At 69.6% G+C, this 55,387-nt stretch carries 55 protein-coding genes and 4 tRNA genes (2 of these 59 cut by a window edge); 14 read left to right on the plus strand and 45 right to left on the minus strand.

From position 1 onward, the window contains the following. The 18 genes from rpsQ to rpsL all read right to left on the minus strand — a co-directional run. A protein-coding gene (gene rpsQ, locus ACZ7L0_RS07880; protein WP_471241532.1) for a 30S ribosomal protein S17 crosses the window boundary here: on the minus strand, window positions 1-191 show its 5' portion. The gene continues 94 nt to the left of window position 1, outside the view; only the first 191 of its 285 coding nucleotides appear in the window; it begins with the start codon at window positions 189-191; its stop codon lies beyond the left edge, outside the window. Next, window positions 191-415 carry a 50S ribosomal protein L29 gene (gene rpmC, locus ACZ7L0_RS07885; RefSeq protein WP_007494763.1) on the minus strand — a complete coding sequence of 75 codons (225 nt, stop codon included), beginning with the start codon at window positions 413-415 and terminating at the stop codon, window positions 191-193. Before rpmC ends, rpsQ begins: the two co-directional genes overlap by 1 nt. Then, a complete protein-coding gene (gene rplP, locus ACZ7L0_RS07890) occupies window positions 415-834 on the minus strand; it encodes a 50S ribosomal protein L16 (RefSeq protein WP_004927269.1) in 420 nt (139 codons plus the stop codon). Before rplP ends, rpmC begins: the two co-directional genes overlap by 1 nt. 5 nt (window positions 835-839) lie before the next feature. Continuing rightward, window positions 840-1,661: a 30S ribosomal protein S3 gene (rpsC, locus tag ACZ7L0_RS07895; RefSeq protein WP_003998826.1), complete on the minus strand. Its 822-nt coding sequence runs from the start codon at window positions 1,659-1,661 to the stop codon at window positions 840-842. Continuing rightward, complete coding sequence (gene rplV / locus ACZ7L0_RS07900; protein WP_006130776.1) at window positions 1,661-2,008, minus strand: 50S ribosomal protein L22; 348 nt, start codon at window positions 2,006-2,008, stop codon at window positions 1,661-1,663. The genes rpsC and rplV overlap by 1 nt, the downstream gene beginning before the upstream one ends. A gap of 42 nt (window positions 2,009-2,050) precedes the next feature. Next, window positions 2,051-2,332, minus strand: a complete 282-nt coding sequence (gene rpsS, locus ACZ7L0_RS07905) for a 30S ribosomal protein S19 (RefSeq protein ID WP_033528345.1) — start codon at window positions 2,330-2,332, stop codon at window positions 2,051-2,053. A gap of 12 nt (window positions 2,333-2,344) precedes the next feature. Next, window positions 2,345-3,181 (minus strand): 50S ribosomal protein L2, encoded by an 837-nt coding sequence (rplB, locus tag ACZ7L0_RS07910; RefSeq protein WP_018543909.1) that lies wholly within the window; start codon window positions 3,179-3,181, stop codon window positions 2,345-2,347. Between the two features lie 38 nt (window positions 3,182-3,219). After that, the gene (gene rplW / locus ACZ7L0_RS07915) at window positions 3,220-3,639 is read right to left on the minus strand and encodes a 50S ribosomal protein L23 (RefSeq protein WP_132857209.1); all 420 of its coding nucleotides are present in this window, start codon (window positions 3,637-3,639) and stop codon (window positions 3,220-3,222) included. Next, window positions 3,639-4,292, minus strand: a complete 654-nt coding sequence (gene rplD, locus ACZ7L0_RS07920) for a 50S ribosomal protein L4 (RefSeq protein WP_471241533.1) — start codon at window positions 4,290-4,292, stop codon at window positions 3,639-3,641. The genes rplW and rplD overlap by 1 nt, the downstream gene beginning before the upstream one ends. Window positions 4,293-4,300: 8 nt before the next feature. Beyond that, on the minus strand, window positions 4,301-4,945 hold the full coding sequence (rplC, locus tag ACZ7L0_RS07925) for a 50S ribosomal protein L3 (RefSeq protein ID WP_020135811.1): 645 nt from the start codon (window positions 4,943-4,945) through the stop codon (window positions 4,301-4,303). 17 nt (window positions 4,946-4,962) lie between these two features. After that, window positions 4,963-5,271, minus strand: coding sequence for a 30S ribosomal protein S10 (gene rpsJ / locus ACZ7L0_RS07930; RefSeq protein WP_003948644.1), 309 nt, complete (start codon window positions 5,269-5,271; stop codon window positions 4,963-4,965). A gap of 313 nt (window positions 5,272-5,584) precedes the next feature. After that, window positions 5,585-6,334 carry a hypothetical protein gene (locus ACZ7L0_RS07935; protein ID WP_471241534.1) on the minus strand — a complete coding sequence of 250 codons (750 nt, stop codon included), beginning with the start codon at window positions 6,332-6,334 and terminating at the stop codon, window positions 5,585-5,587. After that, entirely contained in the window at window positions 6,324-7,004 is a 681-nt protein-coding gene (locus ACZ7L0_RS07940) for a hypothetical protein (RefSeq protein WP_471241535.1), read from the minus strand. Before ACZ7L0_RS07940 ends, ACZ7L0_RS07935 begins: the two co-directional genes overlap by 11 nt. Window positions 7,005-7,104: 100 nt before the next feature. Beyond that, complete coding sequence (locus ACZ7L0_RS07945) at window positions 7,105-10,140, minus strand: glycosyl hydrolase 115 family protein (protein WP_471241536.1); 3,036 nt, start codon at window positions 10,138-10,140, stop codon at window positions 7,105-7,107. Between the two features lie 187 nt (window positions 10,141-10,327). Beyond that, window positions 10,328-11,521: an elongation factor Tu gene (gene tuf, locus ACZ7L0_RS07950; RefSeq protein ID WP_471241537.1), complete on the minus strand. Its 1,194-nt coding sequence runs from the start codon at window positions 11,519-11,521 to the stop codon at window positions 10,328-10,330. Between the two features lie 156 nt (window positions 11,522-11,677). Further along, window positions 11,678-13,804, minus strand: coding sequence for an elongation factor G (fusA, locus tag ACZ7L0_RS07955; RefSeq protein ID WP_471241538.1), 2,127 nt, complete (start codon window positions 13,802-13,804; stop codon window positions 11,678-11,680). A 39-nt stretch (window positions 13,805-13,843) separates the two neighbouring features. Continuing rightward, window positions 13,844-14,314, minus strand: coding sequence for a 30S ribosomal protein S7 (rpsG, locus tag ACZ7L0_RS07960; protein WP_003992340.1), 471 nt, complete (start codon window positions 14,312-14,314; stop codon window positions 13,844-13,846). A 2-nt stretch (window positions 14,315-14,316) separates the two neighbouring features. Beyond that, window positions 14,317-14,688 (minus strand): 30S ribosomal protein S12, encoded by a 372-nt coding sequence (rpsL, locus tag ACZ7L0_RS07965; RefSeq protein WP_003948652.1) that lies wholly within the window; start codon window positions 14,686-14,688, stop codon window positions 14,317-14,319. A gap of 402 nt (window positions 14,689-15,090) precedes the next feature. On the opposite strand from rpsL, the gene ACZ7L0_RS07970 reads away from it, so the two are divergent. The 7 genes from ACZ7L0_RS07970 to ACZ7L0_RS08000 all read left to right on the plus strand — a co-directional run bounded on the left by ACZ7L0_RS07970 (window position 15,091) and on the right by ACZ7L0_RS08000 (window position 23,424). After that, window positions 15,091-15,846, plus strand: coding sequence for a Crp/Fnr family transcriptional regulator (locus ACZ7L0_RS07970; RefSeq protein WP_471241539.1), 756 nt, complete (start codon window positions 15,091-15,093; stop codon window positions 15,844-15,846). A 171-nt stretch (window positions 15,847-16,017) separates the two neighbouring features. Beyond that, a complete protein-coding gene (locus ACZ7L0_RS07975) occupies window positions 16,018-16,890 on the plus strand; it encodes a hypothetical protein (protein ID WP_471241540.1) in 873 nt (290 codons plus the stop codon). After that, the gene (locus ACZ7L0_RS07980) at window positions 16,887-19,076 is read left to right on the plus strand and encodes a hypothetical protein (RefSeq protein WP_471241541.1); all 2,190 of its coding nucleotides are present in this window, start codon (window positions 16,887-16,889) and stop codon (window positions 19,074-19,076) included. The genes ACZ7L0_RS07975 and ACZ7L0_RS07980 overlap by 4 nt, the downstream gene beginning before the upstream one ends. 44 nt (window positions 19,077-19,120) lie before the next feature. Continuing rightward, entirely contained in the window at window positions 19,121-20,617 is a 1,497-nt protein-coding gene (locus ACZ7L0_RS07985) for a hypothetical protein (protein WP_471241542.1), read from the plus strand. Beyond that, window positions 20,614-21,165, plus strand: a complete 552-nt coding sequence (locus ACZ7L0_RS07990) for a Pycsar system effector family protein (RefSeq protein WP_471241543.1) — start codon at window positions 20,614-20,616, stop codon at window positions 21,163-21,165. Before ACZ7L0_RS07985 ends, ACZ7L0_RS07990 begins: the two co-directional genes overlap by 4 nt. Window positions 21,166-21,193: 28 nt before the next feature. Then, window positions 21,194-22,393, plus strand: coding sequence for a M48 family metalloprotease (locus ACZ7L0_RS07995; RefSeq protein WP_471241544.1), 1,200 nt, complete (start codon window positions 21,194-21,196; stop codon window positions 22,391-22,393). An 89-nt stretch (window positions 22,394-22,482) separates the two neighbouring features. Beyond that, window positions 22,483-23,424: a hypothetical protein gene (locus ACZ7L0_RS08000; RefSeq protein WP_471241545.1), complete on the plus strand. Its 942-nt coding sequence runs from the start codon at window positions 22,483-22,485 to the stop codon at window positions 23,422-23,424. A 12-nt stretch (window positions 23,425-23,436) separates the two neighbouring features. On the opposite strand, the gene ACZ7L0_RS08005 is transcribed toward ACZ7L0_RS08000, so the two are convergent. The 12 genes from ACZ7L0_RS08005 to ACZ7L0_RS08060 form a co-directional block, all read right to left on the minus strand. Continuing rightward, window positions 23,437-24,120: a hypothetical protein gene (locus ACZ7L0_RS08005; RefSeq protein ID WP_471241546.1), complete on the minus strand. Its 684-nt coding sequence runs from the start codon at window positions 24,118-24,120 to the stop codon at window positions 23,437-23,439. Window positions 24,121-24,289: 169 nt separating this feature from the next. Continuing rightward, window positions 24,290-28,189: a DNA-directed RNA polymerase subunit beta' gene (locus tag ACZ7L0_RS08010; RefSeq protein ID WP_471241547.1), complete on the minus strand. Its 3,900-nt coding sequence runs from the start codon at window positions 28,187-28,189 to the stop codon at window positions 24,290-24,292. 97 nt (window positions 28,190-28,286) lie between these two features. Beyond that, window positions 28,287-31,772: a DNA-directed RNA polymerase subunit beta gene (gene rpoB / locus ACZ7L0_RS08015; RefSeq protein ID WP_471241548.1), complete on the minus strand. Its 3,486-nt coding sequence runs from the start codon at window positions 31,770-31,772 to the stop codon at window positions 28,287-28,289. A 566-nt stretch (window positions 31,773-32,338) separates the two neighbouring features. Further along, the gene (gene rplL / locus ACZ7L0_RS08020; protein ID WP_094215523.1) at window positions 32,339-32,722 is read right to left on the minus strand and encodes a 50S ribosomal protein L7/L12; all 384 of its coding nucleotides are present in this window, start codon (window positions 32,720-32,722) and stop codon (window positions 32,339-32,341) included. A gap of 114 nt (window positions 32,723-32,836) precedes the next feature. After that, window positions 32,837-33,367 (minus strand): 50S ribosomal protein L10, encoded by a 531-nt coding sequence (rplJ, locus tag ACZ7L0_RS08025; RefSeq protein WP_471241549.1) that lies wholly within the window; start codon window positions 33,365-33,367, stop codon window positions 32,837-32,839. Window positions 33,368-33,669: 302 nt separating this feature from the next. Beyond that, on the minus strand, window positions 33,670-34,470 hold the full coding sequence (locus ACZ7L0_RS08030; RefSeq protein WP_471241550.1) for an SCO4651 family lipoprotein: 801 nt from the start codon (window positions 34,468-34,470) through the stop codon (window positions 33,670-33,672). 96 nt (window positions 34,471-34,566) lie between these two features. Next, the gene (locus ACZ7L0_RS08035) at window positions 34,567-35,478 is read right to left on the minus strand and encodes an SCO4651 family lipoprotein (RefSeq protein ID WP_471241551.1); all 912 of its coding nucleotides are present in this window, start codon (window positions 35,476-35,478) and stop codon (window positions 34,567-34,569) included. Window positions 35,479-35,644: 166 nt separating this feature from the next. Further along, window positions 35,645-36,370 (minus strand): 50S ribosomal protein L1, encoded by a 726-nt coding sequence (gene rplA / locus ACZ7L0_RS08040; protein WP_471241552.1) that lies wholly within the window; start codon window positions 36,368-36,370, stop codon window positions 35,645-35,647. Window positions 36,371-36,464: 94 nt separating this feature from the next. Then, complete coding sequence (gene rplK / locus ACZ7L0_RS08045) at window positions 36,465-36,899, minus strand: 50S ribosomal protein L11 (RefSeq protein ID WP_033528316.1); 435 nt, start codon at window positions 36,897-36,899, stop codon at window positions 36,465-36,467. A gap of 167 nt (window positions 36,900-37,066) precedes the next feature. After that, the gene (gene nusG, locus ACZ7L0_RS08050; RefSeq protein WP_471241553.1) at window positions 37,067-37,948 is read right to left on the minus strand and encodes a transcription termination/antitermination protein NusG; all 882 of its coding nucleotides are present in this window, start codon (window positions 37,946-37,948) and stop codon (window positions 37,067-37,069) included. Window positions 37,949-38,029: 81 nt separating this feature from the next. Beyond that, window positions 38,030-38,317: a preprotein translocase subunit SecE gene (gene secE, locus ACZ7L0_RS08055; RefSeq protein ID WP_471241554.1), complete on the minus strand. Its 288-nt coding sequence runs from the start codon at window positions 38,315-38,317 to the stop codon at window positions 38,030-38,032. Between the two features lie 107 nt (window positions 38,318-38,424). Further along, a tRNA-Trp gene (locus tag ACZ7L0_RS08060) sits at window positions 38,425-38,497 on the minus strand. 261 nt (window positions 38,498-38,758) lie between these two features. Between ACZ7L0_RS08060 and ACZ7L0_RS08065 the strand changes: the two genes are divergently transcribed. After that, window positions 38,759-39,985, plus strand: a complete 1,227-nt coding sequence (locus tag ACZ7L0_RS08065) for a pyridoxal phosphate-dependent aminotransferase (protein WP_471241555.1) — start codon at window positions 38,759-38,761, stop codon at window positions 39,983-39,985. A 128-nt stretch (window positions 39,986-40,113) separates the two neighbouring features. Next, window positions 40,114-41,154, plus strand: a complete 1,041-nt coding sequence (locus ACZ7L0_RS08070; protein ID WP_471241556.1) for an adenosine deaminase — start codon at window positions 40,114-40,116, stop codon at window positions 41,152-41,154. A 162-nt stretch (window positions 41,155-41,316) separates the two neighbouring features. Here the strand turns inward: ACZ7L0_RS08070 and ACZ7L0_RS08075 are convergent, their stop codons facing one another. From ACZ7L0_RS08075 to ACZ7L0_RS08090, 4 genes are all read right to left on the minus strand, one after another. Beyond that, complete coding sequence (locus ACZ7L0_RS08075; protein ID WP_471241557.1) at window positions 41,317-42,372, minus strand: UDP-N-acetylmuramate dehydrogenase; 1,056 nt, start codon at window positions 42,370-42,372, stop codon at window positions 41,317-41,319. Window positions 42,373-42,524: 152 nt separating this feature from the next. Next, window positions 42,525-43,985, minus strand: coding sequence for an MFS transporter (locus ACZ7L0_RS08080; protein WP_471241558.1), 1,461 nt, complete (start codon window positions 43,983-43,985; stop codon window positions 42,525-42,527). A 104-nt stretch (window positions 43,986-44,089) separates the two neighbouring features. Further along, on the minus strand, window positions 44,090-44,659 hold the full coding sequence (locus tag ACZ7L0_RS08085) for a TetR/AcrR family transcriptional regulator (RefSeq protein WP_471241559.1): 570 nt from the start codon (window positions 44,657-44,659) through the stop codon (window positions 44,090-44,092). A 32-nt stretch (window positions 44,660-44,691) separates the two neighbouring features. Further along, window positions 44,692-45,327 (minus strand): CGNR zinc finger domain-containing protein, encoded by a 636-nt coding sequence (locus ACZ7L0_RS08090; RefSeq protein WP_471241560.1) that lies wholly within the window; start codon window positions 45,325-45,327, stop codon window positions 44,692-44,694. A gap of 38 nt (window positions 45,328-45,365) precedes the next feature. On the opposite strand from ACZ7L0_RS08090, the gene ACZ7L0_RS08095 reads away from it, so the two are divergent. Next, window positions 45,366-46,640 carry an MFS transporter gene (locus tag ACZ7L0_RS08095; RefSeq protein WP_471241561.1) on the plus strand — a complete coding sequence of 425 codons (1,275 nt, stop codon included), beginning with the start codon at window positions 45,366-45,368 and terminating at the stop codon, window positions 46,638-46,640. Between the two features lie 96 nt (window positions 46,641-46,736). On the opposite strand, the gene ACZ7L0_RS08100 is transcribed toward ACZ7L0_RS08095, so the two are convergent. The 5 genes from ACZ7L0_RS08100 to ACZ7L0_RS08120 form a co-directional block, all read right to left on the minus strand. Further along, on the minus strand, window positions 46,737-47,165 hold the full coding sequence (locus ACZ7L0_RS08100; protein ID WP_471241562.1) for a MaoC family dehydratase: 429 nt from the start codon (window positions 47,163-47,165) through the stop codon (window positions 46,737-46,739). 7 nt (window positions 47,166-47,172) lie between these two features. Continuing rightward, on the minus strand, window positions 47,173-47,628 hold the full coding sequence (locus ACZ7L0_RS08105; protein ID WP_471241563.1) for an FAS1-like dehydratase domain-containing protein: 456 nt from the start codon (window positions 47,626-47,628) through the stop codon (window positions 47,173-47,175). A gap of 102 nt (window positions 47,629-47,730) precedes the next feature. Then, window positions 47,731-47,895: a 50S ribosomal protein L33 gene (rpmG, locus tag ACZ7L0_RS08110; protein ID WP_003948671.1), complete on the minus strand. Its 165-nt coding sequence runs from the start codon at window positions 47,893-47,895 to the stop codon at window positions 47,731-47,733. A gap of 88 nt (window positions 47,896-47,983) precedes the next feature. Next, window positions 47,984-48,056: transfer RNA gene (locus ACZ7L0_RS08115), tRNA-Met, on the minus strand. Window positions 48,057-48,102: 46 nt separating this feature from the next. Continuing rightward, a tRNA-Thr gene (locus tag ACZ7L0_RS08120) sits at window positions 48,103-48,175 on the minus strand. Between the two features lie 268 nt (window positions 48,176-48,443). Between ACZ7L0_RS08120 and ACZ7L0_RS08125 the strand changes: the two genes are divergently transcribed. Further along, window positions 48,444-49,706, plus strand: a complete 1,263-nt coding sequence (locus tag ACZ7L0_RS08125; protein WP_471241564.1) for an amidohydrolase family protein — start codon at window positions 48,444-48,446, stop codon at window positions 49,704-49,706. A gap of 165 nt (window positions 49,707-49,871) precedes the next feature. Further along, on the plus strand, window positions 49,872-50,528 hold the full coding sequence (locus ACZ7L0_RS08130; RefSeq protein WP_471241565.1) for an SDR family oxidoreductase: 657 nt from the start codon (window positions 49,872-49,874) through the stop codon (window positions 50,526-50,528). Between the two features lie 16 nt (window positions 50,529-50,544). On the opposite strand, the gene ACZ7L0_RS08135 is transcribed toward ACZ7L0_RS08130, so the two are convergent. Together ACZ7L0_RS08135 and ACZ7L0_RS08140 are read right to left on the minus strand one after the other, a co-directional pair. Further along, complete coding sequence (locus ACZ7L0_RS08135) at window positions 50,545-50,775, minus strand: hypothetical protein (RefSeq protein ID WP_471241566.1); 231 nt, start codon at window positions 50,773-50,775, stop codon at window positions 50,545-50,547. A gap of 136 nt (window positions 50,776-50,911) precedes the next feature. Continuing rightward, window positions 50,912-50,993 (minus strand) — tRNA-Tyr (locus ACZ7L0_RS08140). Window positions 50,994-51,229: 236 nt separating this feature from the next. Here ACZ7L0_RS08140 and ACZ7L0_RS08145 point away from each other — a divergent pair. Beyond that, entirely contained in the window at window positions 51,230-51,718 is a 489-nt protein-coding gene (locus ACZ7L0_RS08145) for a YajQ family cyclic di-GMP-binding protein (RefSeq protein ID WP_355940763.1), read from the plus strand. Window positions 51,719-51,770: 52 nt separating this feature from the next. Here the strand turns inward: ACZ7L0_RS08145 and ACZ7L0_RS08150 are convergent, their stop codons facing one another. Next, complete coding sequence (locus ACZ7L0_RS08150) at window positions 51,771-52,037, minus strand: GlsB/YeaQ/YmgE family stress response membrane protein (RefSeq protein ID WP_471241567.1); 267 nt, start codon at window positions 52,035-52,037, stop codon at window positions 51,771-51,773. 154 nt (window positions 52,038-52,191) lie between these two features. On the opposite strand from ACZ7L0_RS08150, the gene ACZ7L0_RS08155 reads away from it, so the two are divergent. Continuing rightward, a complete protein-coding gene (locus tag ACZ7L0_RS08155) occupies window positions 52,192-53,466 on the plus strand; it encodes an APC family permease (RefSeq protein WP_471241568.1) in 1,275 nt (424 codons plus the stop codon). Between the two features lie 58 nt (window positions 53,467-53,524). Here ACZ7L0_RS08155 and ACZ7L0_RS08160 read toward each other — a convergent pair whose 3' ends face one another. From ACZ7L0_RS08160 to ACZ7L0_RS08170, 3 genes are all read right to left on the minus strand, one after another. Continuing rightward, window positions 53,525-53,917 carry a YccF domain-containing protein gene (locus ACZ7L0_RS08160; protein WP_471241569.1) on the minus strand — a complete coding sequence of 131 codons (393 nt, stop codon included), beginning with the start codon at window positions 53,915-53,917 and terminating at the stop codon, window positions 53,525-53,527. Then, on the minus strand, window positions 53,914-54,777 hold the full coding sequence (gene htpX / locus ACZ7L0_RS08165; protein ID WP_471241570.1) for a zinc metalloprotease HtpX: 864 nt from the start codon (window positions 54,775-54,777) through the stop codon (window positions 53,914-53,916). The genes ACZ7L0_RS08160 and htpX overlap by 4 nt, the downstream gene beginning before the upstream one ends. A 238-nt stretch (window positions 54,778-55,015) precedes the next feature. Continuing rightward, window positions 55,016-55,387, minus strand: the end of a protein-coding gene (locus ACZ7L0_RS08170; RefSeq protein ID WP_471241571.1) for an NADH-quinone oxidoreductase subunit N. It continues 1,161 nt past the right edge of the window; 372 of the gene's 1,533 nt are visible here — the last part of the coding sequence; its start codon lies beyond the right edge, outside the window — the gene reads right to left on this strand; the stop codon is at window positions 55,016-55,018.

Raw genomic sequence — 55,387 nt, forward strand, 5'->3', positions numbered from 1 at the left:
GCGGCGTTCTGCTCGTCGTGCGCCTTGAGCTTGTTCGTACGGCGGATGACCTTGCCGTACAGCGCGTGCTTGACGCGGTCCTCGACGGCGACGACGACGGTCTTGTCCATCTTGTCGCTGACGACGAGACCCTCACGGGTCTTGCGGAAGCCGCGCGCGGTCTTCTCTTCAGTCACGTTGTTCTCGCTCATCAGGCGTTCTCCACCGTTTCGATGCCCAGCTCACGCTCGCGCATCAGGGTGTAGATCCGCGCGATGTCCTTGCGGACCGCCTTGAGACGGCCGTGGTTCTCGAGCTGACCCGTCGCCGCCTGGAAGCGGAGGTTGAACAGCTCTTCCTTGGCCTCGCGGAGCTTCGCAAGAAGCTCCTCGTTGCCCAGCTCGCGCAGCTCGGACGCCTTGGTACCGGCCGACATCACGCTTCACCTGCCTCGCGCTTGACGATCCGGCACTTCATCGGCAGCTTGTGGGCCGCACGGGTCAGCGCCTCACGGGCGATCTTCTCGTTCGGGTAGGACAGCTCGAACATCACCCGACCCGGGTGAACGTTCGCGATCCACCACTCCGGCGAACCCTTACCGGAACCCATGCGGGTCTCGGCAGGCTTCTTGGTCAGCGGGCGGTCCGGGTAGATGTTGATCCAGACCTTGCCGCCACGCTTGATGTGGCGGGTCATCGCGATACGGGCCGCCTCGATCTGGCGGTTGGTCACGTACGCCGGCGTGAGGGCCTGAATGCCGTACTCGCCGAACGCAACCGTCGTACCGCCCTTGGCCTGACCACGGCGCTTCGGGTGGTGCTGCTTGCGGTGCTTGACCCTACGGGGGATCAGCATTTCGGTCAGGCCTCCGTTCCGGTGCTCTCAGCCGGAGCGGACGCGGGAGCCTCGGCCTTGGGGGCCTCGGCGCCTGCAGCCTGCTGCGGCTTGCGACCGCGCCGCTCGCCACCGCGGCCACCACGGGCCGGGCGGTCGGCGCCACCGCGGGCCGGGCGGTTACCCGCACGGGCGGCAGCGTTCTCGGCGCGGACCTCGGCGATGTTCTTGACGTCGCCCTTGTAGATCCAGACCTTCACACCGATGCGGCCGAAGGTCGTCTTGGCCTCGAAGAAGCCGTAGTCCACGTTCGCGCGGAGCGTGTGCAGGGGCACACGGCCCTCGCGGTAGAACTCCGAGCGGGACATCTCGGCGCCACCGAGGCGGCCACCGCACTGGATCTTGATGCCCTTGGCGCCGGCCTTCATGGCGGACTGCATGCTCTTGCGCATGGCCCGACGGAAGGAGACGCGGGAGGAGAGCTGCTCGGCGACGGCCTGGGCAACCAGCTGAGCGTCGGTCTCGGGGTTCTTGACCTCGAGGATGTTCAGCTGGACCTGCTTGCCCGTGAGCTTCTCGAGGTCACCGCGGATGCGGTCGGCCTCGGCGCCACGGCGGCCGATGACGATGCCCGGACGGGCCGTGTGGATGTCCACACGGACGCGGTCACGGGTGCGCTCGATCTCGACCTTCGAGATGCCGGCGCGCTCCATGCCGGACGTCATCATCCGACGGATGGCGACGTCTTCCTTGACGTAGTCCTTGTACAGCTTGTCGGCGTACCAACGCGACTTGAAGTCGGTCGTGACACCGAGCCGGAACCCATGCGGGTTTACCTTCTGGCCCATTACCGGGTTCCTTCCTTGCTGCTGACGACCACGGTGATGTGGCTGGTCCGCTTGCGGATCCGGTAGGCACGGCCCTGGGCACGCGGACGGAACCGCTTCAGGGTCGGGCCCTCATCGACGTACGCCTCGGAAATGAAGAGGCTGTCGACATCGGTGTGGTCGTAGTTGTGCGCGGCGTTGGCGATGGCGCTGTCCAGCACCTTGCCGACCGGCACGCTCGCGGCCTGCGGGGCGAAACGCAGGACCGCCTGAGCCTCCGTGGCGTCCATGCCACGGATAAGGTCCACCACGCGGCGGGCCTTCATGGGCGTGACGCGGATGTACCGCGCCTGGGCCCTGGCTTCCATGGTTGTCCTTCCAGTGTCTGTCATGGTCATTCCACCCCGCTACTAGCGGCGCTTCGACTTCCGGTCGTCCTTGACGTGACCCCGGAAGGTGCGCGTCGGCGAGAACTCGCCGAGCTTGTGGCCGACCATCGACTCGGTGACAAACACCGGAATGTGGGTCTTGCCGTTGTGCACCGCGATCGTGTGGCCGAGCATCGCCGGGATGATCATCGAGCGGCGGGACCAGGTCTTGATGACGTTCTTGGTACCGGCTTCGTTCTGAGCGTCCACCTTCTTGATCAGGTGGTCGTCGACGAAGGGTCCCTTCTTCAAGCTACGAGGCATCTCAACCCGTCCTTAGCGCTTCTTGTTCGTCTTGCGGCGGCGGACGATGTACTTGTTCGACGCCTTCTTGGGCGAACGAGTACGGCCTTCCTTCTTGCCCCACGGGGACACGGGGTGGCGACCACCGGAGGTCCGGCCCTCACCACCACCGTGCGGGTGGTCAACCGGGTTCATGACCACACCACGCACGGTCGGGCGAACGCCCAGCCAGCGCTTGCGGCCCGCCTTGCCCCAGTTGATGTTCGACTGCTCGGCGTTGCCGACCTCGCCGACGGTGGCGCGGCAGCGCACGTCGACCAGGCGGATCTCTCCGGACGGCATGCGGAGGTGGGCGTAGGCGCCCTCCTTCGCGAGCAGCTGCACGGAGGCACCGGCGGAGCGGGCGAACTTGGCACCGCCACCGGGACGGAGCTCGATCGCGTGGATCGTGGTACCGACCGGGATGTTGCGGAGGGCCAGGTTGTTGCCCGGCTTGATGTCGGCCCCGGGACCGTTCTCGACGCGGTCACCCTGCTGCAGGTTGCGCGGGGCGAGGATGTAGCGCTTCTCGCCGTCGGCGTAGTGCAGCAGCGCGATGCGCGCGGTGCGGTTGGGGTCGTACTCGATGTGCGCGACCTTCGCCGGCACGCCGTCCTTGTCGTGACGACGGAAGTCGATCACTCGGTAGGCGCGCTTGTGTCCGCCACCCTGGTGGCGAACGGTCACACGACCGGCGTTGTTACGGCCGCCCTTGCTGTGCAGCGGGCGGACCAGCGACTTCTCCGGCGTGGACCGCGTGACCTCGACGAAGTCGGCGACGCTGGCGCCACGGCGGCCCGGCGTAGTCGGCTTGTACTTGCGGATTCCCATTTCTCAGTCCTCGTCCGATATCGGACGATCCGACCCGCTTACGCGGTCGGACCGCCGAAGATGTCGATACGGTCGCCCTCGGCGAGGGTCACGATCGCGCGCTTGCTGCCGGCGCGCTGACCGAAGCCGGTCTTCGTGCGCTTGCGCTTGCCCTGGCGGTTGATCGTGTTGACCCCGGTGACCTTGACCGAGAAGACCGCCTGGACGGCCTGCTTGATCTGGGTCTTGTTGGCGTTCGGGTCGACGATGAACGTGTACTTGTTCTCGTCGAGGAGCGCGTAGCTCTTCTCCGAGACGACCGGCTTGAGCAGCACGTCACGGGGGTCCGTGTACGACTTGCTCAGCGGGGTCTCGACGGTGTTCTTACCCTCGGTGGCGTGGCGCTTCGCCTTGGCGAGACGCGCGGCCTTGGCGGCCTTGGCGGCCTTCGAGGCGATGCTCGGGTGACGCGTAGCCATCAGGCCTCGCTCCCTTCGGTGTCAGCGGCCTTGGGGCCAGACACGAAGGACTCGAAAGCGGCCTGGGTGAAGACCACGTCGTCCGAGACGAGAACGTCGTACGTGTTCAGCTGGCCCGGCTCCAGGATGTGGACCTGGGGCAGGTTGCGGGCGGACAGCCACGCGGCCTCGTCGGCGCGCTCGACGACCAGGAGCAGGTTCTTGCGCTCGCTGATCTTGCCGAACAGGCTCTTGGCGGCCTTCGTGCTGGGGTTCTCGCCCTCGATCACGCCGGAGACGACGTGGATGCGGTTGTGACGCGCCCGGTCGGTGAGGGCACCGCGCAGGGCGGCGGCCTTCATCTTCTTCGGGGTGCGCTGCGAGTAGTCGCGCGGCTGCGGGCCGTGGACGACGCCACCGCCGGCGAACTGCGGGGCGCGGGTCGAACCCTGACGGGCGCGACCGGTGCCCTTCTGGCGGTACGGCTTCTTGCCACCGCCGCGGACCTCGCCACGCGTCTTGGTCTTGTGGGTGCCCTGGCGGGCAGCGGCCAGCTGTGCGACGACGACCTGGTGGATCAGCGGAACGCTGACCTTGGCGTCGAAGATCTCCGCGGGGAGCTCGACGGAACCGGCCTTGTCGCCCGCCGGCGAAAGGATGTCAACAGTGCTCATCGGTTACCTCAGGCCCCCTTGGCCGCGGTGCGGACCAGGACGAGGCCGCCGTTCGGACCGGGAACCGCGCCCTTGATGAGCAGCAGACCCTTCTCCGCGTCAACGGCGTGGACGGTCAGGTTCTGGGTGGTGACCCGCTCGTTGCCCATGCGACCCGCCATGCGGAGGCCCTTGAACACGCGGCCCGGGGTGGCGCAGCCACCGATGGAACCGGGCGAGCGGTGCTTGCGCTGGGTGCCGTGTCCGGCGCCGAGGCCCTTGAAGTTGTGACGCTTCATGACACCGGCGAAGCCCTTGCCCTTGCTCTTGCCGGTCACGTCGACCTTGATGCCGGCCTCGAACACCTCGGCGGTGATCTCCTGGCCGAGGGTGTACTCGCTGGCGTCAGCGGTACGGATCTCGACGAGGTGGCGGCGGGGAGTGACGTCGGCCTTGGCGAAGTGGCCCTTGAGGGGCTTGTTCACCTTGCGCGGGTCGATCTCGCCGAACGCGATCTGGACGGACTCGTAGCCGTCGACGTCGTTCGTGCGGACCTGGGTGACGACGTTGGGGCCGGCCTTGACGACGGTGACCGGAACAACACGGTTGTTCTCGTCCCACACCTGCGTCATGCCGAGCTTCTCGCCCAGGATGCCCTTGATCTGCTTAGCCATTCTCAGATCACCAGCCCTCAGAGCTTGATCTCGATGTCGACACCGGCCGGGAGGTCGAGTCGCATCAGAGAGTCAACGGTCTTGGGCGTCGGGTCGAGGATGTCGATCAGGCGCTTGTGCGTGCGCATCTCGAAGTGCTCGCGCGAGTCCTTGTACTTGTGCGGCGACTTGATGACGCAGTACACGTTCTTCTCAGTGGGCAGCGGCACCGGGCCCGCGACCGACGCACCAGTGCGGGTCACCGTCTCGACGATCTTCTTCGCCGAGGAGTCGATGACCTCGTGGTCGTAGGCCTTGAGCCGGATGCGGATCTTCTGTCCCGCCATGGCTACTCAGTAGTCCTGTCTCTCTAACGCTCTGGAACCTGGTGTTCCCGTTCGCTTCCTCCGACCCACGCGGTCGGGCGTGTCGCGTTCCCACTGACACAGATGTCCCTTGTTCGAACATCCCTGCGGGAATGCACACGGCCCTTCCGGAACCGCAAGCCAGGGGCGAAAGGCCCACCGGGTGCCTGGCCGGTGCCGCACTCACACTTCCCGGAAGATTCCCGTACGTCCGCCCCAGTGCTGCCATCAGGCAGTTAGGACGACGAGTACTGTGGGACTCGCTTCCGGTCCTCCCGGCGGGAGGCGCGCAGCATCAACACTCGACCGAGCAACTCCGACAGTTTGCCACATGGGCCGGGGGCCTGGCCAATCGAGCCGAAGAGATTACCCCGAAGGTGATGTAGGTCAAACCGGGGATGCTCCGGATGCGGGCGCTCACCCCGCTGAACGGTCGAAAATCCCCTCCAGCGCCCGATCGTACGCCCGGAACCCCGCCCGCCCACTCCCCGGCGCGTCCGAGTCCGGGCGGAGCACGGCCGGAAGATGTGCGATGCGCCACATCCGGAAGACCAGCGGCGGCGCGCAGACACCCGCGGGGTCCGCCAGGCCGGCGGGCGACGGCGAGAGCTTCGGCGATCCGGGGCGCACCCCGCGGTGCCCCGGTCCCGGCGGCGACGGCCGCGGTGATCAGAGCCTGGAGGAACTGCGTCAGCTGCAGGTCCGCGCCCATACGGCACATGCGGCGCACGGTGGCCGGCTCCGCGAGCCGCTCGACGGGCCGGGGGACCTCCGTGATGCCCCCGGACCACAGGAGCAGGTGCGGGGCGCACACCTCGTAGTCGCGGAACCAGCCGAGCTCGTCGGCGACGGCCATGGCGTCGTCATCGAAGCGGCAGGCCGAGCGGACGCCGTCCAGCAGGCGGGTCATGTCGTCCCGCCTGGCGGCCAGGAAGTCGCCCACCGAGACGTCGGCGAGCTCCCAGGTCCCGGTGGAGTTGACGGCGCCGATCTCCACGACCGCGCCGAGCGGCCCGAAGACCCGGCGGGCGAGTTCAGCGGTCACGGAGTTGCTCCGGCACGTGCTGGGCGGGGAGCTCCGGCTCGTCGAACCCGTCGAGGGGCGTGCCCGACGGGTACCGGGCACACTCCGAGGACGCCGAGACCCCCAGACGGTCGCGGGGATACGCCTCGGCCCAGACCTCGTCGCCGGAGCCCGGGGGCCGCATGCTCAGCTGGATCCGGTGGTTGGCGCTCTCGTACGTCGTGACCTTCCACCCGCGCCCCACGAGCACCTTCCTGGCCCTTCGCAGCGCGGCCGTGGCCTGCCCCGTCGGGACCCCCTTCACCGCCCAGGTGCTGCTCACCTGGGTCACCCCCGGCACGCTCGGAGGGCTGTCGCTCAGCTGCTTGGTGACGTTCTTGAGCCCCCTGTAGCCGCACCCCGAGCCGTCCGCCTCGTAGCCCGCACCGGCGAAGCCGGGGTCCAGTTCGGCGTGCGCCAGCCCGAGCGCGTCGTAGACGGCCTGTCCGTGACCGTCCAGCCGCCGCGCGGTGGCGGAGGGGTCCGCAGCCGGGTAGGGCGCACCGTTCCAGAGCCGGGCGACGCCCCGGGCGAGCGCGTAGCCTCCCACCACCGTGAGGGCCGCGAGCACGGTGGCGACCGATGCTACGAACGCCCTCCGGCGGTGGAGGGGCCGGGGCTGCGGCCGGGGCGATGGGGGCAGCTGTGTCATGGACCGAATCATGTCGGGCCGCCGAGGCGGCAAGCATGAGTACGTCTACTCAAAGGCGACTACGTACAGGCGAGTTGGGCGGCGGACGGCCCCACGGCCACTACCCGATCCGCCTGCTCTCCAGCGGCCCCAGATACGTCGGCGTCAGCCCACCCGTGTCGATCACCAGCCTCTGGAGCACCACCGTCGGATCCACCATCCAGAACTTCAGCCGGTGCACGCCGGCCCGGCTCACCGCATGCCTGGTTGCCGTGCGGTTCACGTTGTCGGAGGTGTTGCGGGCCCAGACCGCGTTCAGCAGGCCGTCGTCCGCGCCGACGTTGATGTCGACGGTCTGGATGTCGCCGCCGTCCAGGGAGACCCCGTACCGCAACCCGCCCGTGGGCAGGGCCGGGTTCCGCGGTGACAGGTACGCCCACACCGTCACCTCCCCCGTCCCCGCCGACAGCAGGCTGACCTCGTACTCCAGCCGCGGCGAGGACCCCCCAGGCACCCTCCGCGGCCCCGTCACCGGCCACGGCGTCATCCCTGCTCCGGTGCGGCCGATCCCGTCCAGCCGCCGCCACTGGCCCACCGCGCGGTCGTAGTGCTCCGCGTCGATCGCCACGTACCCGCCCGCCTCGACGAAGCCGCGCAGTCCTCGGCGAGCGGGATTGTCCGCCACGCATGCGACGGTCACCGAACTCCCCGCGCCGGTCACCGTCAGCTCCGCCTCCGACCGGCCGCTCGGCGCCTTCGACCAGTCCACGCCCAGTTCCACCCGCACCTGCTGCTCCACGCGCCCCCGTGGACGGTGCACCACCAGCCACGGGGCCGAGGTCCGCACCCGGTAGTCGAAGGGGGTGCGGCCCCGGTTGAACACCTCGACGTACTGCCGCGGCCGCGTCTGGTACGGGCTGAACTCGGGTAGTACCGCCCGCCGCCCGGACGCACCGCCCGGCCACCACTCCCCCGAGTCCTCCGAGCCGTCCACCGACACACCCAGCTCCGGCCCGGCCGGGAGCTCCAGCCGCCTCACCGCCGGGAACAGTACGTCCGGCAGCGCCGCGTTGTCCTTCTCGGGCTGCTGCCAGGGGGCGTTCGGGCCGTATCTCTCCACATCCCCGTAGTCGATGTGCGGCTGTGTCTGGAAGCCCTGCCATTTGCCGTCCGCCACTTGGGAGTTGAAGCGGTCGGCGAGCGCGAAGTCCCGGGCGAGCCCGTCTTCCGCCTCGCTCGCGCGGTCGTTCGTCGCCGCCCTTCCCTGCCTGGCGTACAGCAGGTTCTGGAACTCCGCTTCCCGCAGGGCATAGAGGTTCGCCGTCGCCTCGACCTCGTATCCCACCAGCTCGAACCAGGCGTCCCGCACCCGGACCGGCAGCCTCCGCGCGATACGGTCCGCTTTGCGCGCCAGCCCCTTCCATTCCTCCGTCACCCGTTCCAGTTCCCGGTGACCGAAGTGGTACGGGGTCTGCTGGTCGTCGTTCACGGCCTGGCCGGCGCCGTTCAGTGTGATCCGGCGATTGAGCAGTTCCGGCTTGCGGCGGGCCTGGAGGCGGCCGTACTCCGCCAGCACGGAGGCGATCGCTTCCGCCTGGGCGGCGCCGAAGTTCTGGCGGGCGTAGCGCCGTTCCCACTCCCCCAGCCGGTCCAGGTCCCATCGGTCCGGATTCCAGGCGTAGCTCAGGAAGAACTCCGTCGGCAGCTCGTTGCCCTTCAGGTCGCCGACGTTGGCCACCCACAGGCCGTGGTTGCCGTACGCGTGGGCCTGGTGGAGCTGGTCCCAGACGTTCCTCACATTGGCCGTGTCCACCCACTTGTAGTTCCGGCCCGCCCCGACGTAGTCGAAGTGGTAGTACAGGCCGTAGCCCCCGGCCCGCGGCCCCTCCGCCGGGTCCGGATGCTTGCGGATGTTGCCCCAGTTGTCGTCCGTGAGGACGACCGTGACGTCGTCCGGCGCCCGCAGGCCCCGGTCCCAGTACCGCTGGACCTCCTTGTACAGCGTCCACACCTGCGGGGTCTCGGCGGCGGGCCTGCCCGTGACCTCCTCGATGATCTGCCGCTGGGTGGCGATGATCTCCCGCATCAGCTCGACGCCGTCGCCGTCGGGCAGGCTCGTGTCGCCGTTCCCCCGCATGCCGAGGGTGACTACGCCTTCGAAGCCCTCGTCCACCATGCGCTGGATCCCGGCCCGCCAGTACTTCTTGATCGCCTCCGCGTTGCGGCGGAAGGACCATTCGCCGGTGCCGCCGTAGGGGTCCTTGCCGCCGCTCGCGTGGCGGTTCCACTCCTCGATCCCCCGCATCATGGGGGCCTCGTGAGACGTGCCCATGACAACGCCGTACTCCGCGGCGCGCCGGTGGTTCTCCGGGTCGTCCTCCGCGAAGGCCCGGCCCCACACCGCCGGCCACAGGTAGTTGCCCTTCAGCCGCAGCAGGACCTCGAACACCTTCGCGTAGAAGTCCGCGTTGAAGCCCCAGGGGTAGCCGGGCGCCTTCCCCGGTCCGAAGTACGCCGGCGCCCAGGTGCCGAGGGCCGGGTTCTCGTCGTTGACGAAGAAGCCGCGGTACCTCACCGCGGGCGTCCCCTGGGTGTACCGGCCGGGCAGCACCCAGACGCCGTCGCGGCGCACCGGGGGTACGTCGTCCCACCAGTGCCAGGGGGAGACGCCGATGCCGTACGAGACGTCGTACGCGCCGAAGATCGTGCCGCGCGGGTCGCTGCCCGCGACGACGAACGCCCGCTCCACCCCGGGGAGGGGATGCTCCACCACCGTCTGCAGCGAGGTCTCCCACCGCCCGCGCACACCGGTGACGTCGAGCTTGCCCGCCGCGATCAGAGCGTCGATCAGCGGACTGCGGCCGATCGTCCCGACCAGGACCGCGTGGCGCGCGATGGTGTCCCCGGGCCGTACACCCGTCACCCGCTCGATGTCGCCGCGCAGGTCCCCCGCCACCCGTACGACTCCGGGGTGATCGTCGGCACTGACCACGACCGGGGCTCCGACCAGGGAGAACGCTCCACCGGTGAACGAGATGTACGCCCCCGGGTCCGTCACCCGCGCACCCCCGCCCCCGGCCGCCCAGGCGGCTCCCGACGACAGCACCCCCGCCGTGGCGAGTCCCGCGCCCAGTACGGCCCTGCGACTGACAGACATGCGTCACCCCTCCACCCGAATTTGGTCAGCGGCATGACAAATGCTGGGGGGAGTGGCGTGAGGGGACAACGGGTCGTACGCGCCGAATAGTTTCGAACCCCGGTGAACGGCGAAAGGGCCCGTACGACCGAAGTCGTACGGGCCCCTTCAGAGCTACCAGGCAGAGACCTGCCGGGTCAGTTCAAGATCACTTGTTGATCTTGGTGACCTGGCCGGCGCCCACGGTCCGGCCACCCTCACGGATGGCGAACTTCAGGCCCTCTTCCATGGCGACGGGCTGGATGAGCTCAACGGTCATCTCAGTGTTGTCGCCCGGCATGACCATCTCGGTGCCCTCGGGGAGGGTCACGACGCCGGTCACGTCCGTGGTACGGAAGTAGAACTGCGGGCGGTAGTTGTTGAAGAACGGCGTGTGGCGGCCACCCTCGTCCTTGGACAGGATGTAGGCCTGCGCCTCGAACTCGGTGTGCGGGGTGACCGAGCCCGGCTTGATGATGACCTGGCCGCGCTCGACGTCCTCGCGCTTGATGCCACGGAGGAGCAGACCGACGTTCTCACCGGCCTGGCCCTCGTCGAGCAGCTTGCGGAACATCTCGATGCCGGTGACCGTGGTGGTGGTCTTCTCGGTCTTGATGCCGATGATGTCGACGGTCTCGTTGACCTTGAGGACACCACGCTCGATACGGCCGGTGACGACCGTACCGCGACCGGTGATGGTGAAGACGTCCTCGATCGGCATCAGGAACGGCTTGTCGACGTCGCGCTCGGGCTCCGGGATGGAGGTGTCGACGGCGTTCATCAGGTCCAGGACCGACTGGGTCCACTGGGCGTCGCCCTCGAGCGCCTTCAGCGCGGAGACACGAACGACCGGCAGGTCGTCGCCCGGGAACTCGTACTCGGAGAGGAGCTCACGGACCTCGAGCTCGACGAGCTCCATGATCTCCTCGTCGTCCACCATGTCGGCCTTGTTCAGGGCGACGACGATGTACGGAACGCCGACCTGGCGGGCCAGGAGCACGTGCTCCTTGGTCTGCGGCATCGGGCCGTCGGTGGCGGCGACCACGAGGATGGCGCCGTCCATCTGCGCCGCACCCGTGATCATGTTCTTGATGTAGTCCGCGTGACCCGGGCAGTCGACGTGGGCGTAGTGACGCGCCTCGGTCTGGTACTCGACGTGCGCGATGGAGATGGTGATACCGCGCTGGCGCTCCTCGGGCGCCTTGTCGATGTTGTCGAACGGGGTGGCCTCGTTCAGCTCCGGGTACGCGTCGTGCAGCACCTTGGTAATGGCGGCCGTGAGGGTCGTCTTACCGTGGTCGATGTGACCGATGGTGCCGATGTTGACGTGCGGCTTAGTCCGCTCGAACTTCGCCTTCGCCACTGGGGTCCTCCTGTGGAGTGGTTCTGTACGCCTTACTTCATCGGCGCCAGGTGATCTTTGCTGGATGGCCCGGATCCCCGGGGCACTCCTCCGCGATTGCGGCGGAATGCCCCGCGAGGCTCCGGAGTCAAGCCTACGGCGTGTAAACGGAGAGTGTTACTCGCCCTTGGCCTTCGCGATGATCTCCTCGGCGACGTTCCGCGGAACCTCGGCGTAGGAGTCGAACTGCATCGAGTAGCTTGCGCGACCCGAGGTCTTGCTACGGAGGTCGCCGACGTAGCCGAACATCTCCGACAGGGGCACGAGGCCCTTCACGACGCGGGCACCGGCCCGCTCCTCCATGGCCTGGATCTGGCCACGGCGGGAGTTGATGTCGCCGATGACCTCACCCATGTAGTCCTCGGGCGTGGTGACCTCGACGGCCATCATCGGCTCGAGCAGCACGGGCGAAGCCTTGCGCGCGGCCTCCTTGAAGGCCTGCGAACCGGCGATCTTGAAGGCGAGCTCGGAGGAGTCGACCTCGTGGTAGCCACCGTCGATCAGCGTGACGCGCACGCCGGTCATCTCGTAGCCCGCGAGGATGCCGAACTGCATGGCCTCCTGCGCACCGGCGTCCACCGAAGGGATGTACTCCTTCGGGATACGGCCACCGGTCACCTTGTTCACGAACTCGTACGAGGCGTCGCCGCCCTCGATGGGCTCGATCGCGATCTGCACCTTGGCGAACTGACCGGTACCACCGGTCTGCTTCTTGTGGGTGTAGTCCACGCGCTCGACGGCCTTGCGGATCGTCTCGCGGTAGGCGACCTGCGGCTTGCCGACGTTGGCCTCGACCTTGAACTCACGGCGCATACGGTCGACCAGCACCTCGAGGTGCAGCTCGCCCATACCACCGATGATGGTCTGGCCGGTCTCCTCGTCCGAGTGGACCTGGAAGGACGGGTCCTCCTCGGCCAGGCGCTGGATCGCGACGCCCAGCTTCTCCTGGTCACCCTTCGACTTGGGCTCGATGGCGACCTGGATGACCGGCGCCGGGAAGTCCATGGACTCCAGGATCACCGGCTGCTTGTCGTCGCACAGCGTCTCACCGGTCGTGGTCTGCTTCAGACCCATGACGGCGATGATGTCGCCGGCGCCCACCGAGTCGATCTCCTCACGCTTGTTCGCGTGCATGCGGTAGATCTTGCCGATGCGCTCCTTCTTGCCCTTGACGGAGTTCAGCACCGAGGTGCCGGACTCCAGGCGGCCCGAGTAGACCCGGACGAAGGTGAGCTTGCCGAGGTGCGGGTCGCTCATGATCTTGAACGCCAGCGCCGACAGGGGCTCGTCGTCGGACGGCTTGCGCTTGACGACCGTCTCCGGGTCCTTGACGTCGTGGCCCTCGATGGCCTCGACGTCCAGGGGGGAGGGGAGGTAGCGCACGACCGCGTCGAGCAGGGGCTGAACACCCTTGTTCTTGAACGCGGTGCCGCAGAACACCGGGGTGACCGTGGTGTCCTTGGACTTGCCGGACGCGATGGTGATGCGACGGATCGCGGCGTACAGCTGCTCCACGGAGGGCTCGGTGCCCTCCAGGTACAGCTCCATGATCTCTTCGTCGTTCTCGGCCACGGCCTCGAGCAGCTTGCCGCGGTACTCCTCGGCAGCCTCGGTGTGCGTGTCCGGGATGTCGACGACGTCGTACATCTCGCCCTTGGTGGCCTCGGCGGACCAGACCAGGGCCTTCATCGTCACCAGGTCGACGACGCCCTTGAAGTCGGCCTCGGCACCGATCGGGAGCTGCATGACGATCGGCTGGGCACCCAGGCGGTCGCTGATCATGTCGACGCAGCGGTGGAACTCGGCACCGGTCCGGTCGAGCTTGTTGACGAAGCAGATACGCGGAACGCCGTAGCGGTCCGCCTGACGCCACACCGTCTCGGACTGGGGCTCAACGCCGGCGACGCCGTCGAACACCGTCACGGCACCGTCGAGCACGCGCAGCGAACGCTCCACCTCGACGGTGAAGTCGACGTGGCCCGGCGTGTCGATGATGTTGATCGTGTGGTCGACGTCTTCCAGCGGCCAGTGACAGGTGGTGGCAGCAGAGGTGATCGTGATGCCACGCTCCTGCTCCTGCTCCATCCAGTCCATGGTGGCAGCGCCGTCGTGGACCTCACCGATCTTGTACGACACACCGGTGTAGAACAGGATCCGCTCGGTGGTGGTCGTCTTGCCCGCGTCGATGTGGGCCATGATCCCGATGTTGCGGACCTTGGCCAGGTCAAGTGAAGTGGTAGCCATAAGGCTTCAGTCTTCTCTCGGTCTCGATGTGGGTAGCGACTACCAGCGGTAGTGCGCGAAGGCCTTGTTGGACTCGGCCATCTTGTGCGTGTCCTCGCGCTTCTTCACAGCGGCACCAAGGCCGTTGGAGGCGTCGAGAAGCTCGTTGAGCAGACGCTCGGTCATGGTCTTCTCGCGACGGGCGCGGGAGTAACCGACCAGCCAGCGCAGCGCGAGCGTGTTGGCACGACCGGGCTTGACCTCGATCGGAACCTGGTACGTCGCACCACCGACACGGCGGGACTTGACCTCGAGGGTCGGCTTGATGTTCTCCAGCGCGCGCTTCAGCGTGATGATCGGGTCGTTGCCCGTCTTCTCACGCAGACCCTCCATGGCGCCGTAGACGATGCGCTCGGCGGTGGAGCGCTTGCCGTTCAGCAGCACCTTGTTGATCAGGGAGGTCACCAGAGGAGAACCGTAAACCGGGTCGATGATGACCGGGCGCTTCGGGGCGGGGCCCTTACGAGGCATTCTTACTTCTCCTTCTTGGCGCCGTAGCGGCTGCGGGCCTGCTTGCGGTTCTTGACACCCTGGGTGTCGAGCGAGCCGCGGATGATCTTGTAGCGAACACCCGGCAGGTCCTTCACACGGCCGCCGCGCACGAGCACGATGGAGTGCTCCTGCAGGTTGTGTCCCTCACCCGGAATGTAAGCGGTGACCTCGATCCCGCTGGTCAGACGCACACGCGCGACCTTACGCAGGGCCGAGTTCGGCTTCTTCGGGGTGGTCGTGAACACACGCGTGCAGACGCCGCGACGCTGAGGGGAACCCTCGAGTGCGGGCGTCTTGTTCTTCTCGACCTTGTCCTGCCGGCCCTTGCGGACCAGCTGCTGGATCGTAGGCACTACTTCTCCGGTTTCTGTGTGCCGATGAGTACAGCTAACCTGGAACTTCGCCGACCCACGCGGTCGGGTGTGTCGAATCCGGCAGACTCCCGCCGCCAAGCGGAAAGGGCGCAGATTACGGTGGCCAATGACGGCTCGCTATGCGGTTTGAAGGCACGCACGAGAGCCAGGGCACACCCCAGGCACAAGGTCTGAGCGTACCTACCTCACGGACTTCGGTCAAAACAAATGGAGTGCACCCTCCCACGCCGAGTGCCCCAGGTCACCCCCCGCGATACACCCCGGTTGCCACCGGCTTCTAAACGATCTTGCGCCATTGGCCGGTTCGCGCTCTTCCGCGCTCGGCTCCCGCGCGCTTTCTGTACGTTGATCCGTCCGCTGCGGGGATTCGGGGGGCCGAACATGACGACGTGGACGCCGACGTACTCAACGGACGACGGCAGTCTGGACGACCGCGTGCCGTTTCTGGCCCGGCTGGAGAGCGAGGACCGCTCGGCACTGCTGGCCCTCGGCCGCTCCCTGGACTTCACGCCCCGCATGGTGCTGATCCGCCAGCACGAGCCGTCGGCGCACGTACTGTTCCTGGTGCACGGCTGGACGAAGGTCACCGCCTCCGCCGCCAACGGCTACGAGGCCCTGCTGGCGCTGCGCGGCCCCGGCGACATCGTCGGCGAGTCGGCCGCGCTGACCGGGCGCTCGCGGTCGGCGACGGTCACCGCGCTGGAGCGGGTGCGGGCGGTGGCGGTGGAGCGTGAGCGCTTCCGGGACTTCCTGGGCCGCTCCCCCGACGTCTCCTTCGCCCTGCTCGGCCTCACCGCGGACCGCACCCGCGCGGCCGACCGGCGCCGGCTGGAGTTCGCCTCGCTGAGCGTGCGGGAGCGGTTCGCCATCCTGCTCCTGGACCTGGCCCGCACCCACGGCCGCCGCACCCCGGCGGGCATCGAGCTGGCCGTACCGCTGAGCAAGCAGGAACTCGCCGGTTCGGTGGGCGCCTCCCGCGAGATGGTGCAGCGTCTGCTGAAGGAACTGCGGGACAAGGACGCCGTCGCCACCGGCCGCCGCACGATGCTGATCATGCGCCCGGACATCCTGCGCCGCATCGCCGCTACGGACCCCGCCGCGGCCATCCCCTCGCCACCGGGGCCCAGCGAACACTGAGGCACCGCCGGGCGGCCGGCCCGGGAGCACCTCCGGCCACACCCGGCACAGGCGTCCCCGTACGCCTTCTGTGCACCCCGTCACACTCCGAGTGGGTCATCCGCCCTCACAGGGGCGCCCGCACGACCAGCAGTCTTCTGGTCTGCCCGCCCCACCCCTCGAGAGGCGACGATGACCGACCCCGTGATCCGGACGATCCTGCTGCTGGACATCGAGAGGTTCAGCGACCGGGACGACGTGGAGCAGGCCTATCTCCGGCGGATGCTCTACGACATCACCGACCGCACGCTGGAGAGCGCGGGCGTCGACGAGACCCGGCGGCTGCGGGCCGACCGCGGGGACTCCGTGATGGAGCTGATCGACGCGGGCGCCCCGGTGACCGCGCTGCTGCGGGCCCTGCTCACCGAGGTACCGGCCCAGCTGCGGACCGTCAACCGCATGGCGTCCCGCTCCGCGCAGATCCGTCTGCGCGGCGTCCTGGCCACCGGCTACGTCGCCGTCGACGAACACGACGGCTGGGTCGGCTCCGACCTCAACCACGCCTGCCGGCTGCTGGACGCGGACGTCCTGCGGGCCGCCCTGCGGGAGCGCCCCGGCGACTTCGCCCTGTGCGTCTCCGACGCCCTGCACGGGGGCGTCGTACGCCACGACCACCCGGGCATCCCGGCCGCCGACTTCCACCGGGTGACGGTGGCGAGCAAGAACGGGGCCCTGACGGCGTGGCTGCACGGGCCGGTGCCAGAAGACGTGGAAGAAGACGCGCAGGACGCGACGGACCACCGTGATACGGGGGAGGGGGAGGCGCCGGGCGGATCGGGGGACCGCCCGGCGCCGCGGGTCCCGCAGCAGGGCGGGGCCCCCGAGGACCGCCCGGCGCCGGAAGGACACAGGGGAGCCCCGGCGCCGGGTGCCGTCTTCAACTTCAACGGCGGCGCGCCGTCGTTCGGCGGCAGCCTGGTCGGCGGCGACCAGCACGGCGTCAGCGGCGGCCGGGTCGACGGGGACGTCAGCCTGGGCGGCCACGAGCGGGGCGGGCGCGCGTGAGCACCCCGGAGCAGCCGGAGAGCGGCAGACCGGCCCCCGCGCCCCCCGCGGAGCCCGGTGAGCCGCCCGCCCCGGACGAGGACCGGCCGCGCGCCGCCGAGGCCGACGACGAGCGCGACCAGCCGCAGGACGCCTGGGCCGCCCGGCGCGACCTGATCGACCACAGCCCGCGCACCATGAACGTCGGCGACCGGGCCCGCTTCGGCGGCGGCCTGGCCGGCCGTGACCAGCACGCCGTCAGCGGCGGCCGGGTCACCGGCGACGTCATCATGGGCAGCAAGACCGAGTACCACTTCGCGATACCGGGCCTCTCCGCGCCCGCCGCCGCCTCCGGCGAGGTCCCGCGGATCACCCTGGAACGGCTGGCGCGGACCTTCGTCGCCGACGAGGACCTCATGACCGGCCTGCTGGAGCGGCTGCGCCGCGACCGGGTGCTGGTCCTGTCCGGCGCCCGCTTCACCGGCCGGCGCACCGCCGCCCTGATGCTGCTGCACCGCCTGGTCGCCGGTCCCGTCCGCACCCTGGTCCGCGACACCGACCCGAGCGCGCTCGCCGAGCAGTTCGGCGCCGACGACCAGGCCCGCGGTTACGTCCTGTGCGACCTCGCCACCCGCCGCGACCGCCCGCTGCGCGAACCGCACCTGCTCGCCGCCAGGGACCGCCTCGCCGAGCGGGACGCCTATCTGGTCGTCACCCTGGGCCCCACCGCCGTACTGGAGGACGTGCCGGCGCAGGAGTGGCAGCCGCCCGCGACCGCCGACGTCCTCGCCGCCCACCTGCGCGACCGCGCCGACGAGACGACCACCGAGAAGCTGCTCGGGCTGACGGCCGTGACCGAGTTCCTGGAGCGCGGGCACCAGCTGCGCGAGGTCGCCGCCTTCGCCCAGGTTCTCGGCCGGTACGCGGCCGGGGAGGCCTCCGAGCGGGCGGTCGCCGACTTCTCGCTGGGCTCCCTGGAGAACCAGGTCCAGGAGTGGTTCGAGGAGGACGAGAGCGCGATCCACCTGCGCGACAAGGCGTTCCTCGTCGCCCTCGCCGCCTTCGACGGCGGCCCCTACCCGCTCACCGCCGAGCTGAGCGACCTGCTCTACCGCTTCCTGCAGGAGACCGAGAATCCGGCCCGCGTCCCCGAGGTACCCGTCTTCGGCACGCACATCGGCAAGCGGCTCCAACTGGCGCGCGCACGCAAGTACGAGGAGGACGAGCACACCGAGTGGGGCCCGGTCACCCAGCAGAAGGCCGCGTTCCGCGACGAACGGGCCTCCCTGGTGCTGCTGCGCGAGGTGTGGACCGGCCACCCGTCCGCCCGGCCCGCCCTCATCCACTGGCTGCGCCGCCTCGCCGACGACGGCCGCCCGCTGGTGCGCACCCGCGCCGCCTCCACCGTCGCCGTCCTCGCCCGCACCGACCTGCCCTCCGCGATGGCCCTGGTCATCGAACCGTGGGCGACCTCCAAGCGGTTCCGGCAGCGGCTGGTCGCGGTCAACGCGCTCACCCTCGCCCACCTCATCGACACGCCCAACATCCCGCGCATCCTCGACGCCTGGTGCGAGGACGACGACGCCCGACTGCGCTGGGTGGCCGTGCGGTCGTACGGCCTGATCGGCCCCGAGCGCCCCGAACAGGCGCTGTCCGCGCTGCGCGGAGCCGTACGGCGGCTGTACGAGGACGGGCCCGACGACCTCGACGAGTCGATGTCCCGCGAACTCGCCGAAGCCGCGCAGCTGCTGCTGCTGTCCCCCGCCAGCGACCGGGTCCTGGCCGAGCTGCGCACCCACCTCGACGACGACCGCGCGGTGCGCGACCTCACCCTCGCGGGCTTCGTGGGCGCCTGCCGGCGCAAGGAGGGCGACGAGCGCTACGGCACCCCGCTGGTCCTCTCCTGGTACGCGCGCGCGGCGACCGCCGGTGACGCCCCGGCGCAGGACATCCCGTACCTGTGGCGGGCCGCGCTGGCCGACCAGGGCTCCACCCGCTCGGCGCTCGACGTGCTGCGCGAGTGGGTGCTGATCGCCGACCGCGCCTCCGCCACCGAGTGGGCGCTGGCCGCCCTGCTCCCCGCCCTCGTCACCACGCCCGTCGAACACCAGCGGCTCAGCCACCTGCTGCGCACCATGCCCGGCGAGGACGGCGATCCCCCGCCCCTGGTGGCGGCCCGCCTGCTGACCACGCTTCCCACCCGCTGACCCGCGCGCCCGGACGTTCGCGGGCCGCCCCAGGAGATCCGCTCATGCCCACCTTCCGCCAGCCCGAGTGGCAGCAGCAGGCCGACCGGCACTCGCAACTGATCGACCCGGTCCTGACCGTCCGCCAGCTGTCCCGCTTCGAGTTCAGCCTCAAGTCCTACGTCCGCATCGACAACGCCCTGGTCTTCTCCACTTCCCAGGGCGGCTACGAGGCGTACCTGCCGCCCCGGCGACCGACCCGCGCCGACATCGTGGCCAACCACTACACGGCCGTGTACGAGGTGGACATGGGCGTGCACCCGCACACCTCCGACCTGCTGCTGCCCAGCGACAACGACGCGTTCGAGTTCACGGCCGCGGTCGACCTGTCCTGGCAGGTGCTGGACCCGGCCCGGTTCGTGGCCACCGGGCACCGGGACGTGCCCGCACTGCTGCTGGGCGAACTCCAGCAGGCGGCCCGGCCGGTGACCCGCCGGTTCGCCGTGGCCGACAGCGCGGCGGCGGAGGAGGAGCTGCTGGAGCGGATGCGGCTGCTGGGCCCGCTCGGCGCCCCGGCCGGCCTCCAGGTCACCTGGACGCTGCGGCTGCGCCGGGACCAGGCCAACATCGACCACGAGCTGCGCAAGCAGGCCATCGGCCACTCCGCCGCCGAGCAGATCCTCGCCGCCCAGCAGGGCATGGACATCGACGTGGCGGTCGACCTGCGGGGCCGTCAGCAGGACGCGCTGCAGATCGAGCGGGCCATGGCGTACGGCACCCAGCAGCAGGCCTATCTGCTCCAGCAGCAGCAATGGCAGCACCAGCAGGCGCTGCTGGCAGGGCAACAGCAGCTGGAGCTCCAGCGGCTGGAAGCCGAGAAGATCAACTTCTACCAGTACCACCTGCAGCAGGGCGGTGTGCACGCCTGGGCGCTGCATCTCGCCCAGCACCCCGAGGACTCCCGAGTCGTCATGAGCAGCCTGCGCGACGACCAACTCCGCATGATCCAGGCACAGATGGACCTGGTGAAGCAGTTGCTGGCCGGGGACGCGGCGGAGAACTGGGAGTTGGAGGGCCCCAAACAGCTGGCCCTGCGCACGGTCAACGACATCCTCAACCAGCGCCTGCCGGGCGTACCGCAGACACCGCCCCCCTTGGCGCCGGGCGAGGGACCGGCCTACCCGGGGCCGCCCGCCCCCGGCTCCGGCTCCGGGGACGAGGAACAGGACCCCGGCCCGGTGGGCACCCCTCCGAGCCCCGCGGCCGGTTTCCCGAATCCGTACGGAACCCCCGCCGCGCCGCCCCTCCCCGGTCCCTACGGAGCGGGTCCCTACGGAACGCCCGGTTCTGGCGTCTTCCCCACGCCCGCGTTCCCCTCCGCTCCCCCTGCCGCGGGCGCCTTCCCCCCGCCCCCGCCGACGCCTCCGGCGCCGTACCCCGGGATGCCGACCACGGCACCGGCACCGCCGCAGGCACCGCAACCGCCCGCGTGGCAGCCGCCGCCCGGGTACGGGAGTGCTCCGACCCGGCCCGACGAGGACCCGGAGGGCGGCGGCGCATGACCGGCACCGCGCCCGGGCCCGCCCCCACCACCCCGCCGCCGGAGCCGCCCGACCCCGCCGAGCTCGTCCCGTTGTGCGAGCGGCTCCTCACCGAGCTGCGCAACGAGGTCGCCCGGGCCGACAGCAAGGCGTCCGTGCTGGTCGCGGCGCTCGGGATGACCGCGGGCGTGTTCAGCGGCCTGCTGGCCGGGCAGGACTGGACGCCTTCCGAGCTCTCCGGGCCCGCAACGGCGTTGTGGTGGGCCGGCACCCTGGCGCTCGGCCTGTCGCTCTTCGCCCTGCTGCTCGCCGTCCTGCCCCGCTTCCGTTCGGGGACATGGGCGCCAGGCCGCCCTCTGTCGTACTTCGGCGACATCCAGCAAGCCGTCCGGATGGGCCGGCTGGAGGCCGCGCTCGGGGACACCCGGCGCGACCCGACGACCGGGCTGACGGCGGCCCTCGCCGAGATGAGCCGTATCGCCGCGCGCAAGCACCAGTGGATCCGCACCGGCCTGATCGCCTTCTGCACCGGCACGGTCCTGCTGCCCGCCTCGCTGCTGATCGGCTGACCCACCAGCACCAATCTAAGGAACGACCATGACCCAGCCGCCGCCCTCGCCATCGGAGTACCCGGGGTACCCGCACCCGCCGCAGTACCCGCAGGCCGCACCCCAGTACCCGCAGCAGGCCGCTCCGCAGTACCCCCAGGCCGCACCCCAGTACCCGCAGCAGGCCGCACCCCAGTACCCCCAGACCCCCATACCGCCCCAGTACCCGCAGACTTCGCTCACGCCCCCCGCCGCCCCTCAGGCCGCACCGCCTGCGCCGGCTCCGCAGGACACCGCCCACCCGCACCACATCAGCACCGACGCCCGCCGCGTCCACCTCTCCAACCAGCAGCGGCGCACGGACGCCACAACGGTCGGCGCGCTCCTGCTCTACCTGCCGAACTTCCTGTGCAGCCTCTGCGTCGTCGGACTGCTCTCCGCCTTCTTCGGCGAGCTCGCGTTCCTCGTGATCCTGCTCTGGCTCGCCAGCGGCGCACTCGTCTTCCACCGGCCCACGGAAAGCGCCCTCGCGCGCCATCTACTCCGTTTGCGCTACCCCACTCCACAAGAACGAGCCAAACTCGAACCGGTCTGGCGGGAAGTCACGGCCCGCGCCGGGGTGGAGGGCCGCAACTACGAACTCTGGGTCGAGGACAGCGACGCCCTGAACGCGGTCGCCGCGGCGGGCCACATCGTCGGGGTCACCCGGTTCGCCATGAACAACCTCCCCAACGGCGAACTGGCCGCCGTCCTGGCGCACGAGCTGGGCCACCACGTGGGCGGCCACGCCTGGTCCGGCCTGCTCGGCTACTGGTACGCGCTGCCCGGCCGCCTCGCCTGGCGTGTCCTGAAGGCCGTCTCCACCGTGGCCTTCCACGTCTCCAAGGCCTTCGGCTGCTTCGGCGTCGCCTTCGTCGTGCTGGGCGTCGGCGGCCTCGCCATGGCGACCATCAGCACGCTGTACGGCCTCCCGCTGCTGATCCTCGGCGTCCCCTACGCGCTCGCCGCCGTCGGCCGCCGCTCCGAGCTGCGCGCCGACGAGCACGCGGCCGCCCTCGGCTTCGCGCCCATGCTGGTCGGCGTACTGCACAAGCTGCACCAGCAGGAGGAACAGGAAAAGGCCGCGCTCACCGCGCGCAACGGCGGCGTCCCCGTCGAGGAGAGCTCCCTGGCCAAGCTGCTGTCCTCGCACCCGGACCACCACACGCGGCTGCACCACCTGCAGCCGTACCTCCAGCAGTACGGCTGACAGCCCCTGACAGCCCGGCGAGGAAGCCCGCTCATCCGGGCGGAGTCACCTCACATGCGGGCCTGGCCCCCGGCGCACAGACTGGGGCCATGCCCGCACCGCAGGCGCCGCCGTCCGAACGACAACCGACGCCTCCGCCTCCGCGACCGCCGAAGTTCGCGTTCCTGGAGAAGGCGGCGTACATCGCGGCACCGGGGACCGTCGTCATCGGCCTGCTCTACTACTTCGGCAGCATCTACACGCAGTCGTACAACAGCACCCTCGGCGTCGTCTCGAGTGATCTCCAGATCTCCTTCCAGAGCGTCGTGGCCCAGAGCCCCGAGGCGATCTTCCTGCCCGTGTACTACATGCTGCTCGCCGGGATGATCGTCCTGCTGTGCCTCGGCGGGGTGGGGCACTGGCTGGCCCACCCGGAGCACGCGGTCTGGCGCCGCAGGGCTTTTCGTCTGCTGCTCGGTGTCGGCGTCGTGCTGATGCTGGCGGGCGTTCAGGTCTTCTCCTCCGACCGGCTGCTGATCCCATTGCCCCCGGAGGGCCGGGCGCGCCAGTTCCTGCCGTCCCTCGTGGTGGCGCTGGGCGCGACGCTGGCCTTCTTCGCCGTCCTGCTGCACCTGGGCCAGGACAGGAGGGCGGGAACCCGACAGGGCGGGACCGGCGACCGGCTGTGGCTGGCGGCCGGTGCCCTGCTCATCGGGCTGCTGTCGATGAGCCTGTTCTACGACATGTCGCGGTACGTGGACGCGGCTGGCCACTCGAAGGCCGTCGAGGAGGCGGAGGGCGGTTACCGGAAGAGCCTGCGCGTGGTGGTCCACTCGCGAGTGCTGCTCCCCCACCACGCCCCGAGCATCAAGCTCAGGGATCTGGGCGACAAGCGCGGACCGTACCGGTACGAGTACATCGGCTTTCGGATCATCGCGAAGGCCCCGCACCGCTTCTATCTGGTCTCCTACGCCTCGCGCTACTACAAGAACCGCGTGGTGGTGGAACTGCCCGACGACGGCAACGCGTGGGTGGAGATCCGCGGCACGTAGGGCCGGTGGCGCTCAGGGGAGATCGGTCACGCCGGGCGAGGAGACACCCGTGTCGTCGGGCGTCGAGGCCGACGGGTCCCCCGTGTCGGGGTCGGTGAGCGAGGGCGTCGAAGGCTGTGGGGTCGTCGAAGGCTGCGGGGTCGTGGAGCCCTGGGTGTACGAGCTCGACGGCGAGGATCCGATCGCCTCTCCGGTGATGGTCGCGGTGAGCGTGCGGCCCTGTGAGGTCACGGCGGTCAGCTGCCCGGTGTACTGCCCGGGCGCTGACGCGGTGTGCTGAAGGTCGGCCACACAGGTGCCGCCGGGCGGCAACTCGACGTTCTGGCAGCCGCTGACCGAGATCGACCCGTTGTCGGTGGTGGCGGTGATGGTCCGCAGGGTGTCGCGCTGATCGGTGCTGTTGACGAAGGCGACCTTGCCGCCGGCCGGTTCACCCACGTTCGCGGTGGGCACCTTGATCGCCGCCGCGCCGCCGCCCCCGCTGTCCTGCTCCGGAAAGAGGGACCCCAGCGGGTCGTCCGCGCCGGCCGAGGTCGACGCCCCGGTCCCGGTGTCCCCGCCCTCGGTCCGCGCGGTCCCGGTCGGAGTGTCCCGCGTGGCCGCACCGCCCGGTTCCTTCTCCTTGCATCCGGCGGTAGCCGCCAGCGCGGCGACCACCGCGACCGCGGCCAGGCCACGGGCCATCACAGACGCCATGGCGTCGGCACCTCCGCTCCGGTGGGCTCGGGCCCTCAACCTCGCACACCGCCCACCGACAGCCCGCCGACGCCGCCCGCCGGCACCATGTGATCACTCGAAAGGACACCCGGACAACGCCGAAGGGCGGCCACCCCGTAACGGAGTGGCCGCCCTTCATACTGCTCGCTTACTGGTTGTACGGACCGTAGTCGTAGTCCTCCAGCGGAACGGCCTGGCCGGAGCCCGTGCCGAACGGCGAGTAGTCGATGTCGTCGTAGCCGACGGCCGAGTACATCGCGGCCTTGGCCTCCTCGGTCGGCTCGACCCGGATGTTGCGGTAGCGGGACAGACCCGTACCGGCCGGGATGAGCTTACCGATGATGACGTTCTCCTTGAGGCCGATCAGGGAGTCGGACTTGGCGTTGATCGCCGCGTCCGTGAGGACCCTGGTCGTCTCCTGGAAGGACGCCGCCGACAGCCAGGACTCCGTGGCCAGCGAGGCCTTGGTGATACCCATGAGCTGCGGACGACCGGAGGCCGGGTGACCGCCCTCCTGGACCACACGACGGTTCTCCTGCTCGAACTTCGAGCGCTCGACCAGCTCGCCGGGCAGCAGCTCGGCGTCGCCGGACTCGATGATCGTCACACGGCGCAGCATCTGCCGGATGATGATCTCGATGTGCTTGTCGTGGATCGACACACCCTGCGAGTTGTACACCTTCTGGACCTCGCCGACCAGGTGGACCTGGACGGCACGCTGACCCAGGATGCGCAGCACGTCGTGCGGGTTGGTGGCACCCACGGTGAGCTTCTGGCCCACCTCGACGTGCTCGCCCTCGCTGACCAGGAGTCGGGCGCGCTTCGAGATCGGGAACGCCGTCTCGTCGCTGCCGTCGTCCGGGGTGACGACGATCTTCTTGGTCTTCTCGGTCTCCTCGATCCGGACGCGGCCCTGGGCCTCGGAGATCGGGGCGACACCCTTCGGGGTACGGGCCTCGAAGAGCTCGACGACACGCGGCAGACCCTGGGTGATGTCGTCACCGGCCACACCACCGGTGTGGAAGGTACGCATCGTCAGCTGGGTACCGGGCTCACCGATGGACTGGGCGGCGATGATGCCGACCGCCTCACCGATGTCGACCAGCTTGCCGGTGGCCAGCGAGCGGCCGTAGCACATGGCGCAGGTGCCGACGTGCGACTCGCAGGTCAGGATCGAGCGGGTCTTGACCTCCTCGACACCGTGGTGCACGAGCTGGTCGATGAGCACGTCGCCGAGGTCCACGTTGGCCGGCGCGATCACCTTGCCGTCGATGACGACGTCCTCGGCGAGCATACGGGCGTAGACGCTGGTCTCGACGTCGTCCGCCTTGCGCAGCACACCGTCGGCGCCGCGGTTGGCGATCCGCAGCTTCAGACCGCGCTCGGTGCCGCAGTCCTCCTCGCGGATGATGACGTCCTGCGAGACGTCCACCAGACGACGGGTCAGGTAACCCGAGTCGGCGGTACGCAGGGCGGTGTCCGCCAGACCCTTACGGGCACCGTGCGTGGAGATGAAGTACTCCAGCACGGACAGGCCCTCACGGAAGGACGCCTTGATCGGACGCGGGATGGTCTCGTTCTTCGCGTTCGACACCAGACCGCGCATACCGGCGATCTGCCGCATCTGCATCATGTTTCCTCGGGCACCCGAGTCAACCATCATGAAGATGGGGTTGGTCTTGGGGAAGTTCTCGTTCATCGCCTCGGCGACCTCGTTGGTCGCCTTGGTCCAGATCGCGATGAGCTCCTGCGTGCGCTCTTCCTTGGTGATCAGACCGCGCTCGTACTGCTTCTGGACCTTCTCGTCCTGCGCCTCGTAGCCCTTGACGATCTCCTTCTTCGCCTCGGGAACGACGACGTCGGAGATGGCCACGGTGACGCCGGAACGGGTCGCCCAGTAGAAGCCGGCCGCCTTCAGGTTGTCGAGCGTCGCCGCCACGATGACCTTGGGGTAGCGCTCGGCCAGGTCGTTGACGATCTCGGAGAGCTGCTTCTTGCCCACCGAGTAGTCGACGAACGGGTAGTCCTCGGGCAGCAGCTCGTTGAAGAGCGCGCGGCCCAGGGTGGTGCGCAGCCGGAACGAGTCACCCTGCTGCCACTCGGGCTCGCCCTCCTCGCGCGCCGGCGGGGTCCAGCCGCGCGGCGGGATGGTGCCCACCGGGAAGCGGATGTCGATCGTCGACTGCAGCGCCAGCTCGCCGGCGTCGAACGCCATGATCGCCTCGGCCGTGGAGCCGAACGCGCGGCCCTCGCCCTTGGTGTCACGCAGCTCGCCGTCGGTGGTGAGGAAGAACAGACCGAGGACCATGTCCTGGGTCGGCATCGTCACCGGACGGCCGTCGGCGGGCTTGAGGATGTTGTTCGAGGACAGCATCAGGATGCGGGCCTCGGCCTGCGCCTCCGCGGACAGCGGCAGGTGCACGGCCATCTGGTCACCGTCGAAGTCCGCGTTGAACGCGGTGCAGACGAGCGGGTGGATCTGGATGGCCTTGCCCTCGACCAGCTGCGGCTCGAAGGCCTGGATGCCGAGGCGGTGCAGGGTGGGCGCACGGTTCAGCAGAACCGGGTGCTCGGCGATGACCTCTTCGAGGACGTCGTACACGACCGTACGGCCGCGCTCCACCATGCGCTTGGCGCTCTTGATGTTCTGCGCGTGGTTGAGGTCCACGAGCCGCTTCATCACGAACGGCTTGAAGAGCTCCAGCGCCATCGCCTTGGGCAGACCGCACTGGTGCAGCTTCAGCTGCGGACCGACGACGATCACGGAACGCGCGGAGTAGTCCACACGCTTACCGAGCAGGTTCTGACGGAATCGACCCTGCTTACCCTTCAGCATGTCGCTGAGGGACTTCAGCGGGCGGTTACCGGGACCGGTGACCGGACGGCCGCGACGGCCGTTGTCGAACAGCGCGTCCACGGCCTCCTGGAGCATGCGCTTCTCGTTGTTCACGATGATCTCGGGGGCACCGAGGTCGAGAAGGCGCTTCAGTCGGTTGTTGCGGTTGATCACACGGCGGTACAGGTCGTTCAGGTCGGAGGTCGCGAAGCGGCCACCGTCCAGCTGCACCATCGGACGCAGGTCCGGCGGGATGACCGGCACGCAGTCGAGCACCATGCCCTTGGGGCTGTTGCTGGTCTGCAGGAACGCGGAGACGACCTTCAGGCGCTTGAGCGCACGGGTCTTCTTCTGGCCCTTGCCGGTACGGATGATCTCGCGGAGGCGCTCGGCCTCCTCGTCGAGGTCGAAGGACTCCAGGCGCTTCTGCAGCGCCGCGGCACCCATCGAACCGTCGAAGTACGTACCGAAGCGGTCCCGCAGCTCGCGGTAGAGCAGCTCGTCGCCCTCGAGGTCCTGGACCTTGAGGTTCTTGAAGCGGGTCCACACCTCGTCGAGGCGGTCGATCTCGCGCTGCGCACGGTCGCGCAGCTGCTTCATCTCACGCTCGGCGCCCTCGCGCACCTTGCGGCGCACGTCGGCCTTGGCACCCTCGGCCTCCAGCTCGGCCAGGTCGGCCTCGAGCTTCTTGGCCCGGCCTTCCAGGTCGGCGTCGCGGCGGTTCTCGATCTGCTGCCGCTCGACGGAGACGTGCGCCTCCAGGGAGGGCAGGTCACGGGTGCGGCGCTCCTCGTCGACGTACGTGATCATGTACGCCGCGAAGTAGATGACCTTCTCGAGGTCCTTGGGAGCCAGGTCGAGCAGGTAGCCCAGACGGCTCGGGACACCCTTGAAGTACCAGATGTGCGTGACGGGGGCGGCGAGCTCGATGTGGCCCATCCGCTCACGACGCACCTTGGCGCGGGTGACCTCGACGCCACACCGCTCGCAGATGATGCCCTTGAAGCGGACGCGCTTGTACTTGCCGCAGTAGCACTCCCAGTCCCGGGTCGGACCGAAGATCTTCTCGCAGAAGAGTCCGTCCTTTTCGGGCTTGAGGGTGCGGTAGTTGATGGTCTCGGGCTTCTTGACCTCGCCGTGGCTCCACTGACGGATGTCGTCAGCGGTGGCCAGGCCGATCCGGAGCTCGTCGAAGAAGTTGACGTCGAGCACTATGCGTCAATCCCTCTCAGGGTCGAAAGTCTTTGGTCTGATACGGGGGCCTGGGGGTCGGCGGGGCCCTGTGGGTGAGGGCCCCGCCGGACTCCCGTCAGACCTCTTCGACGCTGCTCGGCTCGCGCCGGGACAGGTCGATGCCGAGCTCCTCCGCAGCGCGGAAGACGTCCTCGTCGGTGTCACGCATCTCGATGGACATACCGTCGCTGGACAGCACCTCCACGTTCAGGCAGAGCGACTGCATCTCCTTGATGAGCACCTTGAAGGACTCGGGGATGCCGGGCTCGGGGATGTTCTCGCCCTTGACGATGGCCTCGTAGACCTTCACGCGGCCGGTGACGTCGTCGGACTTGATGGTCAGCAGCTCCTGGAGGGCGTACGCGGCGCCGTATGCCTCCAGCGCCCACACCTCCATCTCGCCGAACCGCTGGCCACCGAACTGGGCCTTACCACCCAGCGGCTGCTGGGTGATCATCGAGTACGGGCCGGTCGAACGGGCGTGCAGCTTGTCGTCGACCAGGTGGTGCAACTTCAGGATGTACATGTAGCCGACCGAGATCGGGTCCGGGAACGGCTCACCGCTACGGCCGTCGAACAGCCGCGCCTTGCCGGACGGGAGCACCATGCGCTCGCCGTCGCGGTTCGGGATGGTGTGCTGCAGCAGACCCGCCAGCTCGTCCTCACGCGCACCGTCGAACACCGGGGTGGCGACGTTGGTGCCGGGGGCGACGCTGTCGGCGCCGATGACCTGCAGACGCTGGGCCCACTCGTCGGCGAGACCGGAGACGTCCCAGCCGCGGCTGGCGAGCCAGCCGAGGTGGATCTCCAGAACCTGTCCCGGGTTCATTCGGGACGGCACGCCGAGCGGGTTGAGGATGATGTCGACCGGAGTTCCGTCCTCGAGGAACGGCATGTCCTCGATGGGCAGGATCTTCGAGATGACACCCTTGTTGCCGTGACGGCCGGCGAGCTTGTCACCGTCGGTGATCTTGCGCTTCTGCGCGACGTACACGCGCACCAGCTGGTTCACACCGGGGGGAAGCTCGTCGCCCTCCTCGCGGTCGAAGACGCGCACGCCGATGACCTTGCCGGTCTCGCCGTGCGGCACCTTCAGCGAGGTGTCACGGACCTCACGGGCCTTCTCACCGAAGATCGCGCGCAGCAGGCGCTCCTCGGGGGTCAGCTCGGTCTCACCCTTGGGGGTCACCTTGCCGACGAGGATGTCACCGGCGATGACCTCGGCACCGATACGGATGATGCCGCGCTCGTCGAGGTCGGCGAGGACCTCCTCGGAGACGTTCGGGATGTCCCGGGTGATCTCCTCGGGGCCGAGCTTGGTGTCACGGGCGTCGACCTCGTGCTCCTCGATGTGGATCGAGGAGAGGACGTCGTCCTGCACGAGGCGCTGCGACAGGATGATCGCGTCCTCGTAGTTGTGACCCTCCCACGGCATGAACGCCACGAGCAGGTTCTTGCCCAGCGCCATCTCGCCGTTCTGGGTGGCCGGACCGTCGGCGAGGACCTGGCCCTCGATGATCCGGTCACCCTCGTTGACGATGACCTTCTGGTTGACCGAGGTGCCCTGGTTGGAACGGGCGAACTTGGCCAGGCGGTACGTGATGTACGTGCCGTCGTCGTTGGCGGTGGTGATGTAGTCCGCGGAGACCTCCTGGACCACACCCGCCTTCTCGGCCTTGACCACGTCGCCGGCGTCGACGGCGGAGCGGTACTCCATGCCGGTGCCGACGAGCGGGGACTCGGACTTAATCAGCGGCACGGCCTGACGCATCATGTTCGCGCCCATGAGGGCACGGTTGGCGTCGTCGTGCTCGAGGAAGGGGATCATGGCGGTCGCGACCGACACCATCTGGCGCGGCGAGACGTCCATGTAGTCCACGTCGTCACCGGCGACGTAGTCGACCTCGCCGCCACGACGGCGGACCAGGACGCGGTTCTCGGTGAACCGCAGGTCGTCGTTGAGGGTGGCGTTGGCCTGCGCGATGACGAAGCGGTCCTCCTCGTCGGCGGTCAGGTAGTCCACCTCGTCGGTGACCTGGCCGTCGACGACCTTGCGGTACGGCGTCTCGACGAAACCGAACGCGTTGACGCGGCCGTACGAGGCGAGCGAACCGATCAGACCGATGTTCGGGCCTTCGGGCGTCTCGATCGGGCACATGCGGCCGTAGTGGGACGGGTGCACGTCACGGACCTCGAAGCCGGCCCGCTCACGGGAGAGACCACCCGGGCCGAGCGCGGACAGACGACGCTTGTGCGTCAGCCCGGACAGCGGGTTGTTCTGGTCCATGAACTGCGAGAGCTGGCTGGTGCCGAAGAACTCCTTGATGGAGGCGACGACCGGCCGGATGTTGATCAGGGTCTGCGGCGTGATCGCCTCGACGTCCTGAGTCGTCATGCGCTCGCGGACGACACGCTCCATACGCGCCAGACCCGTACGGACCTGGTTCTGGATGAGCTCGCCGACGCTGCGCAGACGACGGTTGCCGAAGTGGTCGATGTCGTCGGTCTCGACGACGATCGAGCCGCCGCTGTCGCCCGTCGTCTCGGTCTCACCGGCGTGCAGCTTCACCAGGTACTTGATCGTCGAGATGATGTCCTCGACGGTCAGGATGCCCGCGTCGAGCGGAGCGTCCGCACCCAGCTTCTTGTTGACCTTGTAGCGGCCGACCTTGGCGAGGTCGTAGCGCTTGGGGTTGAAGTACAGGTTCTCGAGCAGCGTCTGCGCGGCCTCACGCGTGGGGGGCTCGCCCGGGCGCAGCTTGCGGTAGATGTCGAGCAGCGCGTCGTCCTGGCCCTGGGTGTGGTCCTTCTCCAGGGTGGCGCGCATGGACTCGTACTCGCCGAACTCCTCGAGGATCTGCTCGGTCGTCCAGCCGAGCGCCTTCAGGAGGACGGTGACGGACTGCTTGCGCTTGCGGTCGATGCGGACACCGACCATGTCGCGCTTGTCGATCTCCATCTCCAGCCAGGCACCCCGGGACGGGATGATCTTGGCGGAGAAGATGTCCTTGTCGGACGTCTTGTCGATGCTGGAGTCGAAGTAGACACCCGGCGAACGGACCAGCTGCGACACCACGACACGCTCGGTGCCGTTGATGACGAAGGTGCCCTTGTTCGTCATGAGCGGGAAGTCGCCCATGAAGACGGTCTGGGACTTGATCTCGCCGGTCTCGTTGTTGGTGAACTCGGCCGTCACGAACAGGGGAGCGGCGTACGTGAAGTCGCGCTCCTTGCACTCGTCGATGCTGTTCTTCGGCGGCTCGAAACGGTGGTCGCGGAAGGTCAGCGACATCGACCCGGAGAAGTCCTCGATCGGGGAGATCTCCTCGAAGATCTCCTCGAGGCCGGACTTGGTGGGGACGTCCTGACCGTTCTCGAGAGCCTCCTCGACGCGAGCCTGCCACGCGGTGTTACCGAGCAGCCAGTCAAAGCTCTCGGTTTGCAGCGCGAGAAGGTTCGGAACCTCGAGGGGCTCCTTGATCTTTGCAAAGGAGATGCGCAGCGGGGCAGTGCTGGCGCCGTTGTTCGTATTCGCGGTCGAGGCGTTGCGCGAGGCGGCCAAGAGGGGGTCCTTCCGAGGGCTCGGACTCACTACGCGCGTACCGGCCCCTCTCCCACACATGGAGACAGGTTGTCCCTGTTTGGCCGAGGGGCCAGGTCAGGGAGCGTTTGTCGTCGATGCTCGGGTGAGGGCAGACCCCTGGTGACGGGCAGGGGACAGCTAACAGGCAGCGCAAAGGGTCAGTGTAGCCACTTGGCACACTGATGTCCAGTGCGGGTTTTTCGAGACCCTCGCTGTGCTCACCGCTCTTCTCAACGCCCTCGGCATGCTGCCCTCAACGCACGTTGATACTGCCCTCTTCGTCGTCGATCCATGCCTCGGATTCGGATCCTTGTGACGACGCGTCCTGAGAATTGCGCGCTGCGTGCGGTTCGTCAAGGCCCCCCTGGCCCGAACCGGGGTGCCCGGGGACAAGACGAAGATCACCTTACCCCTCACCATCTGCGGTGCAAGGCAACCGTGGCCGGACCCCGAAAACGCCGAAGAGCGACCACCCGGATGGATGATCGCTCTTCGGTGCGTGACCGTTACAGCCCTAGCGGGCCGTTCCGGCCGTCGCGCAGGTCTTACTTGACCTCGACCGAGGCGCCGGCGCCCTTGAGGGACTCGGCGGCCTTCTCGGCGGCGTCCTTGGCGACCTTCTCGAGAACGGGCTTCGGGGCGCCGTCCACGAGGTCCTTGGCCTCCTTCAGACCCAGGGAGGTCAGCTCACGCACGACCTTGATGACCTGGATCTTCTTGTCGCCGGCACCGGTGAGGATGACGTCGAACTCGTCCTTCTCCTCCTCGACCGGGGCGGCGGCGGCCGGACCGGCCGGGCCCGCGACGGCGACCGCGGCGGCGGCGGTGACGTCGAACTTCTCCTCGAAGGCCTTCACGAACTCGGAGAGCTCGATGAGGGTCATCTCCTCGAACTGCGCGAGCAGGTCTTCCTGGCTGAGCTTCGCCATGGTGGGCGATCCTTCCACTAATTCGGCTGGTGCCGGATGTACATGTTTGGCGGGCGTACGTTCGGCCCGCTACGACCACTGCCTCAGGCGGCGGCGGTCATTTCGCGAGCCGAGTTACTCGGCACCGCCCTGCTCGTCCTGCTTGGCGCGAAGGGCGTCCACGGTGCGGACGAGCTTCGAGGGAAGCGCCTGGAAGAGCTGCGCAGCCTGGGACTGCTTGCCCTTGAAGGCACCCGCCAGCTTGGAGAGCAGAACCTCGCGGGACTCGAGGTCCGCAAGCTTCTTGATCTCGTCGGCGGACAGCGCCTTGCCGTCAAGGACACCGCCCTTGATGACGAGGTTGGGGTTGTCCTTGGCGAAGTCACGAAGACCCTTCGCCGACTCCACCGGGTCACCGGTGACGAAGGCAACCGCCGTCGGACCATTGAACAGGTCGTCGAGCGTCGTGATCCCGGCCTCGTTGGCCGCAATCTTGGTCAGCGTGTTCTTCACCACGGCGTACTGGGCGTTCTCACCGAGCGAACGGCGCAGGTTCTTGAGCTGCGCCACGGTGAGACCCCGGTACTCGGTCAGCACGGCGGCGTTCGAGCTGCGGAACTGCTCCGCGAGCTCGGCTACCGCGGCAGCCTTGTCGGGCCTTGCCATAGAGCGTCGGCCTCCTTCCGGGTGATGAGACCGCTCGGAAGGGGCTGCGGAAAACGAAACGCCCCGGCACAGGTGCTCGGGGCGGACTCGACCGGCCGCATGCGCGAGGACGCGCGTGCTCCGGGAGCTCTTCCACTGTCACCTGCGCGGGTCGTCCGCATTTCAGCGGATCCTTCGGCCACCGCACCCTCCTCGGAGCGCACAGCGACGACCAGCGGTCTTTGGCTTCTGTAGGAGAGTACGGGAACGGGTCGCAGTGAAGCAAATCCGCCCGTTCGGCCCTCCCCGTGCGCCCTTCCGGGTCAGCTCTTCCCGGTCTTCACGGGCTTGAGCCGCTTGGTGAGGTCCGCGGTGTCCGAGGCGGGCGGGGCCTTGACCGCCACCCGCTTGTCGTAGGCGAGGAAGGTGATCGTGAGGTCGAGCTCGCCGTGGCGTCCCATGCCCCGCAGACGCACCTGCCTGGCCCGGTCGTCGGGGCCGACCCAGAGGTCCATGGTGAGTTCGTCGACGCCCAGCGTGCGGTAGGGCCTCAGGCTCCTGCCGGGCTTCACCTTCGCCTTGATCGCGTCGAGGGTGGCCGTGCCGGTGTAGTGGGTGGCGCGTACGCCGTCGACGGTCTCGCTGCCGGCCTTCTTCACGTCCTTCGCCGCGGTCAGGAAGGAGGCCTCGGCGGCCGGGTTCCGGCCGGCCTCGTCCCGCAGGTTCCTGGTGTTCAGGACCAGGACGTCGTCGAGCTTGCCGCGCTCCAGGGCGCCGTAGCAGACCCAGTGCTTGCCGTGCTCGGGCTTGGTGGAGCCGTAGAGCACCCTGCCGATGAGCCGCATCTCGTTGGTGCCGGGGTGCTCTCCGCCGATCACCCGGGTCTTCAGGCTGCTGGCCTTCGGCCCGTACGAGGCCTCGGCACGGATCCGGCCCTGCTCGGGTATCCGCCCGGTCATGCGGTAGCGCAGGGAGGTGAGGCCGGCGGTCTTCTGCGCGGCCCGGGCGACGGCCCCGGCGGGCGTCGCGGGGTCCGACGAGGAGTCGTCCCCCTTCGTACAGCCGGCCGCTCCCGCGGCGAGCAGCACAGCGGCGAGCGCGACAGCCCCTGCGGACGGCCTCATCAGTCCCCCGAATCACACACACAGTCGACGCACAACAAGGCCGTGAGCGTAACGCGGGGGACGTGAGAGGGCCGGTGGTTTTCCGAAGCCGGGGGATCAGGAGCCGGTGCCGCCCGTCACGGTCCCGCTGGCCTTCATCAGGTCCTTGAAGTCCTTGGTGTCACTGGCCGGCGGCTCCTCGGCGGAGACCTTCACGCCGTAGTCGGTGTAGTACGCCGTGCTGGTCATGGCGCCGTTCGCGGTGTCCGCCTTCTCGACCTTCTTGACCAGCAGGTCCTGGTCGTTGATCCAGATGTCGACGGTGTCCGTGGTGACGCCGGCCTGGCTGAGCTGCTTCTTCAGGTCGGCGAGCTGGGAGGCGCTGAGGTTGCTGCTCTTGTCGGCGAGGTCGGCGACGTTCACCGTGCCCGAGTAGTGGGTGGTGTGCACGCCGGCCACCTTCTCGTCGCCGACCTTCTTCACGTCGCCGGAGGCCAGCAGCATCTTCACCGACTGGTTCGGGGTGGTGTTCTGCATCTGGTCCTTGAGGTACGCGCCCGAGCCGCCGGCGAGCTTGGCGAGGTCGTCGTACGCGTACTTGATCCAGTGCTTGCCGCCCGTCTGCTCGGCGAACTTCTCGCTCATCTTCGCGTAGTAGGCGTCCGGCAGATAGCGGGCCTCCATCGACGTCGAGCCGAGCTGGCGCATCGCGTCGGCCATCTGGCCGCCGGTGTACGTGATGGTGAGGTTGCCCCGCAGCCCGTCGCCCCAGGCGAGGGCGCCGTCTGCCGTCATGGACATCGCGTCGCCGATGGACGTGGTGGAGCGGACCTTGGCCGACTCGGCCTTGTCGGTGGACTTCTCCGCCGAGCGCAGCGCGGCGATGGGGCTGACGTGCGTGACGCTCTTCCCGCCCGCCTTGCCACCCTTTGCGGAGTCTCCGTCGGAGGAGCCGCAGGCGGCCACCCCCGTCAGCGCGGTCACCACCGCTATCGAGAGGGTCACCCGGCGCACGGTCGTGCTCTTCATCTCGTCCCACCCCTATGCGAGTTCTGTGCCTGCACCGTAACCCAGGCCACTGACAGTCGTACGAAAGGTCGTGCAAAGAAAGGACGGGCCCCGCACCTCGAAAGGTTGCGGGGCCCGCCCTCTTTTTGTCGCGTCGCTGACGCGGCTACCGGGGTGAGCGCAGGGCTCAGACGGCGGCCGGGTCCTCCTCGACGAGGAGGTTGCGGGTGCGGTTCGGGTCGACCGGAACGCCGGGGCCGATCGTGGTGCTGATCGCGGCCTTCTTGATGTAGCGACCCTTGGCGGCGGACGGCTTCAGACGGAGGATCTCCTCCAGCGCGGCGCCGTAGTTCTCCACCAGCTTGCTGTCGTCGAACGACACCTTGCCGATGATGAAGTGCAGGTTCGAGTGCTTGTCGACGCGGAACTCGATCTTGCCGCCCTTGATCTCGGTCACGGCCTTGGCCACGTCCGGGGTCACGGTGCCGGTCTTCGGGTTCGGCATCAGACCACGCGGGCCGAGGACACGGCCGAGGCGGCCGACCTTGCCCATGAGGTCCGGGGTGGCGACGACGGCGTCGAAGTCCAGACGGCCCTTCGACACCTCGTCGATCAGCTCGTCGGCACCGACGATGTCGGCGCCCGCGGCACGCGCGGCCTCGGCACGGTCACCGGTCGCGAAGACCAGGACCCGGGCGGTCTTACCGGTGCCGTGCGGAAGGTTCACGGTGCCACGGACCATCTGGTCGGCCTTGCGCGGGTCGACACCCAGACGGAAGGCGACCTCGACGGTGCCGTCGAACTTGGTCGTGGAGGTCTCCTTGGCGAGACGGACGGCCTCGAGCGGGGCGTACAGCTTCTCCCGGTCGACCTTGGCGTCCGCAGCGCGGAGAGCCTTGCTGCGCTTGCTCACAACTGCTCCTGTGGGTTCTGAAAGGAGTCGTGGTATGGGCCGAGCAGGCCCTGCCACGTGCGGCCGAGGCCGCATGGTTCTACGAAGGTGGGGTTCAGCCCTCGACCGTGACGCCCATGGAACGGGCGGTGCCGGCGATGATCTTCGCGGCGGCGTCCAGGTCGTTGGCGTTGAGGTCGGGCATCTTGGTGGTGGCGATCTCGCGGACCTGCGCCTCGGTGATCTTGGCGACCTTGGTCTTGTGCGGCTCGCCGGAGCCCTTCTCGATGCCCGCGGCCTTGAGGATCATCTTCGCGGCCGGCGGAGTCTTGGTCACGAAGGTGAAGGAACGGTCCTCGTAGACCGTGATCTCCACCGGGATGACCCAACCGCGCTGCGACTCGGTCGCGGCGTTGTAGGCCTTGCAGAACTCCATGATGTTGACGCCGTGCTGACCCAGCGCCGGGCCGACCGGCGGAGCCGGGTTGGCGGCGCCGGCCTGGATCTGGAGCTTGATGAGCCCCGTGACCTTCTTCTTCTTGGGAGGCATTGCTCTCCGGGTCCTTTCAATTCGGGTCCTGCCGGCATCCGGGGACCACCCGGACGCAGGCATACCGCACAACGATAACGGGTATAGATGCGCGGCCAAAAACCGTGCAGGTCAGACAGGCTGAGGCAGCCCGCCTGACCTGCGCGGAAGGAATGCGTCCAGAAAAACTAGTTCTTCTGGATCTGGTCGAAGGACAGCTCGACCGGCGTCTCGCGGCCGAAGATCTCCACCAGGCCCTTGACCTTCTTCGAGTCGGGGTTGATCTCGTTGATGGTGGCCTGGAGCGTGGCGAACGGGCCGTCGGTGACGGTGACCGAGTCGCCGACCTCGAAGTCCAGGACCTGGACCTCGACCTTGCGCTGCGGAGCCGGCTTGCCCTCGGCCTCGGCGGCCTCGCGGGCGGCCTTCTCCTCGGCCTCCGGGGCGAGCATCTTGACGATCTCGTCCAGGGTCAGCGGGTACGGGTCGTAGGCGTTGCCGACGAAGCCGGTGACGCCGGGGGTGTTGCGGACGACACCCCAGGACTCGTTGGTCAGGTCCATGCGGACCAGGACGTAACCCGGCAGCTTGTTCTGCTTGATCGTCTTGCGGTCGCCGTTCTTGATCTGGACGACCTCTTCCTGCGGCACCTCGGCCTGGAAGATGTAGTCCTCGACGTTCAGCGAGACGGCGCGCTGCTCCAGGTTGGTCTTCACGCGGTTCTCGTAACCGGCGTAGGTGTGGATCACGTACCACTCGCCGGGCAGGGTGCGCAGCTCCTCGCGCAGGGCCTGGACGGGATCGACGGGCTCGGCCTCTTCCTCGGCCTCGACCTCGGTCTCGTCGGACACGGCCAGGTCGGCGGCGTCGACGTCCTCGTCCTCGACGTCCTCGCCGGACTCGTCCTCGACGTGCAGAGCGGTTTCCTCGGCGGCCTCACCCAGTGCGGCTTCCGCAGCCTCGAACTCGTCCTGCTCGTCCGCGCCCTCGACGATGTCGAGCTCGTCATCCACGGACTCGGCGGCATCTCCGCGTGACTCAACGGCGTCGTTCAGGTTCGGGTCAGACACGGTGGCTGCTTCTTCCTGGATACATAGGGGTGGAACATGCGAAAACGGGCGCCGGTAACCACGGCGCCCTTCGCTCTTGGCTCAGCCGAAAACGTACTTGGCCGCGTGGTTGAGCCCATAGTCAATCACGGTCACCAGAGCGATCATGATGGCGACGAAGAAGATCACCACGGTGGTGTACGACGTCAGCTGGTTGCGCGACGGCCAGACGACCTTGCGGAGCTCCGCGATGATCTGGCGGTAGAAGATCGCGAGGCGCTTCAGCGGGCCCTTCTTGGCGCGCTTACCGCCCTTGCGGGACTTCTTCTTGGACTCCGGCACCTCGTCCTGGGCGTCAGGCGTGTCGATGGAGCCCACGGCGTCCGTCATTCGTCCTCACCTGGTCCCGGGTCGTGGCCGTGCCGCGCCCGGTTTCTGAGCCGCACGGCGGTGCATTGCTGTACGTACATGCGCACACATCCTGGCGGTGTGTGTAGCAGGGCCGGAGGGACTTGAACCCCCAACCGCCGGTTTTGGAGACCGGTGCTCTACCAATTGAGCTACGACCCTTTGCTGTGTCCCCCAACGTACCGCATCCGACCGGGTGCTCGGTGTGCACCGGTTGGGGCGCGGCTGCTGAAGGCCAACGAGGTGAGAGTGTACGTGGTCGCGGGCCCGGCGTCGAACAGAAAGCGCCCGTACAGGCTCCCCGCGCGGAAGATCGTCCTGGCCGGGCCGCATATTCGGACCCTTGTTCACGACTCGGCCCAATGCTGTTCAGTGGGTGAAACCCGCGTGCCGGGCACGTTTCCGGTCTGAAACGATGGCCCCATGAGCGCTGCAACCCCTCCCACCGAGCGCCGGGTCTCCGCCCGAGTCGGCGCGATCTCCGAGTCCGCCACCCTCGCCGTGGACGCCAAGGCCAAGGCCCTCAAGGCCGCCGGGCGTCCGGTGATCGGCTTCGGCGCGGGTGAGCCCGACTTCCCGACCCCGGACTACATCGTCGAGGCGGCCGTCGAGGCCTGCAAGAACCCCAAGTACCACCGGTACACCCCGGCCGGCGGTCTGCCCGAGCTGAAGGCCGCGATCGCCGCGAAGACGCTGCGCGACTCCGACTATGAGGTCGACCCGTCGCAGATCCTGGTCACCAACGGCGGCAAGCAGGCCATCTACGAGGCCTTCGCGGCCATCCTCGACCCGGGCGACGAGGTCATCGTCCCGGCGCCTTACTGGACGACGTACCCGGAGTCGATCCGGCTGGCCGGCGGTGTCCCGGTGGAGGTCGTCGCGGACGAGACGACCGGCTACCGGGTGAGCGTGGAGCAGCTGGAGGCGGCCCGCACGGAGAAGACGAAGGTCGTGCTCTTCGTCTCCCCCTCGAACCCGACCGGCGCGGTCTACAGCGCCGAGGACGCCGAGGCGATCGGCCGCTGGGCGGTCGAGCACGGCCTGTGGGTGCTGACCGACGAGATCTACGAGCACCTGGTCTACGGGGACGCGAAGTTCACCTCGCTGCCCGCGATCCTGCCCGAGCTGCGGGACAAGTGCATCGTGGTCAACGGTGTCGCGAAGACGTACGCGATGACCGGCTGGCGCGTGGGCTGGGTCATCGGCCCGAAGGACGTCGTGAAGGCCGCGACGAACCTGCAGTCGCACGCCACCTCGAACGTCTCGAACGTGGCCCAGGTCGCGGCGCTGGCGGCCGTCTCGGGCGACCTGTCGGCCGTCGCGGAGATGCGCGAGGCCTTCGACCGGCGCCGCAAGACCATCGTGCGGATGCTCAACGAGATCGACGGCGTGCTCTGCCCGGAGCCGGAGGGCGCCTTCTACGCGTACCCGTCGGTGAAGGCCCTGCTCGGCAAGGAGATCCGGGGCAAGCGCCCGCAGAACTCGGTGGAGCTGGCCGCCCTCATCCTGGAGGAGGCCGAGGTCGCGGTCGTCCCGGGCGAGGCCTTCGGCACCCCCGGCTACCTGCGGCTGTCGTACGCGCTCGGTGACGAGGACCTCGTCGAGGGCGTGAGCCGGATGCAGAAGCTGCTGGCGGAGGCGCAGGACTGACGTCCGCCCTCTCCGTACGGGGGGTCACCTACGCAAGTCGTGGGTGACCCCCCGTCCCTTTGTGCGAGCAAGACCACGTTCGGGGAATCCGCTTCCGGGACTGCACGAACGTACGGCAGGATCCTGGGATGGAGCGTGTACGTGATGTCTCTGAGCTGCCGAAAGCCCATCTGCACCTGCACTTCACCGGCTCGATGCGGCCGGGGACCGTGCTGGAACTGGCCGACAAGTACGGCGTGCGCCTGCCCGATGTGCTCACCGAAGCCCTGACCAGCGGTGAGCCGCCGAAGCTGCGGGCGACGGACGAGCGGGGCTGGTTCCGCTTCCAGCGGCTCTACGACGCGGCGCGCTCCTGTCTGAGGGAGCCGGAGGACATCCAGCGGCTGGTGCGGGAGGCGGCCGAGGAGGACCTCAGGGACGGCTCGGGCTGGCTGGAGATCCAGGTGGACCCGACCTCGTACGCGCCCCGTCTGGGCGGGCTGATCCCGGCGCTGGAGATCATCCTGGACGCGGTGGACACGACGGTGCGGGAGACCGGCCTCGGCATGCGGGTGCTGGTGGCGGCCAACCGGATGAAGCACCCCCTGGACGCGCGCACGCTGGCCCGGCTCGCGGTGCGGTACGCCGACCGGGGCGTGGTCGGTTTCGGGCTGTCGAACGACGAACGCCGGGGTATGGCGCGGGACTTCGACCGCGCTTTCGCCATCGCGAAGGAGGGCGGTCTGCTGTCGGCCCCGCACGGCGGCGAGCTGACCGGCCCGTACTCGGTCCGCGACTGCCTGGACGACCTGCACGCGAACCGTATCGGCCATGGTGTGCGCGCGGCGGAGGACCCGCGGCTGCTGAAGCGGCTCGCCGACCGGGGCGTGACCTGCGAGGTGTGCCCGGCGTCGAACGTGGCGCTGGGTGTCTACGAGAAGCCGGAGGACGTCCCGCTGCGCACGCTGTTCGACGCGGGCGTGTCTCTGGCGCTGGGCGCCGACGACCCGCTGCTGTTCGGCTCCCGGCTCGCGGCCCAGTACGAGATCGCCCGCCGCCACCACGGCTTCACCGACGCCGAGCTGGCGGAGCTGGCCCGGCAGTCGGTTCGCGGTTCGGCGGCGCCCGCGGACGTGAAGGCGAAGCTGCTGGCGGGCGTGGACGACTGGCTCAGCGGCCCGGCCGCTTGAAGTGGGCGTAGGGCGGACATTCGGGTCGGGACCGCTCAGGGAGGGTGGCGCAGGGGCTGCCAGGGCTGGACGACCCGGTGCTCGTACGGGACCGGTCCTAGGCCGGAACTCGCGCGGTCTCAGCCTCATACGGCGATTCCGCTCAGCGGCGTCCGGGCCCGTCTACAGGCTGACGCCCACCGTGACCGGCTCGTTGACCAGCGTGATGCCGAAGGCGTCGCGGACTCCGGTGACGACCTCGCGGGCCAGGGAGAGCAGGTCCTCGGTGGTCGCGCCGCCCCGGTTGGTGAGGGCGAGGGTGTGCTTGGTGGAGATGCGGGCGGGGCCGGTCCCGTACCCCTTGGTGAAGCCCGCCTTGTCGATCAGCCAGGCGGCCGAGGTCTTGGTGTGCCCCTCCCCCGCCGGGTAGGCGGGCGGCTCGACGCCGTCGCCCAGCCGCTCCCGCACGCGCGCGCGGAACGCGGCGAACTCGGCGTCCGCGATGATCGGGTTGGTGAAGAAGGACCCGGCCGACCAGGTGTCGTGGTCCTCGGCGTCCAGGACCATGCCCTTCCCCGCGCGCAGCTTCAGCACGGTCTCGCGGGCGGCGGCGAGCGGCACCCGGTCGCCGGGCTCGACGCCGAGGGCGCGGGCCGCCTCGGCGTACTTGACCGGCGCCGACAGCCCGTCCGCGTCCTGGAGGGAGAAGCGGACGCGCAGGACCACGTAACGCTCGGGGTCGGCCTTGAAGCGGCTGTGGCGGTACGAGAAGGCGCACTCCTCGTTCGTCAGCGCGACCGTCTCGTGGGCGCGGCGGTCGTACGCGATCACCTCGGTGATGGTCGAGGAGACCTCCTGGCCGTACGCGCCGACGTTCTGGATCGGGGTCGCGCCGGCCGAGCCCGGGATACCGGCGAGGCACTCGATGCCCGCGAGCCCGGCCTCCACGGTGCGGGCGACGGCGTCGGTCCACACCTCGCCGGCCGCCAGCTCCAGCGTCGTACCCCGCAGTTCGAAGCCGGTGGTGGCGATGCGCAGGGCCGTGCCGTCGAAGCCCTTGTCGCCGATGACCAGGTTCGACCCGCCACCGATGACCAGCAGTGGCGTGCCGGCGGCGTCGGCCTCGCGGACGGCGTCGATGACCTCGGCGTCGGTGGTGGCGGTGACCAGCCGGGTCGCGGGACCGCCCAGCCGGAAGGTGGTCAGGGGGGCGAGGGGGGCGTCGTGGAGTTCCTGCACGCGCCCAAGACTACGAGACGGCACCGACAGCCCGGCCCGCCGGACCGGCCCCGGCTCCCGTCCCGCCCGGGACGGACCCGCACGCGCGCGTACGGCCCCGCCGGCGGGGACGGGGCCGTACGCGCGCGTGCCTCAGGTGGTCGGGCGGGCGGTCAGTGGGCGGTGTTCTGCAGGGCCGGGGTCTGGTCGCCGGTCTCCTCGCCCGCCTTCGCGAGCCGGGAGGCGCCGCGCCGGGCCGGGATCGCCAGGGCGGCGACCGCGGCGAGGGCGACCACCGCGGAACCCGTCACCAGGGCGGGCCGCAGGCCGTCGACGAAGTCCTGCGCGGACTCGTAGCCGCCCTGCGCGGAGAAGATCGAGGACATGACCGCGATGCCGAGGGCGCCGCCGACCTCGCGCAGCGCGTTGTTGGCGCCGGAGGCGATGCCCTGCTCCTGCGGCAGGACGCTGGACATCACCAGGTTGGCGGCCGGGGCGAAGTACAGGGCCATGCCGATGCCGCTGATGATCAGACCGGGCAGCTGGACGGCGTAGGAGGCGTCGGCCGTGACCACGTAGGCCATGTAGCCGAGGCCGGCGGCCTGGAGAAAGAGCCCGGCGGCGACGACCGGACGGCCGCCGACGCGGTCGGAGAGGATGCCGGCGATCGGCGCGACGAGCATCGGCATACCGGTCCAGGGCAGCATGCGCAGGCCCGCCTCGGTGGGCGAGTAGCCGAGCACGCCCTGCATGTACTGGCTGAGCAGGAAGATCGAGCCGAACATCCCGAGGAACATCAGCAGGCTCGCGGCGTTGATGCCGGAGAAGGCGCGGGAGCGGAACAGCCGCATCGGCAGCATGGGGTTCTTGGCGCGGACGCTGTAGAGGACGAACCCGGTGAGCAGCGCGGTCCCGGCGAACAGACCGGTCAGGACGAGCGGGCTGGTCCAGCCGTCGACGGGGCTGCGGACCAGGCCGTAGACGATCCCGAAGAGGCCGCCGCTGGCGAGCAGGGTGCCGGGGATGTCGAGCGGGGCGCCGGTGCCGTACGACTCGGCGAGGCGCAGCCGGGCGAGCGGCAGCAGGGCCACGCCCAGCGGAACGTTCAGCCAGAAGATCCAGTGCCAGGACACGTGTTCGGTGAGGCTGCCGCCGACGAGCGGCCCGGAGGCCACGGCGAGCCCGTTGACGGCACCCCAGATGCCGTACGCCATCCCGCGCTTGGCGACGGGCACGGCGGCCGTCAGCAGAGTGAGCGTGAGGGGCATCATGATCGCCGCGCCGACGCCCTGGACCGCGCGGGCGGCGATGAGGGTGTCGATGCCGGACGCCAGAGCCGCGGCGGCGGACGCGCCGGTGAAGACGGTGAGCCCGGCGAGGAAGAGCCGGCGCCGGCCGAACCGGTCGCCGAGCGCCGCGCCGAACATCAGCAGGACGGCGAAGGTGAGCGTGTAGGCGCTCACGGTCCATTCCAGGTCGTCCAGCCCTCCGCCGAGGTCCTTGCGGATGGAGGGCAGGGCGGTGGTGACGACGAGGTTGTCGAGGGCCGCCATGAATCCGGCGACGCTGGTGATGACGAGGGCCCAGGCGGCTCCCCCGCGACGTGCGGTGGTCTGTGCTGTCTGCTGTGACATCGCTCCCCCAGAGCAAATATTTATTTAGCGATGACTAACTTTGCTGGTCGTGAGAAACCGGTCCCGAAGACGGGGTAGGCACCCCGCCCGGCCCTGCGATCGCGCTACTTCTCCAGCCGGCCGTTCACCCGCGCCGACGGGTAAAGCCCTTCCCACACCCGATGCTCGGGCGGAAACCCCATGGCCACCAGGCAGTTGATCAGCATCCCGTACGCCATGAAGGTGGTCGTCTCGCTCACGTCGGCGCCGAGCGGCAGGTGCACGGCGTCCCACAGGCGCATCCATCCGGCGCGCACGGACTCGCCGAACGCGGGGTCACCCTCCTCCTCGGCCGCCGCCACCGCGAGGTACATCTGCATCTGCATCATCAGCCGCTCGGGCTGCTCCGCGATGACCTGGACGTACGCGTTCGCCATGGCACGCTGGGCCTCTTCGCCCTCCAGTCCCTCGGCGGCCTCCGCGAAGGAGCGGATGGTGTCCTCCACGCAGCGCTCGGCCGCCGCCAGGAAGATCGCCTTCTTGCCCGGGAAGAGCCGGAAGAGATACGGCTGCGAGACACCGACCCGCTTGGCGATCGCGTCGGTGGACGTGCCGTGATAGCCACCGCGGGCGAACTCGCTCATCGCCGCGCGGATGACGCTCTCACGCCTCTCGTCTGCGCTCATCCTGACCATGCGGCTAAGTTAGTACTCAATCACTAACTACGTCAAGGGCTCGGTGTTGAGGGCTTGGTGCCTCCCGTCGAGGCACGGCGGTGGGCGGCGACCCGTTCCCGGGTGGCGCAGCGCCGGGAGCAGTACCGGCGCTCGGGGCCCTGCCCCTGCGCGATGAAGACGTTCTCGCAGGTGGGCGAGGCGCAGACCCGGCCCGGGGGGCGCTGGTGATCCCATACGAGGACGGCGAGGGCCAGGCAGGAGGAGGCGAGAAGCCACTCGTCCCAGGGAGCGTCGTCGTCCCGGTCGAGGTGCGGGTGCCAGGGCGTGCCGCCGCCGTGCGAGGTGAGGCGCAGCGGTCCTCCGTGGTCGCGGAGGAGGCGGTTGAGGGAGGCGGCGGCCGTGTCCACGTGGTCCGCGGCGAAGACCTCGCGCAGGAGCACGGCCGCCGCCCGCATCCGTCCGACGTCCTGGGCGGTCAGTTCGAGAGGGCCGGTCTCGCCGTACTCGCGCAGGACGGCGGCGATCGCTTCCGGAGCCGGGCGCGCTTCCGCCTCGGGGCCCGCTTCGCGGGACGGAGTGCCGGTCAGGGCGTTGACCAGGGCGGCGGTGCGGCGGGCGTTGGTGAGGACGGAGTGGCGGGTCGACCAGTCGGGGGGGAGGGAGGGCACGCTGCGAACGTAACGCATATTGAGACGTTTTAAGTTACGTGCGTAACGTCACTTCGATGAAGAGGCGTTGCACAGGGGTCTATCTGGCCGGGGCGACGGCCGTCCGCACGGGCGACGAGATGTCCGGCCCCGCGCTGCTGCTGGCCGGTTTCGCGGTCGCGGGTTCGGTCACGGAGGCGTCCTCGCTGCTCGCGGCCGTGACGGCCGCGGCGGCGGTGGGCGGTCCCGTGCTGGGCGTGTTCCTCGACCGGTCGGCGCGACCGGGCCGACTGCTGGCGGGCGCGCTGGCCGCGTACGGGGCCGGGTTGGTGCTGATCCTCGCGGCGCTGGACCGGCTGCCGTTCGCGCTCGTTCTCGTGATCGCCGTGGGGACGGGTCTGTTCGGGCCGGCCCTGTCGGGCGGCTGGACCGCCCAACTGCCCCGCGTCGTACCGCCGGAGGGGCTGCCGCGCGCCACCGCCCTGGACGCCATGACCTTCGGCGTGGCGAGCCTGGCGGGCCCCGCCCTCGCCGGCGTCACCGCGGGGTTGCTGGGGGCCGCGGCGGGGGTCGTGCTGTCGGTGCTGCTCATCGGGTCGGGCCTGCCGGTCGCCTGGGCGCTGCCGGAGCGGTCGGCGAAGGGCCGGGAGGGACCAGGGGAGGAACCAGGGGAAGTGCGGCAGAGGTCACAGGACACGGTGGCCGCCCGCCCGGCCCCGAACGGGGGCGAGTCCCCGGGCGCGGTCACGGTGATCGACGACCTCGTCGCGGGCGTGAGCTGCATCATGCACAGCCCGCCCCTGGCCCGGGCGACCCTGACGTCGGCCACCTCCTGCGCGGCGCAGGGCATGCTGATCAGCTGCACGCCGTTACTGGGGGCCCGTTCCCTCGGCGGAACCGGGCACGGCGCGTTACTGCTCTCCGGCATCGCCGTCGTCTCCCTGGCGGCGAGCGCCGCCCTGGCCCGCTCCCCCGTCCGCCTGGCCGCCGACACGATCATCCGCACCGCCGCGCTGCTCCAGGCCGCCGCCCTCACCCTGGCCGCCACCGGCCGCCCCGCGCTGCTCGCTCTCGCCGTCCTGCTCGCCGGCGCCGGGGAGGGTCCGCAGCTCACGGCGCTGTTCGCGGTACGGCACCGGGAGGCCCCGGAGCGGCTGCGCGGCCAGGTCTTCACCACCGGCGCCAGCCTGAAGATCACCGGCTTCGCCCTGGGCGCGGCGGTGGCGGGCCCGATGACCGACTGGTCACTTCCGGGCACACTGCTGGCGGCGGCCGGTGTGCAGATCGCCGGGGCGATACCCGGCGGGCGGGGGAACCGCTCAGGCGTCCGGCAGGGGGAGCTCAGCGAGTAAGGCGTCCGGCAGGCGGATCTCCGGCAAGTAAGGGGCACCCGCCATTGGCGAGCGCCCCTTACCGCGTACCTCTCCCGGCTGTCTGCCGCTCGCCGCTCAGGCGAGCCGGACGACCGCCCGGGACATGCCCAGCACCTTCTGCCCGGCGCTGATCGCCGTCAGGTCGACACGGACGGTGTTGTCGTCGAGCTTGGCCGCGATCTTGGCGCTGACCTCGATCGTGGCGCCCTGGTCGTCGTTGGGGACGACGACGGGCTTGGTGAAGCGGACGCCGTACTCGACGACCGCGGCCGGGTCACCGGTCCAGTCGGTGACCACGCGGATCGCCTCGGCCATGGTGAACATGCCGTGCGCGATGACGTCCGGCAGGCCCACCTCATTGGCGAACTTCTCGTTCCAGTGGATCGGGTTGAAGTCCCCGGAGGCACCCGCGTAGCGCACGAGGGTGGCACGGGTCACAGGGAAGGTCTGCGCCGGCAGCTCGGTGCCGACCTCGACGTCGTCGTACGCGATCTTCGCCGTCATCGCTTCCTCACGCCTCCTCGTCCGCAGCGCGGGCCACGAGCTTGGTCCAGGCGGTCACGACGTGCTCGCCCGCCTCGTCGTGGACCTCGCCGCGGATGTCCAGGATGTCGTTGCCCGCGAGGGACTTGATGTCCTCGATGGTGGAGGTGACCGACAGCCGGTCACCGGCGCGCACGGGGCGGGTGTAGACGAACTTCTGGTCGCGGTGCACCACGCGGCTGTAGTCGAGGCCGAGCTGCGGGTCCTCGATGACCTGTCCCGCGGCCTTGAAGCTGATCGCGAAGACGAAGGTCGGCGGGGCGATCACATCGGGGTGGCCGAGCGCCTTGGCGGCCTCCGCGTCCGTGTACGCCGGGTTGGTGTCCCCCACCGCCTCGGCGAACTCGCGGATCTTCTCCCGGCCCACCTCATAGGGCTCGGTGGGCGGGTAGGTCCGCCCCACGAAGGACTGGTCGAGCGCCATGGGCTCGGCACCTCCTGCTTGCTCTACTGACCGGTACGGGTCGCTCAACGACGCGAGGCCGCCCCCGAGTGATCGGGGACGGCCTCGACGTACGAGCCTGTTTTATCGCGTTTCGCGGTGCGCGGTGTGCGCGTTGCAACGCGGGCAGTGCTTCTTCATCTCAAGACGGTCCGGGTTGTTACGCCGGTTCTTCTTGGTGATGTAGTTCCGCTCCTTGCACTCCACGCAGGCCAGCGTGATCTTCGGGCGGACGTCGGTGGCAGCCACGTGAGTGCTCCTTGACGAACGGATGGGACATTTAACGCAAGAAAGAGTAGCCGATCGAAGGACCGACCCCGCAATCGGCTACTGTCAGTAGCGGTGACCGGACTTGAACCGGTGACACAGCGATTATGAGCCGCTTGCTCTACCGACTGAGCTACACCGCTGTGATGCGATCGGTCCCCGCCTTGCGACGGGAACCATTCACACCAGAGCCCCAATACGGAATCGAACCGTAGACCTTCTCCTTACCATGGAGACGCTCTGCCGACTGAGCTATTGGGGCGAGCGATGAAGACATTACACGCTCCGCCGCCGTTCACCCAAATCCGTTTCGCGCCACCCGACCCGCCCCGTCCGGCAGGCCTCTCACCGGCCCCGTACGCCCCTCTCGTACGCCTCTCCCGCGGGCCGTACGACCGGCCCCGCGCGGGCCGGACCACGCTCGTACGACTATTGCGCTCCTCCCCGCCAGGCAGGGCCCGCCACCCTACGCTCGACTCACTCTGCGTGATCATGCGCCCGTTTGCGCAGCCCCGAGTCCCTGGAGCGCGATGCCCGAGAGCCAGCCACAGCCGTCTTCCTCGTCGTCGAACCCGTCGAACCCGCCGGACCCGTCGACGCCGCTCCTGCTGTGCGGGGCCCGGCTGACCGACGGCCGGAGCGTGGACGTACGGCTGGGCGGCGGGCGCATCGAGGCGGTCGGTACGGCCGGCAGCCTGGCGCCGGGACCGACGCGATCCGGCGGCGCGCGCGTGGACCTCGGCGGCTATCTGCTGCTGCCGGCCCCGGCCGAACCGCACGCCCACGGCGACACCGCACTGTCGGCCGAGGACGGCGGCCCGGCCTCGTACGAACCCGACGACGTCCAGCGCCGGGCCACGGAGGCCGCCCTGCTCCAGCTGGGCCACGGGGCGACGGCACTGCGGGCACACGTGCGCGTGGGCGACGTCCAGGGCCTGGGCGCGCTGGCGGCCGTCCTGCGGGCGCGGCGGTCGCTGCGCGGGCTGGCGGCGCTGACGGCGGTGGCGGTGCCGCGGGTGCTGACCGGGATGGCGGGGGCGGACGGGCTCGCGATACTGCGGGACGCGGTGCGGATGGGCGCCTCGGTGGTGGGCGGCTGTCCGGATCTGGACCCGGACCCCACGGGATACGTGGAGGCGGTGCTGGAGATCGCCTCCGAGCACGGCTGCCCGGTCGACCTGCACACGGACGCCGCCGACCCCGCCCGCCTGGCCCGGGTCGCGGCGATGGCGGGCGGCCTGCGCCCCGGTGTGACGCTCGGCCCGTGCGCCGGCCTGGCCCGGCTGCCCGCCGAGGCGGCCTCACGTGTCGCGGACCAGCTCGCCGCGGCCGGCGTCACGGTGGTGTGCCTGCCCCAGGGCGGCTGCGGGGGCGTCGACGGACGGGGCACGGCTCCGGTACGGCTGCTGCGCGCGGCCGGCGTACGGGTCGCGGCCGGCAGCGGCGCGCTGCGGGACGTCTCCAACCCGGTCGGACGCGGCGACCCCCTGGAGGCGGCCTACCTGCTCGCCTCCCGCCACGGCCTGCGCCCCGAGGACGCCTACGACGCCATCAGCACCTCCGCCCGCGCGGTCCTCGGCCTGCCCGAGGTGCGCGTCGAGGCCGGCTTCCCCGCCGAGCTCCTCGCCGTGCGCGGCGACCACCTCGCCGGCGTGCTGTCCCTGGCGTACAGCCGGATCGTGGTGCACCGGGGGCGCGTGGTGGCACGCACCAGCGCGGTACGCGAGTACTGCAACTCGGCCGCGGCGGCGGAACTGGGGCTGCCTCGGCAGGGGCGGGGGGAGCTGTCCTAGTCCTGTCCGGCGAGCGTGTCGGCCGCCCCCGCGCCCGCGCGTGACTGGGCCGGAGGGTGGCGCTCTGTCCGCCGGTGGCCTCCGTCGGTGAACAGTCCGCCTGCCACATGGGGCCCAGGTGAAGTCATGCGGCGGATGCGGCCCTTCGGGCGTACGGTCGGAAACATGCGCATAGTCATCGCTGGTGGTCATGGTCAGATCGCGCTGCGGTTGGAGCGGCTGCTCGCCGCGCGCGGATACGAGGTAGCGGGCATCATCCGCAAGCCAGAGCAGGGTGACGACCTGCGGGAGGCCGGGGCCGAACCGGTCCTGCTCGATTTGGAGTCGGCCTCGGTGGAGGAGGTCGCGGCGCATCTGCAGGGTGCGGACGCGGCGGTCTTCGCGGCGGGCGCCGGCCCGGGCAGCGGCGTGGCCCGCAAGGAGACGGTGGACAAGGGCTCGGCGGTCCTGTTCGCGGACGCGGCCGTCCGGGCGGGCGTACGCCGTTTCCTGGTCGTCTCCTCCATGGGCGCGGATCCGGCGCACCAGGGCGACGACGTCTTCGACGTGTACCTGCGCGCCAAGGGCGAGGCCGACGCGCACGTCAGCACCCTGGACACCCTGGACTGGACGATCCTGCGCCCCGGTTCGCTGACGGACGAGCCCGGCACCGGCCTGCTGCGCCTGGAGGCGCACACCGGCCGCGGGTCGGTCCCGCGCGACGACGTGGCGGCCGTGCTGGCGGAGTTGGTGGAGACTCCGGCGACGGCGGGCCTGACGCTGGAGCTGATCAGCGGGTCGACTCCGGTGACGGTGGCCGTGAAGTCGGTCGCGGGGAACTGACGTTGACCGCCGCCGGTCAGAAGAGAGGCAGCTGACCGGGGAAGTCCGGCACGGCGTACCCGTCCAACGAGGGCTGCACGGCCCCCAGTTCCGCCTGCCTCCGCGATCCGGAACACGAGACGAGGTCACCGCCGCGCCGCGCACCGGGCGGATCGTGCCGCGCGAAGCGCCCGGCGACGACGGCGATTTCACGACGGCACACCGGGCAGATCCTGCGCCGCGGGGGCCGAGGGGATGCGGACGACATGGAGCCAGTGTGCCCCGGGGCACTGACAACGCCATGAGCGGCGAGGTGACGGACCTCACCCTCCGTGATCCGAAACGGCACGCAAAGACCCCCTCCGATCTACGTATCCGTAGATCGGAGGGGGTCTTTCTCAGCGTGGCGGCGCCAGGATTCGAACCTGGGAAGGCTGAGCCGGCAGATTTACAGTCTGCTCCCTTTGGCCGCTCGGGCACACCGCCGGGGGTGATGCCGGTCGAACCGCTTTTCGGCGGTGCTCCCTGGCAACGACGTAAACAATACCCGATGGGGAGGGGTGCTTCGCCACTCGATTGATCGGCCCCGCGGGCACGTGGGGTGGCTAGGCTGGTGCGGATGCGGTCCGGCCTTCGTGCCGGGCTCGGCGGCCGCCACCACGCACGCCGACACGCACCCGATATGCACTCGATACGCACCCGGATACAAGGAGCCACAGGACATGGCCGACTCCAGTTTCGACATCGTCTCGAAGGTCGAGCGGCAGGAGGTCGACAACGCCCTCAACCAGGCCGCCAAGGAGATCTCGCAGCGCTACGACTTCAAGGGCGTGGGTGCCTCGATCTCGTGGTCCGGCGAGAAGATCCTGATGGAGGCGAACTCCGAGGAGCGGGTCAAGGCGGTCCTCGACGTCTTCCAGTCCAAGCTGATCAAGCGGGGCATCTCGCTGAAGGCGCTGGACGCCGGCGAGCCCCAGCTCTCCGGCAAGGAGTACAAGATCTTCGCGTCGATCGAGGAGGGCATCTCCCAGGAGAACGCGAAGAAGGTGGCGAAGATCATCCGCGATGAGGGCCCGAAGGGCGTGAAGGCGCAGGTCCAGGGCGACGAGCTGCGCGTCAGCTCCAAGAGCCGCGACGACCTGCAGGCCGTGATCGCCCTCCTGAAGGGCAAGGACTTCGACTTCGCGCTGCAGTTCGTGAACTACCGGTAGGACGGGGTCTCAGCGAGGCGGAGGGGGCGGGCACCCGGAGGTGCCCGCCCCCTCAGTCGCGCGAGTTGCCGAACAGGATGCGGTAGACGATCAGCAGGACGAGCGAACCGCCGATCGCGGCGGCCCAGGTGGCGCCGTCGTAGAAGTGCTTGGTCACCGGGTAGTCCAGCCAGCGGGCCGAGATCCAGCCGCCGATGAACGCGCCCGCGACGCCGATGAGGGTCGTGCCGACGAAGCCGCCCGGGTCACGGCCCGGCAGCAGGACCTTGGCGATGGCTCCGGCCAGAAGCCCCAGGATGATCCAACCGATGATGCTCATGCCGTGAACCTGCCCTTCCGTGCCGTGCCCGCACCGTCCGGTCCTTGAGAATCCGGTGAGGACCGGCCGTCGGTCGTGCGCGTGTTCGTGCCGTGTTGATGAACAGGACGTCCGGGCCACACCGGGCGGTTGCGGCGATCAGTAGGGTCGGCGCATGACACGCTCCGGTTCCGAGTTGCGGCGCACCCTAGGGGTGCGGGACGCCGTGGTCGTCGGGCTCGGCTCGATGGTCGGGGCGGGCGTGTTCTCCGCCTTCGGGCCCGCGGCGCGCGCGGCCGGGTCGGGGTTGCTGCCGGCGCTGGCCGTCGCGGCCGTGGTGGCCTACTGCAACGCCACCTCGTCGGCACGGCTCGCCGCCCTGTACCCGGCCTCCGGCGGCACCTACGTGTACGGGAGGGAGCGGCTCGGGGTCTTCTGGGGCTACCTCGCCGGCTGGGCCTTCGTCGTCGGGAAGACGGCCTCCTGCGCGGCGATGGCGCTGACCGTGGGGGCGTACGTCTGGCCGGCGCACGCGCATGTGGTGGCGGTGGTGGCCGTGGTGGCGCTGACCGCGGTGAACTACGGCGGCATCCAGAAGTCCGCCTGGCTGACGCGGGTGATCGTGGCCGTGGTGCTGGCGGTCCTCGCGTCCGTGGCGGTCGTGTGCCTGGCCTCCGGGCGGGCCGAGGCCGGGCGGCTGGACATCGGCCTGTCGGCGGGCGGCGGCGGGGTGCTGCAGGCGGCCGGGCTGCTCTTCTTCGCCTTCGCGGGCTACGCGCGGATCGCGACCCTCGGTGAGGAGGTGCGGGATCCCGCGCGCACCATCCCCCGCGCCATCCCGTTGGCCCTCGGTATCGCGTTGGCGGTGTACGTGTGCGTGGCCGTCGCCGTCCTCTCCGTACTCGGCGCGGACCGTCTCGGGCACGCGGCCGCGCCACTGGCCGACGCGGTGCGGGCGGCCGGGGTTCCGGGGCTGGTGCCCGTGGTGCGGGTGGGGGCCGCCGTGGCCGCGCTGGGGTCGCTGCTCGCGTTGATCCTGGGCGTGTCGCGGACGACGCTGGCGATGGCCCGCGACCGTCATCTGCCCGGGGCCCTGGCCGCCGTGCATCCGCGTTTCCACGTCCCGCACCGGGCCGAGCTCGCCGTGGGCGCGGTCGTCGCCGTGGTGGCGGCGACGGTGGACGTACGGGGCGCCATCGGCTTCTCCTCCTTCGGCGTGCTGGCCTACTACGCGGTGGCCAACGCGTCGGCCTGGACCCTGAGCACGGCTCCGTGGGCGCGTGTCGCACCGGCGGTGGGGCTCCTGGGCTGCGTGACGCTGGCGTTCGCCCTGCCGGTGGTCTCGGTGGCGGTGGGCGCGGGTTTGCTGGCCGCGGGGGCGGGGGCTTTCGCGGTACGGCGGTGGGTGGGGCGCGGCAGGGGTGGCACCGGGGAGGGGCAGGGCCGCTGACGGGTGGACCGTGCCCGACGGGACGTCAGGCCGGGTCCGCGGCGCCCGTGTTGACGCGTCAGCGCGCCGCGAACGGCTGGTCCGTCGGCACGATCTCGCGTCCCAGGGGGAGCAGGGAGACGGGGATCAGCTTGAAGTTGGCGATGCCGAACGGGATGCCGATGATCGTGACGCACAGGGCGAGACCGGTGACGATGTGGGCGATGGCCAGCCACCAGCCGGCCAGGACCAGCCACAGGACGTTGCCTACGCAGGAGGCGGCGCCCGCGTCGCGGCGCTCGACCGTCGTGTACCCGAAGGGCCACAGGGCGTAGACGCCGATACGGAACGCCGCGACACCGAACGGGATGCCGATGATCGTGATGCACAGCAGCACGCCCGCGAGCAGATAGCCGAGGAAGAGCCAGAAGCCGCTCAGGATCAGCCAAATGACGTTCAGGATGGTTCTCACTGGTTACGACCTGCCATCTTCTCGAGCCGGGCGATGCGCTCCGCCATCGGCGGATGCGTGGAGAACATCTTCGACAGCCCCTGCCCCGGGCGGAAGGGGTTCGCGATCATCATGTGGCTCGCGGTCTCGATCCGCGGCTCCGGGGGCAGCGGAAGCTGCTTGGTGCCGGCGTCGAGCTTGCGCAGGGCGCCGGCGAGGGCGAGCGGGTCGCCGGTGAGCTGGGCGCCGGAGGCGTCCGCCTCGTACTCCCGGGACCGGCTGATGGCCAGCTGGATCAGGCTGGCGGCGAGCGGCCCCAGGATCATGATCAGCAGCATGCCGAACAGGCCGGGGCCCTCGTCGTCGTCGGAGCGGCCGATCGGGATCAGCCAGGCGAAGTTGACCAGGAACATGATCACCGAGGCGAGCGCGCCGGCGACCGAGGAGATGAGGATGTCCCGGTTGTAGACGTGGCTGAGCTCGTGGCCGATGACGCCGCGCAGTTCGCGCTCGTCGAGGAGGCGCAGGATGCCCTCGGTGCAGCACACGGCGGCGTTGCGCGGGTTGCGGCCCGTCGCGAAGGCGTTCGGTGCCTCCGTCGGGGAGATGTACAGGCGGGGCATGGGCTGGCGGGCCTGGGTGGAGAGGTCGCGGACCATGCGGTAGAGGGCGGGGGCCTCGAACTCGCTCACCGGGCGGGCGCGCATCGCGCGTAGCGCCAGCTTGTCGCTGTTCCAGTACGCGTAGGCGTTGGTGCCCAGGGCGATGACAACCGCGATGATCAGGCCCATCCGGCCGAAGAAGCTGCCGATGACGATGATGAGCGCGGACAGTCCCCCGAGGAGGACTGCGGTCCTGAGCCCGTTGTGCCGGCGGTGCACGGTACGCCCTCCAAGTGGTGCAGCAGGGGAACCCTTTGCTTGCTGGTCGCTTGCTGATCTCCATGCCACTGGTGCCGTGGTGTCACGTCCAGTGGACCCTCCCGCACTGGTCAACGCCAGGCGAGGGCCACTAGTTCCCTTGTGCCCGTGACGACGCGCGTGGGCCGTCCGGGTGACCAGGCCCGGGGCGGGCACGCGCGCGTGGGGGCCGGGTTCCCCACGCGCGCGTGGGGAGTCGTCAGAAGAGGCCGGTACCCGCGAAACGGAGTACGAGCTGAGGGGCTCCGGAGAGCACGATGCCGAGGACCCCGGTGAGTGCGAGGGCGGCGGTGAGCGGGGCGGGGACGCGGTGCCGCGCGGGCTCGCCCTCGGGGGCGCGGAACAGCAGGGCCGTCCACTGGAGGTAGTAGAACAGCGCGATCACCACGTTGACGGCCATGACGACCGCGAGCCAGCCGAGGCCCGCGTCGACGGCCGCCGAGAAGACGGTGACCTTGGCGAACAGGCCGATGATGCCGGGCGGCAGTCCGGCCAGGCACAGCAGGAAGAAGGCCATGAGCAGCGCGGTCAGCGGGTTGGACGCGTACAGGCCCCGGTAGTCGGTGATCCG

The sequence above is a fragment of the Streptomyces sp. NPDC039424 genome, assembly GCF_055639495.1.

Excerpts from the sequence above, each read along its gene's own strand:
- ACZ7L0_RS07970 (WP_471241539.1), top strand. The coding sequence starts at position 15,091 with ATGACGACGTGGACGCCGACGTACTCAACGGACGACGGCAGTCTGGAC.
- ACZ7L0_RS08085 (WP_471241559.1), bottom strand. The coding sequence starts at position 44,659 with ATGGTCAGGATGAGCGCAGACGAGAGGCGTGAGAGCGTCATCCGCGCG.
- ACZ7L0_RS08105 (WP_471241563.1), bottom strand. The coding sequence starts at position 47,628 with ATGGCGCTCGACCAGTCCTTCGTGGGGCGGACCTACCCGCCCACCGAG.
- ACZ7L0_RS08005 (WP_471241546.1), bottom strand. The coding sequence starts at position 24,120 with ATGGCGTCTGTGATGGCCCGTGGCCTGGCCGCGGTCGCGGTGGTCGCC.
- ACZ7L0_RS08100 (WP_471241562.1), bottom strand. The coding sequence starts at position 47,165 with ATGACGGCGAAGATCGCGTACGACGACGTCGAGGTCGGCACCGAGCTG.
- ACZ7L0_RS07985 (WP_471241542.1), top strand. The coding sequence starts at position 19,121 with ATGCCCACCTTCCGCCAGCCCGAGTGGCAGCAGCAGGCCGACCGGCAC.
- ACZ7L0_RS08150 (WP_471241567.1), bottom strand. The coding sequence starts at position 52,037 with ATGAGCATCATCGGTTGGATCATCCTGGGGCTTCTGGCCGGAGCCATC.
- ACZ7L0_RS07940 (WP_471241535.1), bottom strand. The coding sequence starts at position 7,004 with ATGACACAGCTGCCCCCATCGCCCCGGCCGCAGCCCCGGCCCCTCCAC.
- rplB (WP_018543909.1), bottom strand. The coding sequence starts at position 3,181 with ATGGGAATCCGCAAGTACAAGCCGACTACGCCGGGCCGCCGTGGCGCC.
- ACZ7L0_RS08070 (WP_471241556.1), top strand. The coding sequence starts at position 40,114 with ATGGAGCGTGTACGTGATGTCTCTGAGCTGCCGAAAGCCCATCTGCAC.
- rpsS (WP_033528345.1), bottom strand. The coding sequence starts at position 2,332 with ATGCCTCGTAGCTTGAAGAAGGGACCCTTCGTCGACGACCACCTGATC.
- ACZ7L0_RS08125 (WP_471241564.1), top strand. The coding sequence starts at position 48,444 with ATGCCCGAGAGCCAGCCACAGCCGTCTTCCTCGTCGTCGAACCCGTCG.
- rpsJ (WP_003948644.1), bottom strand. The coding sequence starts at position 5,271 with ATGGCGGGACAGAAGATCCGCATCCGGCTCAAGGCCTACGACCACGAG.
- rplK (WP_033528316.1), bottom strand. The coding sequence starts at position 36,899 with ATGCCTCCCAAGAAGAAGAAGGTCACGGGGCTCATCAAGCTCCAGATC.
- ACZ7L0_RS08135 (WP_471241566.1), bottom strand. The coding sequence starts at position 50,775 with ATGTCGTCCGCATCCCCTCGGCCCCCGCGGCGCAGGATCTGCCCGGTG.
- ACZ7L0_RS07975 (WP_471241540.1), top strand. The coding sequence starts at position 16,018 with ATGACCGACCCCGTGATCCGGACGATCCTGCTGCTGGACATCGAGAGG.
- rpsG (WP_003992340.1), bottom strand. The coding sequence starts at position 14,314 with ATGCCTCGTAAGGGCCCCGCCCCGAAGCGCCCGGTCATCATCGACCCG.
- rpmC (WP_007494763.1), bottom strand. The coding sequence starts at position 415 with ATGTCGGCCGGTACCAAGGCGTCCGAGCTGCGCGAGCTGGGCAACGAG.
- rplP (WP_004927269.1), bottom strand. The coding sequence starts at position 834 with ATGCTGATCCCCCGTAGGGTCAAGCACCGCAAGCAGCACCACCCGAAG.
- rplJ (WP_471241549.1), bottom strand. The coding sequence starts at position 33,367 with ATGGCAAGGCCCGACAAGGCTGCCGCGGTAGCCGAGCTCGCGGAGCAG.
- rplV (WP_006130776.1), bottom strand. The coding sequence starts at position 2,008 with ATGGAAGCCAGGGCCCAGGCGCGGTACATCCGCGTCACGCCCATGAAG.
- secE (WP_471241554.1), bottom strand. The coding sequence starts at position 38,317 with ATGACGGACGCCGTGGGCTCCATCGACACGCCTGACGCCCAGGACGAG.
- ACZ7L0_RS08035 (WP_471241551.1), bottom strand. The coding sequence starts at position 35,478 with ATGAAGAGCACGACCGTGCGCCGGGTGACCCTCTCGATAGCGGTGGTG.
- ACZ7L0_RS08145 (WP_355940763.1), top strand. The coding sequence starts at position 51,230 with ATGGCCGACTCCAGTTTCGACATCGTCTCGAAGGTCGAGCGGCAGGAG.
- rplL (WP_094215523.1), bottom strand. The coding sequence starts at position 32,722 with ATGGCGAAGCTCAGCCAGGAAGACCTGCTCGCGCAGTTCGAGGAGATG.
- ACZ7L0_RS08080 (WP_471241558.1), bottom strand. The coding sequence starts at position 43,985 with ATGTCACAGCAGACAGCACAGACCACCGCACGTCGCGGGGGAGCCGCC.
- ACZ7L0_RS07990 (WP_471241543.1), top strand. The coding sequence starts at position 20,614 with ATGACCGGCACCGCGCCCGGGCCCGCCCCCACCACCCCGCCGCCGGAG.
- ACZ7L0_RS07945 (WP_471241536.1), bottom strand. The coding sequence starts at position 10,140 with ATGTCTGTCAGTCGCAGGGCCGTACTGGGCGCGGGACTCGCCACGGCG.
- ACZ7L0_RS08030 (WP_471241550.1), bottom strand. The coding sequence starts at position 34,470 with ATGAGGCCGTCCGCAGGGGCTGTCGCGCTCGCCGCTGTGCTGCTCGCC.
- ACZ7L0_RS08095 (WP_471241561.1), top strand. The coding sequence starts at position 45,366 with ATGAAGAGGCGTTGCACAGGGGTCTATCTGGCCGGGGCGACGGCCGTC.
- rplW (WP_132857209.1), bottom strand. The coding sequence starts at position 3,639 with ATGGCTACGCGTCACCCGAGCATCGCCTCGAAGGCCGCCAAGGCCGCC.
- fusA (WP_471241538.1), bottom strand. The coding sequence starts at position 13,804 with ATGGCTACCACTTCACTTGACCTGGCCAAGGTCCGCAACATCGGGATC.
- rplC (WP_020135811.1), bottom strand. The coding sequence starts at position 4,945 with ATGGCTAAGCAGATCAAGGGCATCCTGGGCGAGAAGCTCGGCATGACG.
- rpsC (WP_003998826.1), bottom strand. The coding sequence starts at position 1,661 with ATGGGCCAGAAGGTAAACCCGCATGGGTTCCGGCTCGGTGTCACGACC.
- ACZ7L0_RS07995 (WP_471241544.1), top strand. The coding sequence starts at position 21,194 with ATGACCCAGCCGCCGCCCTCGCCATCGGAGTACCCGGGGTACCCGCAC.
- ACZ7L0_RS08065 (WP_471241555.1), top strand. The coding sequence starts at position 38,759 with ATGAGCGCTGCAACCCCTCCCACCGAGCGCCGGGTCTCCGCCCGAGTC.
- rplD (WP_471241533.1), bottom strand. The coding sequence starts at position 4,292 with ATGAGCACTGTTGACATCCTTTCGCCGGCGGGCGACAAGGCCGGTTCC.
- ACZ7L0_RS08090 (WP_471241560.1), bottom strand. The coding sequence starts at position 45,327 with ATGCGTTACGTTCGCAGCGTGCCCTCCCTCCCCCCCGACTGGTCGACC.
- ACZ7L0_RS08130 (WP_471241565.1), top strand. The coding sequence starts at position 49,872 with ATGCGCATAGTCATCGCTGGTGGTCATGGTCAGATCGCGCTGCGGTTG.
- ACZ7L0_RS08000 (WP_471241545.1), top strand. The coding sequence starts at position 22,483 with ATGCCCGCACCGCAGGCGCCGCCGTCCGAACGACAACCGACGCCTCCG.
- ACZ7L0_RS08155 (WP_471241568.1), top strand. The coding sequence starts at position 52,192 with ATGACACGCTCCGGTTCCGAGTTGCGGCGCACCCTAGGGGTGCGGGAC.